Origin of the sequence: Xanthomonas euroxanthea (assembly GCF_903989455.1) — a bacterium.
GTDB lineage: Bacteria > Pseudomonadota > Gammaproteobacteria > Xanthomonadales > Xanthomonadaceae > Xanthomonas > Xanthomonas euroxanthea.
The window spans coordinates 572,450-628,720 of sequence record NZ_LR861803.1; the positions used below are offsets into that span (position 1 = coordinate 572,450).

Consider the following 56,271-nt stretch of genomic DNA (forward strand, 5'->3'; position numbering starts at 1 on the left):
CAGTTCCATCCCGAGTCGATCCTGACCCAGCATGGTCACGCCCTGCTGAAGAACTTCCTGCAGCGTTGATCGCAATGCGTACCGCGTGCGTCGCAAGGGCCGCTGCAACCTGCGTCAGTCGTGATGCAGTCTTCGGCACCATCGATGCATCGGCGACCCATGCGCGCACTGCCCGCAATCGGCTGCGCGCCGCCAGCGTGCAGCGGGTTTCCCGCCTCGCTTCGTCCACACCTGCATCCGGATCCCGATGAGCACCGCCAGCGACAGTTTCCACTTCTACGAACCAGGCCAGGGCCACGGGCTGCCGCACGATCCGTTCAATGCCATCGTCGGTCCGCGACCGATCGGCTGGATCGGCTCGCGCAGCGCCGGGGGCATCGCCAACCTGGCGCCTTACAGCTTCTTCAACGCGTTCAACTACGTGCCGCCGATCGTCGGCTTTGCCAGCATCGGCCGCAAGGACAGCCTGCGCAACATCGAAGCCACCGGCGAATTCACCTGGAACCTGGCCACGCGCCCCTTGGCCGAGGCGATGAATGCCAGCGCCGCGATAGTGCCGGCGGAGGTCGACGAGTTCGCATTGGCCGACCTGGAAATGGCGCCGTCGCGGCTGATCGCTGCCCCGCGCGTGGCGGCCAGCCCGGTCAGTTTCGAATGCCGGCTCAGCCAGCTGCTGCCGCTGCAGAGCGCAAGCGGGCAGGCCATCGAAACCTGGCTGGTCCTGGGCGAGGTGGTCGGTGTGCATCTGGCGCACGCGGCGCTGCAGGACGGTATCTACGATCCTGCTGCCGTACAGACGATTCTGCGTGCGGGCGGCGCCGCCGATTATTTCGAAGTGCAGGCGCAGGCGCGCTTCCGCATGCGGCGTCCGGGCCAATGAGCGCTGCGCATCGCAGTGCTGCGTGGCGTTGCCGCCAGGCGCGACTGCATCGCCAGGATTGATCGATCACGCTCACTGCCGCATATCTTTCCCACGTTTTGCCACGGTCCTTGTCCATGCCCATCACCCCGCAAGAAGCCCTGCAGCGCACCATCGAACACCGCGAAATCTTCCACGACGAAATGGTCGAGCTGATGCGCCAGATCATGCGTGGCGAGGTCTCGGACATGATGGTCGCGGCCATCCTCACCGGTTTGCGGGTCAAGAAGGAAACCATCGGCGAGATCGCCGGCGCAGCCACGGTGATGCGCGAGTTCTCGCGCCGCGTGGAAGTGGGCGACCGCCGGCACATGGTCGACATCGTCGGCACCGGTGGCGATGGTTCGCATACCTTCAACATCTCCACCTGCGCGATGTTCGTGGCGGCCGCCGGCGGCGCCAAGGTCGCCAAGCACGGCAACCGCAGCGTCTCGTCCAAGTCCGGCAGTGCCGACGCGCTGGAGGCACTGGGCGCGGCGATCGAGTTGCAGCCCGAGCAGGTCGCCGCCTCGCTGGCGCAGACCGGTATCGGCTTCATGTATGCGCCGGTGCATCATCCGGCCATGAAGGTGGTGGCGCCGGTGCGCCGCGAAATGGGCGTGCGCACCATCTTCAACATCCTCGGCCCGCTGACCAACCCGGCCGGCTCGCCGAACATCCTGATGGGCGTGTTCCATCCGGATCTGGTCGGCATCCAGGCGCGCGTACTGCAGGAACTCGGTGCCGAGCGCGCGCTGGTGGTGTGGGGACGCGATGGCATGGACGAACTCTCGCTCGGTGCCGGCACCCTGGTCGGCGAGCTGCGCGATGGCCAGGTGCGCGAGTACGAGGTGCATCCGGAGGATTTCGGCATCGCCATGTCGGCCAGCCGCAACCTCAAGGTGGCCGATGCCGCGCAGTCGCGCACGATGCTGCTGCAGGTGCTGGACAACGTGCCCGGCCCGGCGCTGGACATCGTCGCCCTCAATGCCGGTGCGGCCCTTTACGTGGCAGGGGTGTCCGACAGCATCGCCGACGGCGTCGTGCGTGCGCGTGCGGTCCTGGCCGATGGCTCGGCGCGTGCAAGACTGGATGCCTATGTTGCCTTCACCCGGCAGACTGCCGCGCAGCGCTGACCCCCGCCACTGCACCGGCAGGCACGCGTCGGCACCCTCATGCCACCGCTGGCATGCTGCGCGCCGGCGCGTGGCCGCGGCCAGTTGCGGCCGTCTTGACCGATAATGCCCGCCCGCCAGGACCCGATACGATGAGCGACATCCTCAACACCATCCTTGCCCGCAAGGCCGAAGAAATCGCCGAGCGCAGTGCGCGCGTGCCGCTGGCCGAGCTGATCGCGCGCAGCGCCGACCTGCCGCTCACGCGTGGGTTTGCCGCCGCCATGCAGGCCAGCATCGCCGCCGGCGAGCCGGCAGTGATCGCCGAAGTGAAGAAGGCCAGCCCCTCCAAGGGCGTGATCCGCCCCGACTTCCACCCGGCCGACATTGCGGTGAGCTACGAATTTGGCGGCGCCAGCTGCCTGTCGGTGCTGACCGATGTGGACTTCTTCCAGGGCGCCGATGCCTATCTGCGCCAGGCGCGCGAGGCCTGCACGCTGCCGGTGCTGCGCAAGGATTTCACCGTCGACCCCTACCAGGTCTACGAAGCGCGCGTGCTCGGCGCCGATTGCATCCTGCTGATCGTCTCGGCACTGGAGGACGCGCAGCTGGCCGAGCTCTCCGGCCTGGCCATGCAGCTGGGCCTGGACGTGCTGGTGGAAGTGCATGACATCGACGAGCTCGAGCGCGCGGTGCAGGTGCCGGTGCCGCTGGTGGGCATCAACAACCGCAATCTGCGCACCTTCGAAGTGACGCTGCAGACCACCCTGGACATGCGCGCCGCCGTGCCGCGTGACCGCATCCTGGTGACCGAAAGCGGCATCGTGACGCCGGCCGATGTGCAGTTGATGCGCGGCCACGGCGTGAACGCGTTTCTGGTCGGCGAGACCTTCATGCGCGCGCCCGAACCCGGCGAGTCGCTGCGTCAGCTATTCTTCGCGCATGACTGAGGCGTATCCCGTACCGCGCGACGACGCACCGCTGGTGGTCTTCGATTTCGACCACACGCTGTATGACGGTGACTCCGGCAGCCACCTGTTCGCCTGGCTGATCAAGCGCAACCCGTTGCGTCTGCTGGTGGCGCTGTTGGCCTCGCCGATCCTCGGCCCGATGGTGGCGATGCTGCCGACCCGCCGCCGCGGCGTGTCCGGTTATGTGTGGATCGCCACCTTCGGCCTGCACCGCGCGCGCGAGTTCAATCGCTTCATCGATGCGTACGTGCTCAAGCATGAAGCGCAGATCCGGCAGCGCTTGTTGCCGCACGCCTTGAAGGTGTTCACCGACCACCGCGCCGCCGGCGACCGTGTGGTGGTGGCCACCGGCGCGCCGCCGGAACTTGCCCGCGCGATTCTTGGCTTTGTCGCGCATCAGGACGTGCCGGTGATCGGCAGCCTGGTCGGTCCACGCCTGGGCGCGGTCACCGCGCGACGCCACTGCCACAATGAAGAGAAGATGCGCATGCTGCGCGAGCGCGGCTACGCCGACATCGCCATTGCCTACTCGGACAGCACCGCGGATCTGCCGCTGCTGAAGGCGGCGCGCGCGCCGGTGGTAGTCAATCCGAAGGCCAATCGCGAAGCGCTGTTCCGGCAGGTGCTGCCGGCGGGCACGCCGATCCTCAACTGGGGATGTCGCGATCGCGGTGGCAAGGCGCTGTAGCGCCTGGTGCCGAAAGCGTACCGTAAGCGGCTCCGGCCAGGTCACGGCTGCGACGAGGTCAGGCCTTGCCCATCGAGTCGGCGGGCAAGCAGTCGGCGATGCACGGCACACGGCCGGCAGTCGGTGACCGAGCGCACCCGGCCACATCAGCCCGCATGCCGTGCGACATGCGGTTCGAGCTGCGGTTGGTGCAGGGCTGCACCAACCGCTACCGCTTAGCGGGTGCCGTAGAGCACGACGGTCTTGCCGCGTGCATGCAACAGGCCGTCGGCCTGCAGTTTCTTGAGCACGCGCCCGGCCATTTCACGCGAACAGCCCACCAGCCGTGCCAGTTCCTGCCGCGACACGCGCAGCTGGGTGCCCTGCGGATGACTCATCGCTTCCGGCTCCTTGGACAGGTCGTGCAGGGTGCGCACGATGCGGTCGGTCACGTCCAGGAACGCCAGGCGGCTGGCTTTCCTTGTGGTGTCGAGCAACCGCTTGGACAGCTGGACGCCAATCGCATACAGGATGCGCGGCGCATCCGGCGACAGACTGGTCTGGAACAGCTGCTGCAGCCGCTCGTAGCTGATCTCGGCCAGCTCGCACTGGGTGCGGGTGCGCAAGATCACCTCGCGGGTATCGGATTCGATGAACAACCCCATCTCGCCGACGAACTCGCCGCTACCGAAGTAGCCCAGCACCAACTCACGATCGTCATCTTCCTCGGCAATGATGCTTACCGAGCCACTGATCACATAGTAGAGCGTGCCAGCCGGGTCTCCTGGCCGGAACACATCGGTCCGGGTCGGATAGCGTCTGCGATGGCTGTGCGCCAGGAAACGCTCGATCGTGCCCGCGTCCAGCGCCAGAGAAGGGGTAGCGTTACGTACCGTCGTAGTCACAACCGTCGTGTTTCCTGGGCTCATGGTAGTTCCGCGTGTAATTCCTGAAGCTTAACGGCATGAGTCATGCAAGGTAAACCATTCTTAACGTCGGCATTTCGTTGCTGGGATCTTTGGCTCATAATTGTTTCCTTTCCCGCCTTCCATAAGGACAGACCGACGTGGTCAAGCCGTTGCCTCGCCTGAGGCTACAGGGGTTCAACAACCTCACCAAGGCGTTGAGCTTCAACATCTACGACGTCTGTTATGCGCGTACCGAAGAGGAGCGTCAGCGCTACATCGAATATATCGATGAGCAGTACGACGCCGATCGTCTGACGCAGATCCTGACCGATGTTGCCGAGATCATTGGCGCCAACATCCTCAATATCGCACGTCAGGACTACGATCCGCAGGGCGCATCGGTCACGATCCTGATCTCGGAAGAGCCCGTCATCGACAAGAAGCAGGCCGGCAAGGAGCTGATCTCCGATGCGGTGGTCGCTCATATGGACAAGAGTCATATCACTGTCCATACATACCCCGAGACGCATCCGCAGGAGGGTATCGCCACGTTCCGTGCCGATATCGACGTGGCCACCTGTGGCGTGATCTCGCCGCTGAAGGCGCTGAACTACCTGATCGAGAGTCTGGAATCGGACATCGTGATCATGGACTACCGCGTCCGTGGCTTCACCCGCGATGTGAAGGGCAAGAAGCATTACATCGATCACAAGATCAACTCGATCCAGCACTTCCTTGCCAAGAACGTGAAGTCGCGCTACGAGATGTTCGACGTGAACGTCTATCAGGAAAACATCTTCCACACCAAGATGCACCTGAAGGACTTCGACCTGGACCAGTACCTGTTCGAGGAACGCGCCAAGAACCTCTCGTTCAAGGAGCGCATGAAGATCGAAACGCTGCTCAAGCGCGAGATCGAAGAACTGTTCCACGGGCGCAACCTGAGCGAGTAAGCGCAGCGAGCGAGCTGGTGCGCGGCTGCCTGCAGGCGCGCGAAAGAACCAAGGCGGGACGGCCCGCCACGCGATGACCTCGCGTTCCACAGCCGACGGCGGCCCAGTGTGCAAACACTGGGTCGCTTTTTTTTTGTGCGTTTTTCAACTGAGGAGTACTGCGATGCCCTGGATCTACCTGCTGCTGGCCGGCCTGTTCGAAATCGGCTTTGCCATGGGCCTGAAGTACAGCGACGGCTTCACGCGCTTGTGGCCGACGGTGCTGACCATCGGTCTGGCAGGCATCAGCCTGTGGTTTCTGACCCAGGCGCTGAAGACCATCCCGGTAGGCACCGGTTATGCGATCTGGACCGGGATCGGCGCGCTGGGCGTGACCATCGCCGGCATCGCGCTGTTCGGCGACAGCGCCTCATGGTCGCGTCTGGCCTGCATCGGCCTGATCGTGGCCGGGGTGATCGGATTGAAGTTGGTGGGGTAGGCGTGGTCAGCCCCGGTGGTCAGTCCCACTGCGTGGGTCTGCCCCCCCAAGGTTTGCTACGCAAACCTCGGGCCCCACGCGTAGTCAGTCCCACTGCGTGGGCCTGCCCCCAAGGTTTGCTACGCAAACCTCGGGCCCCACTCCGTAGCATCCTATCCCCGCGCCTTCGGCGCGCCCCCTTAACAAAGGGGGCTCTGCTCCAGTTGGTCTGCTGGGCGCCACCAGCCGCCAATCCCCAATCCCTAATCCCGCCGGCTACAGCCGGTACGCCACGGCTTTCATGAGTCTGGAGGCCAGGGCCATGGCGCTGGGGATCGGTGGCGGGAGGGGGCGGGCGCCGGCCTGTTCGGCCTGGTCGGCGTGGCGTGCCTCGTCGATCTTCATCACGCGCAGGATCGCGCGGCTGCGCTGGTCGACCTCCGGCAGGGTTTCCAGGTGTTCGTCCAGATGGGCTTCGACCTGGCGCTCGGTCTCGACCACGAAGCCCAGGCTCCAGTCGTCGCCGCGCAAGCCGGCCAGGGCGCCGAGCGCGTAGCTGCCGGCGTACCAGAGCGGGTTGAACAGGCTGGGGCGGCTGTCCAGCTCGTGCAGGCGGTCGGCACACCAGGCCAGATGGTCGGTTTCTTCCTGCGCCGCCTCCAGCAGGTGCTGCTGGGTGTGGGCGTCGCGGGCGACGGCGGCCTGGCCGAAATACAGGCCTTGCGCGCAGACCTCGCCGACGTGGTTGATCCGCATCAAGCCGGCGGCGTGGCGACGCTGGTCCGGTTCCAGCGCCACGTCAGGGGTGTCGGCGGCCGGGTTGGGCCGCTCGGCGGGCGGATTGCCGAATACCGTGTCCAGCGCGCGCTGGGCTTCGACCAGCAGCCGGTCGAGCGGGCCATGCAGTCGGAAAGAGGAGGTCTGGGTCATGCGTCGATTCTGGCCCCCGACCGAGCCGCTGCCAACCGCCTGAGCTCCAGCCAGCCGGCGACTTGCGTGGCCTTGTATCGTCCCGTACAATCCCGCCTCTTCTGTTTCGCCTTCACAACGCGTGGCAAAGTTCCAGCGGCCATTGCCGCTGCAATCCGCCCGACCACTCAAGAGTTTTCTCATGACTACGTTCACCGCCAAGTCCGAGACCGTCCAGCGCGACTGGTATCTCGTTGACGCCGCCGGCAAGACGCTCGGCCGTCTGTCCACCGAACTGGCCCGCCGCCTGCGCGGCAAGCACAAGCCGGTTTATACCCCGCACGTCGATACCGGCGATTACCTCGTGGTGATCAATGCCGAGAAGATCGTGGTCACGGGCAACAAGCTGAAAGACAAGAAGTATCACCGCTTCACCGGCTACATCGGTAACCTGAAGACCGAGAGCCTGGAGCAGGCGCTGGAGCGCCACCCGGAGCGCGTGATCGAAATCGCCGTCAAGGGCATGCTGCCGAAGGGCCCCCTGGGCCGCACCATGTACCGCAAGCTCAAGGTCTATTCGGGTGCCGAGCATCCGCACGCCGCCCAGCAGCCGCAAGTTCTGGATATCTAATCATGGCTATCACGCAAAACTACGGCACTGGCCGCCGCAAGTCCTCCACCGCTCGCGTGTTCCTGCGCAAGGGTACCGGCAACATCACCGTCAACGACCGTCCGCTGGACGAGTTCTTTGGCCGTGAGACTGCACGCATGATCGTGCGTCAGCCGCTGGAACTCACCAAGAACACCGAAAGCTTCGACATCCTGGTCACCGCCTCCGGCGGCGGCACCACCGGTCAGGCCGGTGCGATCCGTCTGGGCATCGCCCGTGCACTGGTCGAGTACGACGAAACCCTGAAGTCCGAGCTGCGCAAGGCTGGCTTCATGACCCGTGACGCCCGCGAAGTCGAGCGTAAGAAGGTCGGTCTGCACAAGGCCCGTCGCGCAACCCAGTTCTCCAAGCGCTGATCCATCGCGTTTGCTGCGTCCCGGTTCGCCGGGGCGCCCACGACAAAAGCCCGGCCATGCCGGGCTTTTGTCGTTTCGGGGGTGCGCATCGTGACTCTGCGCTAGTGGCCTGGGCGTGCTGGGTCGCAGGGCAGGTCTTTCCGGGGCCGGGTCTGGCAGCTTCGCAGGGGCGGCATGGCCCTCTTTTCGTGCCAACAACCTGGCGGCGGCCGCTGCGTCTGTGCACGGCCGCCCGGGGTGATGCCATGCGGGGTGGCCAGGTTCCGGCAGTGGCGCCTGTCTGCCTGTCTGCCTGGCCGACGCAGCACGCCCATTCCGGCAGGGTGGGGCACCTGCGGCCGATCCCTGTGCGCCCTTGGTGCGGCAGTGGTTGGTGCGGACCATTCCCGGTGGCTGCCGGGTCGGATCATCGGGCAACAAAAAAGGCCCGATCGTCAGATCGGACCTTCTGTGTTTGGCTGCCCCGGATGGATTCGAACCACCGATGCCTGAGTCAGAGTCAGGTGCCTTACCGCTTGGCGACGGGGCAATAAAACGTGTTGGGCCAAGATTATTGCATGCCTGTGAGCGCATGAACACCTTGGTGGCTATGGGTGGACTCGAACCACCGACCCCAGCATTATGAGTGCTGTGCTCTAACCGGCTGAGCTACATAGCCTAGGGAGCCGGCAATTCTTACCAAGCGCTCGCGTGTTGTCAAGCATTTCGTTTTCAGCTTGTGAGCCGGCCGTCGCCGTGGCAGAGTCGGTGACAGTAGATTTTCAGGAGTCCGCATCGTGATCGATCCGGACGGTTTCCGGCCAAACGTCGGCATCGTGCTGATGCGAGAGGATGGTCAGGTGTTCTGGGCACGACGTGTGCGCAGGGACGGCTGGCAGTTCCCGCAAGGTGGCATGAATACCGACGAGACACCCGTGGAAGCCATGTACCGCGAGTTGCGCGAAGAAACCGGGTTGTTGCCCGAGCATGTCGAATTGCTCGGTGCCACCCCTGGGTGGCTGCGCTATCGCCTGCCGAGCCGGGCAGTACGGCGCAATGAGCGCCAGGTCTGCATCGGCCAGAAGCAGGTGTGGTTCCTGCTGCAGTTCACCGGCCACGAATCCCATCTCAAGCTCGACCACACCGACACGCCCGAGTTCGATCACTGGCGCTGGGTGGATTTCTGGTACCCGGTCGAGCATGTGGTGATGTTCAAGCGCGGGGTCTATGCGCGCGCGCTGCGTCATCTGGCTCCACTGGCGCAGACCATCGCCGGCTCGGCGGCGGTCGGGGTGATGCCCGAGCGTGCGCTGGAGGCCTGGTTGCCGGGCAGCAGCGCGGCCGGGCACGACAGCCCGCGCAAGCGTCCACGCAAGCGGGGCGGGCCTCGTGCGGTCCGGATTAATAATGATTAACGTTTGGAATTGACACCCTATTCTCGTTTGCGGTGGAATCAGTGCCGGTCCTCTCCGGATCGCCAGCACCCGACCGATACCGTGTACGTCTGCATCTGTAATGGGGTCACCGACCACCAGATCCGCGAAGCGGCCGAGAATGGCTGCGCCAGCCTGGCCGAGCTGACCATGCGCACCGGCTGTGGTTCAAACTGTGGGTCGTGCCTGGAGATGGCAGGCGATGTGTTGAGCCAGGCCCATGCGAGCCGCGCGCTGCCGTTGCCAATGCTGGGGCTTGCCAGCGCTGCCTGAGCATTCCTCCGGCGCGTCCGCGCGTCGGCGATGACAAGTTGCCGGGGCTGGTGGGCACATTGACGCCTTCCTAGTGCCACCCGCGCCAATGACGTCGACAGATCGCCTTGCTGGCCTCCGGCAATGCGCTCGCTCCGGAACCGTTGCGGTCATCGGTCAGTGAACCGCTGGTTCCCTCCACAGTCCGCAGTGACTGCTCGACGCAGATTGACGGGAGCTCCGCTCCCACATAGACCGTATGACGATCCAGCCGGGAGCGAGCAAGCGTCCCGCAACTGATCACGATTCGCGTTCCTTCATGCGCCGCGGCAACGCGCTACAGTGCGGCCGGCTCACTGTCTCGGAGACATCGCATGAAGGGCGATACCAAGGTCATCGAGTACCTCAACAAGGTGCTCTACAACGAACTCACTGCGATCAACCAGTACTTCCTGCACGCCAAGATGCTGAAGAACTGGGGCCTGAAGGAACTGGCCGAGCATGAGTACAAGGAATCCATCGACGAGATGAAGCATGCGGACAAGCTGTCCGACCGCATCCTGTTTCTCGAAGGGCTTCCCAATTTCCAGGCGCTGGGCAAGCTGCGCATCGGCGAGAACCCCACCGAGATGTTCCGCTGCGACCTGGCGCTGGAGCGCGAGGCGGTTGCCGTGCTGCGCGAGGCCGTGGCCTATGCGGAGACCGTCAACGACTACGTGAGCCGCCAGCTGCTGGTGGACATCCTGGATTCGGAAGAAGAGCACATCGACTGGCTGGAAACGCAGCTGGATCTGGTGGCGCGCATCGGCGAGCCGAACTACCTGCTGACCAAGCTGGACGACTGAGGGCCGCTGACCGGGCTGCAGCGCTGCCGGCAGGCGGCGCGTTGATGGGTGGCTTCGGCTCACTGCATCCTGGCTCTTTCTGCCGTCGGGCCTTCGGCCTCTTCCATCGCGAGATCAATGCCGGCACGCATGAGGTCATGAGCGGTCGGCGTGGCCGTCGCTGCCCGGAAGCTGCATGTACCACGCGCACGCTCCTGTTGCGAGCGCGTCCTTCGCACCCGACTGACTAACCGCTGCCACGGTTTGTTGGCCGCCCTCAGTTGGCGGCGCGGGCCTTGGTCTGCAGGCGGGCGACCTGGCCGAGCAATGCCAGGCGGGCGCGTGCGTATTCGGCGATGACCAGGGCCACCATCACCGAGGGGCGTTCGATGGTGCCGGTACGCGCGGCCAGTTCGATCCGGCGCGCGGCATTGGCCAGCGCCTGGGCGCCGACGTTGGCGCTGGAGGATTTGAGCGTATGCGCCAGATCGCGCAGCTGCATGCTGTCGCGATTGGTGGCCGCGGTTTCCAGGCGTTCGATCATGCCCGGCGCATCTTCCAGGAACAGCTGCAGGATGGTGATGGTGTCCGCGCCCGCCACCTCGTACAGCTCATCGATCACGCTGTTGTCCAGGATCGGCAAGGCGCGCGCCTGCGCGGCGCTGCTGGCGCTTTCGGGGGCGGCTGCGGCCTGGCTGCCATGGGGCGTGCCGGCTGGCAGCGGTTGACGCGGCAGCCAGCGTTGCAGGCAGGCGTCGAGCTGCTCGCGGGCGACCGGTTTGGACAGGTAGTCGTCCATGCCGGCGGCCAGGCAGCGTTCGCGATCGCCGGCCATGGCGTTGGCGGTCATCGCCACGATCGGGACCGGGCGGCCGCCGCTCTCGGTCTCCATCGCGCGCCAGCGGCGGGTGGCGGCATAGCCGTCCAGCACCGGCATCTGGCAATCCATGAAGACCATGTCGTAGCGAGTGGACTCCATGCTGCTCAGCGCGGCGTCGCCATCGGTGGCGGTGTCGGCGTCGAAGCCGAGCACGGCCAGCAGCTTCTGCGCGACCAGCAGGTTCACCGGGTTGTCTTCCACCAGCAGGATGCGCACTTCGCGCGTACCGGCCAGCGCCGGTGCCATCGGCTCGGGAATCATCGCCGCGGCCAGCGTGGCGGCGGGGGCGGGCGTTGGATCGGGCGGCAGCACCAGCGAGCGCAGGGTCTCGTCCGGGCTCTGGCGCGGCACCAGGGTGGCATGGTCCTGCAGCTCGGCAGGCACCGGCTCGTCGCCATACAACCAGATCAGGCGCGCGCCACCGAGGTCGTCCGGGCGCGCAAGTGCACGATGCACGGCGCGCGCGCTGTAGCGCAGCGTGTCGTGGTCGGCAATGACGCAGCGGAAGCCTTCGCCGTCGCTGTGGCGACGCACCCGTTCCAGCGCTTCCTGGGTGGTCTCCATCAGCACGTGCGACACGCCCCAGCCGTCGAGCAGGCGCTTGAGACGTTGCGACAGGCGTGTGTCGGAGCTGATCACCATCACCCGGGCGGCATCGGCGCCGCTGTTCTGCTGCAGGTCGCCGATGACCTTGAGCAGCGGAATCTCGAACCAGAACGTGGCGCCGCGCCCGGGCTCGGACTCCACGCCGATGCGGCCGCCCATCAGGTCGATGATGCGCTTGCAGATCGCCAGTCCCAGGCCGGTGCCGCCATACAGGCGCGTGGTGGAGGCGTCGGCCTGGGCGAAGGAGCGGAACAGGCGCGCCTGCTGATCCGGGGCGATGCCGATGCCGGTATCGCGCACCTGGAAGCGCAGCAGGTGCTGGGCGCGGGTTTCGCCCAGGCGGCGCAACTGGATGTCGACACTGCCGCGCTCGGTGAACTTGATCGCATTGCCGATCAGGTTGCCCAGCACCTGGCGCAGGCGGATCGGGTCGCCGCGCACCAGCAGGCGCACCGATGGCTCGATATCCAGCCCCAGGCGCAGCTGCTTGCCTTCGGCGGTACGCTGCAGCAACTGCACGACGCCGTCGAGCAGCTCGCGCAGGTTGAAGGTGGTGATCTCCAGTTCGAGCTTGTTGGCTTCGAGTTTGGAGTAGTCGAGGATGTCGTCGACGATGCGCAGCAACTGCAGCGAGCTGCCGGTGGCGGTCTGCAGCATGTCGCGCTGGTCCAGGCTGAGCTGGCCGCTGGAAATGAGCTCCAGCATCGGGATGATGCCGTTGAGCGGGGTGCGGATCTCGTGGCTCATGGTGGCCAGGAATTCGCCCTTGGCCAGCGTGGCGGCCTCGGCGGCCTGCTTGGCGCGCAGCAGTTCCTGTTCAAGCTCGCCGTGGCGCTGCAGCTCCTGCTGCAGGCGCTCACGGACGACGTCGGCCTCTTCCAGGCGTTGCGTCAGGGCGTGCTGGGCGCGCGCGCTGCGGTAGCCGGCAGCTGCGGCGCACAGGCCGAACACCACTGCCAGCGCTGCAGCGGCGGCCGTCACCGTGCGCCACGGCCCGTCGATGGCCGACCACTGCAGGCCCGCACCCAGCGCTGCGACTAGAGCAGCCAACACGGCCAGGCCGCTCCAGGCGCGGAGGCCTCCTGCCCGCGCTGTCACTCAGAGCACCGCGTTCGTGAAGTCGAAGTCCAGTTCCTTGCCGACCGTCTGCACCAGGTTGCCCTGGATGAAGTCCACGCCACTCATCCACATCGCCGCGGCCGACTGCGGGTCCTCGATGCGTTGGCCGATGATCAGCAAGCCACGCTGATGGGCGATATCGATCACGCCGCGCAGTTCATCGCGGACTGCCGCATTGCCATGGGCATCGGCGAAGCGGTTGGCCATGCGCACGAAGCTCAGCGGCAGCTGGCTCAGCAGCGCGTTGGCTTCGTCGCCGGGCTCGAACTGGCTCAGGCAGAACTGCACGCCCGCCTGCATCAATCTGGCGCAGAACTGCTGCACGGTGACTGCGTGGATCAAGGCATCGTCCAGGCGCAGGTCGACGATCAGCGATTGCCCGGCCACGCCGCGCTCGACCAGCGCCTTGAGCAACCAGTCGGCGAAGGCATCGCGCGCCAGCGTGCGCGGCGACTGCGACACGAACAACCGCAGCGGCGGGTGGGCGTGCTGGTACAGATGCAGCAGGCCGAGCGCGTGGTCCATGACCTGCTGGTCGAGATCGGCGATGCGTCCGGCCGCTTCGGCGGCGGGAATCACCTGGCCGGCTGACAGCAGCGTGCCGTCGGCCTGGCGCAGCCGCAGCAGCACCTGGTATTGCGCCGTGTCGCCGCCGGCCACCGCCACGATCGGTTGATACGCCAGTTCGAGCTGGCCTTCGACCAGGCGCAGCTGCTCCTGTTGTTCGGCCTGGCTGGGGGCCAGGTAGGCCTGCACGCCTTCGCTGCGCAGGCGCGCCTGCAGCGCGGTGCGCTCGACCGCTTCCAGCGCGCTGCCGGTATCGTCGAAGCCCAGGCCCAGCGGTGCCACGCCGATGGCGCAGCGCACGTGCACCGATTCTTCCTCGCGCACCGGGAAGGCATGGGCCGACAGCCGCTGGCGGATTTCCAGCGCCTGCTGTTCCAGGCTGGATTCGGGCATGTCCACGCCCAGCAGCAGGAAGCTGTTGTCGTTCAGGCGTGCCAGCGGATACGGCTGCGCGGCACTGGCCAGGCGATGCCCGGCCTGGGTCATCAGGCGCTCATAGGCGGCATAGCCATAGCGCTCGCGCAAGCCGAGCGCGCTGGCGATTTCGATGAAGAACAACCCGCCGGTCTGCTTGCGCGCCAGCGCATCGGCGAGCAGTTCCATCACATGGGCGCGTGTCGGCAGGCCGGTCTCCGGATTGCTGCGCACGCTAACCTGTTCACCGGCCTGCTGCAGCGCCTGCTGGCGTGCGCGGCGGATGCGGTTGGACACTGCGGCGATCAGGTGACGCGGGCGGATCGGCTTGGTCAGGAAGTCGTCGGCGCCGCTGTCGAGCACTTCGAACTGACGCTCCGGATCCGGGTCGCCAGTGAGGAAGACGATCGGCAGCAATTGCTGGCCGGGCTGCTGGCGGATCAGGGTGGTCAGGCGGATGCCGTCCAGCTCGGGCATGTGCAGATCCATCAAAATCAGATCCGGGTGGTAGTCCTGGATCGCCTGCGGCACGCTGGCGGCGGTCATTTCCACCTGCGCATGCATGCCGGCACCGTGCAGCACGCTCTGCGCGAACAGCGCCTGCGAGCGGTCGTCCTCGACGATCAGCACGCGGTACGGCGCATCGGCGGCCATGGTGTCGTCGCCCTCGCGCGACGCCGAGACAGTCGCCAGCGTCGACGCTGCAGCCGTCGCGTGCGCACTGCCACCTGGCGCGACGGCCTGGGCTGGTGCCATCGGCAGGATCGATGCGGGTGCGGCAGCGGGCGCGGGAATGATGGCGGCACTCACCGGCTCTGCCGGGTTGGATGCCGCCGCGGCCTCGTCGGCCCAGCGGCGCCAGTAGTCGGCCGGCGGTGTCTCGGCGCGCAGTGGACGATTACGCGTGGCGGTGTCGTCACGGGTGAAAGGAACCGGATCTCGGGCGGCCATCAATACTCCCTGCAGTCGCGATGATTATGCGATGAACTTCACGATAGCGGGGAGCGACGTGCAGCCGGCGTGGTGGCAGGGCGCATCGGCGCAACCAGCCGCCGCATGCCCCGCCACAGCAATCGCCACACCCACCAGACCACCAGCGTAGCGAGCACGCTGGAGCCCACCGCAACACTGAGTGCCAGCCATGGGTGCGCCAGTGCCAGCGCCAGGGCGGTGGTGGCGATGGTGTCCTCGGCCAGCGAGGCGACCCAGTTGCTGGCCGGTTCCGGCGAGGTGTTGAGCAAGGCGCGGGTGCCGGCCTTGAGGGTGTGGCTGGTCAGCGCCACGCCGGCGCCTGCGGCCAGCACGCCGGTGCTCAGGTCACCGTCCGGCGACAGCGTGGCCGCGGCCAGGAAGGCGCCGGCGGGCACCCGTGCCAGCGTCTGCAGCAGGTCCCAGCCCGAATCCACGCCGGGGATCTTGTCGGCGAAGAACTCGGCCACCGCCAGTGCACCGGAGGTGCCCAGCACCCACCACGACTGCGCCGGATGCAGGGCCGGCGGCAGCTCGATCCAGCCGAGCAGGCCGGCCAGGCCGACACCGAAAACGGTGAGATAGACACGGATGCCGGCCAGCCAGGCCAGCAGGATGCCGATCACGAACAGATGGGCTTCGCTCATGGCGTTGCTTCCTGCGAACAATGCGGAACTATCGGATAACCGCCGGTCCAGCGCCAGCACGATGGTTGCCGACGCTCTGGCACACTACGCCGCCCATGACTGCGCCGGCCCGTCCGGACCCGATGCCCATGCGACCAGCCGCACGCGTTCAGATCGTCCAACGTGACTCCGGCGGTGGCCGTTCCGGCGGCCGCTGGCGGTGGCTGGTGATCGCGCTGGTGTGGCTGGCATCGCTGGGCGGGGCATGGTGGATGGCCAGCCGTACCGCTGCGCCGCGCTTGGTCGAGGCCGAGGCGGCGTTGCAGCAGGCGCAACGCAGTCAGGCCCAGCAGCGTCGGCAGATTGCGCAGTTGCAGCAGCGCCAGGTCAATCTGGAAATGTCCGACAAGATCAGCCGCGCCGCCAACACCGAAGTGCAGGCCTCGCTGGCCGAGCGTGACGAGCAGATCGCCGCACTGCGTGCGGATGTGGCGTTCTACGAGCGCCTGGTGGGCTCCACCGCGCAACGCAAGGGGCTCAACGCACACTCGGTGCAATTCAGCGCAGAGGCCGGCGGCACCTGGAACTACAGCGTGGTGCTGACCCAGAACCTCAACCGCGGCGCGATCAGCCAGGGCCAGCTGCGCTTTACGGTGGAAGGCGTGCGCGCCGGCAAGCTGGTCACGGTGAACTGGAACGAGCTGCACCAGAAGCCGGATGCGGCCGGGCAGGCCTACTCGTTCCGCTATTTCCAGCAATTGGACGGCAGCGTGATCCTGCCGAAGGATTTCACTCCGCAACGTGTCAAAATCACCCTGAGCGGCGACGGGGCGCCGGTCAATCAGACATTCGACTGGAAAGTCGCCGGGAGTGGCGCGGGGGAGTAGCTCATGTTCGGAAACAAATCCAACCGTGGTGCGCAGACCGTGGTCGATACCTTGATCGGGCCGCAGGTGGTCATCCGCGGCGACCTGGTGTTCAGCGGCGGGCTGTATGTGGAAGGCCGCATCCTGGGCAAGGTGATCGCCGAAGACGGCGCCGGCGCCATCTTGACGGTGGCCGAGCAGGGCAGCATCGAGGGCGAGGTGCGCGCGCCGGTGGTGATCATCAACGGCCAGCTGACCGGCGATGTGCATGCGGCCGAGCGGGTCGAACTGGCCGCCAACGCGCGAGTGCAGGGCAATGTGCATTACCAGGTGGTGGAGATGAGCGCCGGTGCGCAGCTCACCGGGCGCCTGATCCATGCCGCCACCGCCGGCGCGACCGCCGCGTTGCCGGCGCCGGACGCCGGCCGTGCCGAGCCCGCCAAGGCCTTGCAGGCCGAGACTGCCGAGGCCTGAGTGCGTGGCCTGCGGCTGAAGCGGGGTGTCGGGTTTGGCAGGCAGTGCTTGAAGTGGGGCCGCCTGGCCCCCATGCTGACGCCATGAGCACGCTCGTTTCGCTTCCCACCGCCGCCCCGGCCCCGGACTACCAGTCCATCGACCGGCCGCTGAACTTTTCTGTGGCCGCCGCCAGCAAGGTGCGCGAGCTGATCCAGGAAGAAGGCAACGCCGAGCTGGCGTTGCGCGTCTATATCCAGGGGGGCGGCTGTTCCGGCTTCCAGTACGGCTTCGAGTTCGACGAGAACCGCGCCGAGGACGACCTGGCCGTGGCCACCGACGGGGTGACGCTGCTGGTCGACCCGCTGAGCCTGCAATACCTGATGGGCGCGGAAGTGGACTACACCGAAAGCCTGACCGGGGCGCAGTTCGTGATCCGCAATCCGAATGCCAAGACCACCTGCGGGTGCGGCAGCAGCTTCAGCGTCTGAATCGACGCGGTTGCCGGTGTTTGAGGCGCGGGCGATCTGCTGCGTGCAACGTTTCCATGTTCAGCGCGGCGTGGTGAGTGCGGTAGCGGCATAAGTGCGGCGACAGGGCTGCATGCGGTACGTCGCTTGTGTGCATTGCGGGTCTTTTGGACGCGATGCATGTCGCGCGACACCAGCACCGATACCGATACCGATACCGTTCGCCGGGCGCAGTCAAAACGCCGAGCGATGTGCGCCACGTACCGCGCAGACGATCGCCACCGGGACGAATGCCACGGGGTGGTATGGCGCCACGCGCCATCGATATGCATGTCTAACGCGCTGTAAACATTTGCGTGCTGCGGGTTTCGCCATGCGCGCGCAAGCTTCGTGCGCGTGAGCTGCAGCGCGTGCGGCGATGGCCATACTGCACGCACGCTCAGCGCCGGTGCCCGGACATGCTCGCTTCATTCATGCATCGCGTCTTGTCTTGCCTGACACACGCAGGCCTCGCCACTGCGCTGAGCGAGCGTGCCGCGCGCGATGCCACTTCCACACCATGGCGCAGTAAGCGCATCGCCACGCGTGCGTACGTGGATCGGGCAGCTGATCCCGCTCCTTTGTCGCGCCGGCTCCCTGCCCCTTGCATCCATCCATGAGAGAACGTCTCACCATGTTGCAGATCAGAACCCGATCGGCGTTTGGCCTGCTGGCCATGCTTGGCATCGCCAGCGCAGTGCTTGCACCCGGCGCGCAGGCGTCACCCGCGCGCGGCAGCTTGCTCAGCAGCAATTTCCTGACCAGCTACACCCGCGATGCGATTGCCGCATTGCTCACCGCCGAGCCGGCGGCCGAACAGCCCAGATGCAACGTGCGCGTGGCCGAGTTCACCTATGCCACCGTCGGCGTCGATGGCGAACCGGCCACGGCCTCGGGCGTGGTGCTGATTCCGGGTGGCGAGCGTTGCACCGGTCCGTATCCGTTGCTGGGCTGGGGGCGGTCGACCGCGACGCTCCGCAACGAGGAACAGGCCAAGGACATCCGTGATGCCAAGGGGAACGACCCGCTGGTCACCCGTCTGGCCAGCCAGGGCTATGTGGTGGTCAGCAGCGATTACCTGGGGCTGGGCAAATCCAGCTACGGTTTCCATCCCTACCTGCATAGCGCATCCGAGGCCAGTGCGACGATCGATGCGCTACGCGCGGCACGCAGCGTGCTGCAGCGGATGAAGACGCCGTTGTCCGGCAAGGTGATGCTGTCGGGGTATTCGCAAGGCGGTCATGCCGCACTGGCAACCCAGCGGGAAATCGAGGCGCATCTGTCCAGCGAGTTCCATCTGGTGGCCAGCGCGCCGATCTCCGGGCCCTACGCGCTGGAGCAGACCTTCGTGGACAGCTGGAGCGGGAGCAACGCCGTCGGTGAAAGCAGCTTCGGCATCATTCTGGGCAGCTACGCGATCGTCGCGATGCAGCACACGTATCGCAATCTCTATCTGGCGGCCGGGCAGGTGTTTCAGGACCCATGGGCGGCCAGGGTCGAGGGGCTGTTCCCCGGCAAGCTGGGCCTGACCGATCTGGTGCTGGGCGATACGCTGCCCGGGATCGATCAGCTCAAGGCGTATTTCCAGCCCGGGTTCTATCGTGACTTCGCCAGCAACCCGGACAATCCGTTCCGCAAGGATCTGGCACGCAACGACGTGCTGGACTGGGCGCCGCAGACGCCGACGCTGCTGTGCGGTTCGTCCAACGACGCGACCATCCCGCTGAAGAATGCGGTGACCGCCATTGCCGGTTTCAAACGCCGCGGCAGCACCCAGGCAGCGCTGGTGGACATCGGCAGTGGCGACCCCAACGACAACTCGGCTTTCGTGCATCTGACCACCAATGAGCCGTGCATCGTCGCCGTACGGCATCAGCTGCTGGACAAGCAGCGCTGAGGCCTGGATGGTGAGGCGCTGCCAGCGCCGATGATCGGTCGCGTCCCGGGTCCGCCTGGACGCGTCACGATCCGATCGAGGCCTTGTCGCTGTTGCAGGCGACAAGGCTGAGCATGCCCGGATTCGACCTGGTTGCCGCAACGCCATGCCGATTGCGCGTGGCCTGCCGTGCGGCGCAGCGCGCAATGTGACGCAGTCAGCACCGCCGGCGAGCGCGGGCCCGTGGCACGTCTGAACGCGCGCCGCCAGCCGGGCCTGCATCCGTGGCGCGCCGGTTGCAGGCGATGCCGATTATCGGCAGGCTTGCGCCGATGTCAGAGCCTTCCTTTTCCGCCTCCGGTTTTGCCTTCACCCACGCGCCGCTGGATCGCGGCGACCTGCTGCGTGACGATGCCGCTGCGCTGGCGCGTCTGTGGCCGCAAGGCCGCGTGCTGCTGCTCGATGCCAAGGGCACCGCGCTGGCCGATGCCGATGGCCAGCCGCTGCTGATGGACGGTGCCGCGCTTGGCGAAGCGCCGGACGGAGCGATCTTTCTGGGGCTGCGCGATGGAGTCGGCTGGTTCTGCCTGCCGTCCGATGTGCCGGGTGTGGAAGCGCCGCAGCGCATCGACCTGCGCCAGGCCGCCGCCGACTGGCCGGCAGACGTCTCCACCGCGTTCGCCTACGCGCGCGCGATGCTGCACTGGCAGTCGCGCACGCGCTTTTGCGGTGTCTGCGGCGGGGCGATCGCGTTCCGGCGGGCCGGCTTCATCGCCCATTGCACGCAATGCCAGACCGAGCATTACCCGCGCGTGGATCCGGCCATCATCGTGGCGGTCAGCGATGGCGCGCGCTTGCTGCTGGGGCGGCAGGCGAGCTGGGCGCCGGGGCGCTACTCGGTGATTGCCGGCTTTGTCGAACCCGGCGAGTCGCTGGAGCAGACCGTGGCGCGCGAGGTGTTCGAGGAAACCCGCGTGCAGGTGCAGGACTGCCGCTACCTGGGCGCGCAGCCGTGGCCGTTCCCGGGCGCGTTGATGCTGGGCTTCAGCGCGCGCGCTGCGGCAAGCGAAGTGCCGCAGGTCACCGGCGAGCTGGAAGACGCGCGCTGGGTCAGCCATGCCGAGGTCAGCGCGGCACTGGCCGGCGACGGCGAGATCGGGTTGCCGCCGCGTATTTCCATCGCGCGCGCGCTGATCGAGCATTGGCATCGCGTCCATGGCTGAGCCGGGGCGAGCGGCGCAGCGCACGCAGATCGGGTGCGCGTGCAGCGGCTCGGCTAGACTCGGCTGAGGAGGCCCACCCATGTTCACCACCCTGGTTGCTGTCGTCGTCGCACTTGCGCTGGGCCACCTGGCGCCCGCCCAGGTGGCGCGGCTGCGGCGTTTCGAATGGTTCGGCCAGTGGCTACGCCGGCTGGACAGCCATGCGGCCGGGCGCGGTGCGTGGCAGGGGCGTTATGGCGTGCTGCTGGCACTGTTGCCGGCCCTGCTGGTGGTGCTACTGCTGCAATGGCTGCTGGACGATGTGTGGCGCGGGTTCTGGGCCTTGCTGTTCGGCGTGGCGGTGCTGGCCTGGACCTGGGGGCCGCGCGATCTGGACCGCGATGTGGAAGCGGTGATCGATGCCGACGCGCCGGCGTTGCGGCGTGAGGCCATCTCGCACCTGCAGGCCGCCGGCGGCAGCGTGCACGAAGATGCGCCGTCGCTGGTGGAAGCGGTGGTGGTCAACGGGCTGCGGCGCTGGTTCGCGGTGCTGTGGTGGTTTTTGCTGCTGGGGCCGTTCGGTGCGGTGCTGTACCGGCTGACGGCGCTGGCGGTGGAAAGCCCGCTGTCGGTGCTGCTGCCGCCGCGCAACCTGGCCGGCGCGCGTTGGGTGCTGGCCGCGCTGGAATGGCCGGTGGCGCAGTTGATCACCGTGTCGATGGCGCTGGTGGGCAATTTCGACACGGTGTTCCGTGCCTGGCGTGAAGCGCATGGCAATCGGTGGTCGCTGGAGCCGCATTTTCTCGGTGCGGTGGCGCGTGCCAGCGTTAGTGCCGAACTGCGCGAAGAAGCGCACGACTACACCGATGCAGGGCTGGTGCCGGTGTGGCGCCGCCTGCCGGAAGTGCGCGATGCGATGAGTCTGGTCTGGCGCGTGCTGCTGCTGTGGATGGTGGTGCTGGCGTTGCTGGTGATCGCCGGATGGGTGCGGTAGGCGCGATACAGGCGCGCCGCTGCGCGTTGCAATATCCACCGCATCAGGCGATTGTTCGCGGCTACCCTGGCGCAAGCAGGTTGAAAGGAAACCGCGCCAGGCATGATCCCGGGCGCCGCAATGCATGGCGCGCCGCTGCGCGTTGCAATATCCACCGCATCAAGCGGTTGTTCGGGCTACCCCGGCGCAAGCAGCGTGAAAGGAAACCGCGCCAGGCATGATCTCGGGCGCCGCAATGCATGGCGCGCCGCCGCGCGTTGCAATATCACCGCATCAAGCGGTTGTTCGCGGCTACCCCGGCGCAAGCAGCGTAAAAGGAAACCGCGCCAGGCATGATCTCGGGCGCCGCAATGCATGGCGCGCCGCCGCGCGTTGCAATATCACCGCATCAAGCGGTTGTTCGCGGCTACCCCGGCGCAAGCAGCGTAAAAGGAAACCACGGCAGATTCCGTGCAATCCAGTACAGCGGCAACGCCCATAACCAGAACTTCGGCTCGGACATGACGGCCACCACGGGTGCGAACCAGCGCGCGCGCCAGCCGGCCTTCCAGGCAATCAGGCCGGGCAGGGTGCACAGGCCGAGCACGGCGGCCGGGTTCATGGCGAAGGCGCCGGGGAGATCGAAGTGCACCAGCGCATACAGCGCGCGGGTCATGCCGCAACCGGGGCAATAGCAGCCGGTCACGGCACGGAACACGCAGGGCGGGAACGGGCTGTTGCTCGCGTTCGGATCGAAGCGATACAGCAGCGACACGCCAAAGGCGGCCACGCTGGTGGCCGCCCCGAGTCCAAGCCAATAGCGTGGACGCAATTCCATTACTGCATGTGCTGCAACTGCTGCATGTAGTCCATGTAGCCCTGCATGCCGCCGGTGGCGACCACGCCGATGTTGATCAGCAGGCCGATCACGGCCAGCACGCTGGTCACGATGCACCAGGTCTTGGCGGTGTTGGAGGCACGCCGTGCGCCGTCGATGTCGCCCTGGTTGAGCAGGCCGTTGACCTTGCTGGAGAAAACGATCGCCACGATGCCGGTGATCAGGGCCGGGCAGCACAGGCAGAAACCGAGCACGGTGGAGACGATCGCCCAGATCAGGTGATTGGGGACCGGGCCGGGTGCGGCGCTGGACGAGGGATGGATCGGCGGTGGGATGGCACTCATGGTGAAGCTCCTTGGGTGGTAAACAACAGCGAGATGTTGCAGCGCGCGGGGAAGGCAGCGATGGGCCGCGCAGGCAGCGTCCGCCGGTCACGGCGAACGCGTCTGACACGGTGATGTGGCGTACGGCGACTTCCCCCGGTCCTTCTTGTCGCGCCCGCTAGGCGAGCGCGGCGGCAATACGTGCAATGGCGCACAGGCTACTCGCGGCGCGCGACGGACGCAAAGCCCACGCCGGCCGCACTCATGGCTGATCCTGGCGCAGTGCACGGACCTGCTGCTCGAGCAGCGCGGCGGTCGCCGCGTCGCCGGGAACCGCTGGGCCGGCGGCCACTTCGATATGCGCGCGGATCCGGCGCGGCACGCGCATGCGGCCCAGGCGGGTGTCGCGGCGGCTCCACATGCTCGACCACATGCCACGCAACGCCATCGGAATCACCGGCACCTGGCGGCGTTGCAGGATCTTTTCCACGCCCGACTTGAACGCTGCGATCTCGCCATCCCGGGTCAAGGCGCCTTCGGGGAAGATGCACACCAGCTCGCCGTCGGCCAGCGCCGCATCGATACGGTCGAAGGCCTGTTGCATCAGCGCGGGGTCTTCACGCGCGCCGGCGATCGGGATCGCCTTGGCGGTGCGGAAGATCCAGCGCATCACCGGGATGCGGAAGATCTTGTAGTACATGACAAAGCGCACCGGGCGCGGGATCACCGCCGACAGGATCAGCGCGTCCATGTAGCTGACGTGGTTGCACACCAGCAGCGCGGCGCCTTCCTCGGGCACATGGCGGTCGATCTCGCGTGCGCGCAGCCGGTACAGCACGCTCACCAGCACCCAGCTGAGAAAGCGCATCAGGAACTCGGGCACCAGGGTGAAGATCCACAGCGCCACCAGCGTATTGGCCAGCGCCAACGCCAGGAACACCTGCGGAATGCTCAGGCCCGGCAGCGGAATGCGCACGCCCAACAGCACCAGCTGCGGCAACTGCAGCGCGATGCCGACGATGGCGGCGGTGACGATGAACAGCGAATTCTGGATGTTGAGCCCGGCGATCACGCGCGAGAGTTCGGCCTTGGGCGTGCGGCTCTGGATCAACGCGAACAACGGCACCACGAACAGACCGGTGAACAGGCCGATGCCGACCAGATCCACGATCAGGCGCACGCTGCCGGCCTGCTGCACGAACTGGCCGATCGACAGATCGGTGGCGGGCGCAGCGCCCGGGCGTGCGAAATACAGGTCCAGCAGGAAGGCGCTGATGCCGAACGCGCCCAGCGGCACCAGGCCGATTTCGACGGTGCGCCCGGACAGCCGCTCGCACAGCAGCGAACCGACACCGGTGCCGATCGAAAACAGCGCCAGCGCGAACACGTACAGATCCTGCTGCCCACCAAGATTGACCTGCGCATAGGTGGGCAGCTGCGCGGTCAGCACGGTGCCGACGAACCAGAACCACGACACCCCGAGCACGGCGTTGCGTACCGCCGGCGTGCGCCGGGTCAGGCGCATGATGGCGCGCGATTCGGGGATCGGGTTCCAGTTGATCTTCAGCTCTGGCGCGCCGGCGTCGACCTTGGGCACCAGCCGCGCGACCAGGTTGCCGGTGACGGCAATGGCAATCACCGCGGTGGCTGCGGCCTCCGGCCCATGGCTGCCGGCGATCTGGAAGATCAGCCCGCCGAAGATCATGCCGCACAGGATCGAGATCGAGGTGCCCATCTCGACCAGGCCGTTGCCGCCGGTGAGTTCCTCGGGCTTGAGCACCGAAGGCAGGATGGAATACTTCACCGGCCCGAACAGCGTGGACTGCAGGCCGGTGCAGAACAGCGCAATCAGCAGGATCACCATGTTCTCGGTGAGAAAGCCCACCGCCGCCAGCGACATGATCGCGATCTCCATCGTGGTGGTGATCACGATGAGCTTCTGCTTCTCCAGCTTCTCGGCGATCTGCCCGGCCAGCGCGGAGAACAGGAAGTACGGCAGGATGAACAGTGCCGGCGCCAGATTGGTGTACAGCGTGCGCTGCGCCGCATCGATGCCCAGGTAGAACAACAGGCCGATGATGGCCTGCCGGTAGACGTTGTCGTTGAAGGCGCCCAACGCCTGCACGGCGAAGAACGGCAAGAAGCGGCGCTGCCTGAGCAGGGCGAACTGACTGTGACCGGACATGCAGTTTCCTTTGCGAACGCGCGCAGCCTAGCAGGCTTCCACGGCGGGCTGGTGCATGCCGCTACGCGCGGCGCGGCGTGCGTGCCGATGGCGCGCGCCGCGCGGCCTGGGCGCGCAGCAGCGCCACGAAGGCGCGTGCGGCCGGGGTGGGGTCGGGCCGCCACACCGCATAGGTCGAAAAGCCGAAGCGCTCCTTCAGTGCGACCGTCACCACCCCGCGCATGGCCGCGGCCATGGTCTGCGGCACGATACCCACGCCCAGGTCGGCGGCGACCAGTTCGCGCATCAGATCGGCGTGGGTGACCTCGTATTGCTGGCGTTGCCGCAAACCGGCCTGCGCGAAGGCCGCATCGACGATGCCGCGCACGCCGGCGCCGGCGATCAGCCCGGCCATCGGTTCGTCGTCCAGCTCGGCCAGCGCCACCCGCTTGCGCGTGGCAAAGCGATGGCCGGGCGCCACGATCAGGGCCAGGGCCTCCTCGTGCAGCAGCAGCCGCTGGTCGGGCACTGCGACCTGCGGGCCGACGCCGACCAGGGCCACATCCAGCCGGCCTTCGCCCAGGTCGTGCAGCAGGGCCTCGCTCATGGCGGTGCGCAGGTGCACGTCCACCCGCGCATGCGCGTTGCGAAACGCGCGCAGCAGCGCCGGCAGCTGCACGGTGGTGAGCGAGGAAATCTGCCCCAGCGTGAGCTGGCCACGCACCGTGCCCAGGGCCTGGGCCATTTCCTCGTGCAGGCGCTCGGCCGCGCGCAAGGTGGCGCGGGCGTTGTGCAGGAATACCTCGCCGGCGGCGGTGGGCCGCACCCGACGGGTGCCGCGCTCGAACAGGCGCGCGCCAAGGGTCTGCTCGATCTTGGCGACCTGGTGGCTGAGCGCCGACTGCACGGTGTTGCAACGGCGCGCGGCGGCGGTGAAGCCGCCTTCCTCGGCCACGGCCACGGCGAACTCCAGTTGGCGCAGGGTCAGCATGCGATCTCAAAACGCGATGGACACGGTGAAAACAATACATTGGAAAGATGCCGCGTCGCTGCCCACACTGCGCCCACTCCTTCAGCAGGCACCTGCCATGACCGTCGAACCGATTGCCCCCCCGCCATTGCCGCGCCGGCTGGTGTTGCTGATGGCCGCCGCCACCGGGCTGGCGGTGGCGAGCAATTACTACGCGCAGCCCTTGCTGGAGACGCTGGCGCAGGCGTTCGGGATCCAGGTGCGCAGTGCCGGCGCGGTGGTGACTGCCGCGCAGCTGGCCTACGCGGCGGGGCTGCTGTCGCTGGTGCCGCTGGGCGACCGGCTGGAGCGGCGCGGGCTGATCGTCGGCCTGTTCGTGCTCAGTGCGCTGGGCCTGCTGGTGAGCGCCGTCTCGCACAGCTTCGGCATGTTGCTGGCCGGCACGATCGTCACCGGTGCCAGTTCGGTGGCGGCGCAGATCCTGGTGCCATTCGCCGCGACCCTGGCCGCCCCGCACGAGCGCGGGCGGGTGATCGGCACGGTGATGAGCGGCCTGTTGCTGGGCATCCTGCTGGCGCGCACCGCGGCCGGGGTGCTGGCCGGGGTTGGCGGCTGGCATACGGTGTACTGGATCGCCTCCGGCCTGTTGCTGGTCACCGCCTGGCTGCTGTGGCGCGGGCTGCCGCGGCATCCCGGCAATGCGCAGCTGTCGTATCCGCAGCTGGTGGGCTCGGTGCTGACGCTGCTGCGCGACGATGCGGTGCTGCGCGCGCGCGCGGTGCTGGGCGGGTTGATCTTTGCCGGCTTCAGCATGTTCTGGACCACGCTGGCGTTCCTGTTGTCCGGGCCCGCCTATGGCTATGGCACGGCGGTGATCGGGCTGTTCGGCCTGATCGGTGCGGCTGGCGCGCTGGCGGCCAACCGTTCCGGTCACTGGTCCGACCACGGCCATGGCGACCGTGTCAGCTGGGGCGGGCTGGTGATGCTGCTGCTGTCATGGGGATTGCTGGCGTTTGCGCCGCAGTCGATCGCGCTGCTGATCGTCGGCGTGTTGCTGCTGGATATCGCGGTGCAAGGCGTGCATATCGCCAACCAGAGCGTGATCTACCAGCGCAATCCGAACGCACGCAATCGCATCACCTCGGCCTATATCACCTGCTATTTCATCGGTGGTGCGGTGGGCTCCACGCTGGGCACGGCGGCCTATGCGCAGGCCGGCTGGAACGGCGTGGTGATCGGTGGGGCGGTACTGGCGGTGGCAGCGCTGGGCTGGGTGGGGCTGAGCGTGGCGCGCAAGCAGTGGAAGTAGGTGCGGCGGACGGAGCGACGCCGCAGGCGTTGGACGGGCGTGGCCCGGACGTGCATCGCATGGCCCGGCATCGCGCTTGCGTGCGGACGCAGGCGTGCCTGCTGCGGTGTCCAGGCGCACCGACAACGGTGCGCTAGGCCTTGGTGGCCGCCAGCCGCGTTGGCGTCTCTGTGGGTGCCGTCGTGACCGCCAGGGCTGCGGCACGCAGCTTGGGCAACAGCCGCAGCGTCAGTGCCAGCTGGTCGCGCACCAGGCGCTGCTTGGGCGGCAATTGCACGGCGTGCTGTTCCAGCGCTTCGGCGGTGGCGATTTCCTGGCTTTCGTCGTGCACCGGCAGCGGCTGGCGTTCGCGCAGGGCGGTGGCGATTTCACCCAGCGCGCGCTGCAGGTAGTCGCCGGCCTGCGCGATGGCGGGATCGTGTTCGCCATCGAGCGCGGCGCGATGCGCGCCAAGCGCGGACAGATAGCCGAGCAGGGTGTTGGACAGCGCCAGGAAGCGGAAGCCGGCGTCCAGGTTGCGCCGATAGCGGCCCGGTTCGCGCAGCATGTTGGACAAGGCCACCGACAACGCGGCATCGGCGTTGTGCATGTCGCGCCGGGCAATGCGGTAGGGCAGGTCGTCGCGCATGCCGCTGGCGTATTGCTCCAGCACCTGGGCCAGGTAGCGCGCGCAGCTGGCCAGCACCGTGGCCATCACCTGGTTGAGGCGGCGGCCCTGCCAGTCCGGCAGGATCAGGAACGAGGCGGCCGCGGCGATCGCGCAACCGATCAGCGTGTCGATCAGGCGCGGCCAGATCAGCACGAAGCCATCGCCGAGCAGGTTGAAGCAGAACAGCGCCATCACGGTGATGCCGGCGGTGGCCAGCATGTAGCGATCGGTGCGGGTGATGAAGAAGACCAGTGCGGCGGCCAGTGCCAGCAGCAGCTGCACTTCGGTGCCGGGAAACAGCTGCATCAACGCCCAGGTGGCGACCAGGCCGATCAGGGTGCCGGCGATGCGCTGCACCAGCCGCAGACGGGTGGCGCCGTAATTGGGCCGGCACACGAAGGCGGTGGTAAGCAGGATCCAGTAGCCGTTGTCGGCATGGATGGACTGCATGATGGCGTAGCCGACCACCAGCGCGATGGCCATGCGCAGGCCGTGGCGGAATAGCACCGAGCCGGGCGTGAGTTGCTGCAGCAGACGCGCGCCCATTTCGCGCAAGGTATGCGGCGAGGAATCACGCAGGCGGGTGTCGAGGTTGTCGCTGGTGGAATCGGATTGCGCCGCTTCCGACAGCTTGCGTTCGATGCTCTGCAGGTTGGTCACCAGCAATTCCAGCGCGCCGAGCAGACGCGCGAGGGCGGGGTCGGCACGCGCGTGCAGGTAGTCCAGCGACTGGCGCAAGTCTTCGGTGGCCAGGCGGCTGTTGTCGCCGTAATCGAACGGCTGGCGCAGGCGGATCGCCTCGCCCAACGCGGCGCAGGCTTTGCCTTGCAGCGCGAGCAGGCGCTGGCAGCGGTACAGCACGTCGCTGTGGAAGAACGCGTCGGTCAGCGCTTCGTAAGGATAGTGCGAGGAGCTGGCGCGCTCGTGGAATTCCTGCGCCATGTAGTACAGGCGGAAATACAGGCCCGATTGCACGCCAGGCCGCCCCGAGCGGCCGAAGCGGCTCATGATCGCGGTCTTGGCGGCGTTGAGCGCGCCGACCACCTTGGCGTTCTGCTCGGCCAGCGCCAGCCGGCGTGCGTGCAGGTCGCTCTGCCGCACCGGTTCGAACAGGTCGGCCTTGAGCTTGAGATAACGCCCCAGCTCGAAGAACAGCCGCGACAGCCGCTCGCGCACCGGGCGATTGGCGAACAGCAGGGTCCACAGGATCGACAGCACGCCGTACCAGGTGGCGCCGATCAGCAGCAGCATCGCGCCATGCCAGGCGATCGACGGATCGTGGCTGCCGTGCTGGTCCATGCCGATCATGGCGTAGATCGACAAGGCCACGGTGGCCTGCGCGATCGAGGCGTAGCGCTCGCCCAGCGCGCCGAGCAGGGTCAGCGAGAAGGTCGCCACCGCCATGCCGGTCACGAACGCCAGCGGATACGGGAACAGCAGCACCACCGACGCGGCGGCGGCGGCGAAACACAGCAGCGACAGCAGCACCGACTTGATGCGGCCCAGCCAGTTGTCGTCGGTCTCGGCGATGGCGCTGGCGATCGCGCCCAGGAACAGCGCCGGCACCGCGGTGAGCTGCTGCCAATGCCAGCACACGCCCATCGCCACTGCCAGCGCGATGAACACGCGCAGGCCATAGCTGGCCTTTTCATGGGCCCACAGGCGGCTCAGGCGGGTTTCGAAGGAGGGAGTGGCCACGGTCTCTGCAAGGCAAGGTGCCCGGGCATTATTGCCGCAGGCACGCGCCGCCGGGGTGGAGGGCGGCTAATTCTTTGTCAGTAGGGCAGCGTTTGTGCGGATTGGAGCCGATTGCGCGATGACGGTGCCTGCACTGCAGCCCAGTTGCACGTGCCTGCGCGCAGCCGCGTGAGCTGCGCGTCCGGCCAACTGCACGGGCATGTATCGCGCTTGACGACCTTGCAACGTGTGGTTGCGAGTGCTCAGCCCTGTGCGTCGCGCTCGCGGGCGATCGCACGCCAGCCGATATCGCTGCGATGAAAGGCGTTGGTCCAGTGGATCGGCTGCAGGCCGGCATAGGCGTTGCGCTGCGCCTCCTGCACGCTGTCCCCCAGGGCGGCAACGCACAGCACGCGGCCACCGGCGCTGACGACCTCACCGTTGGCATTCAGTGCAGTGCCGGCATGGAAGACCTTGGCGGTGGCGGGCACGGCGTCCAGGCCGGTGATGACTTCGCCGGTGACCGGGGTTTCCGGGTAGGGCCGGGCAGCGATGACCACGCCCAGCGATGGACGCGGGTCCCAGTGCGCCTGCGCCTGGTCGAGCTTGCCGTCGATGGCCGCGTCGAGCAGATCCACCAGGTCCGACTGCAGGCGCAGCATCACCGGCTGGGTCTCCGGGTCGCCGAAGCGCACGTTGAATTCGATCACCTTGGGCGCGCCGTGCGCATCGATCATCAGCCCGGCGTACAGGAACCCGGTGAACGGCACGCCGTCGGCGATCATGCCCTGCACGGTCGGCTCGACCACCTCGCGCATCACCCGCGCGTGCACCTCGGGCGTGACCACCGGGGCCGGCGAATACGCGCCCATGCCGCCGGTATTGGGGCCGGTGTCGCCGTCGCCGACGCGCTTGTGGTCCTGGCTGGTGGCCATCGGCAAGGCGTGGGTGCCGTCGACCATGGAGATGAAGCTGGCTTCTTCGCCATCGAGAAACTCCTCGACCACCACGCGCGCGCCGGCATCGCCGAACGCATTGCCCGAGAGCATGTCGCGCACCGCGTCTTCGGCCTCGCCCAGCGTCATCGCCACGATCACGCCCTTGCCGGCGGCCAGGCCATCGGCCTTGACCACGATCGGCGCGCCTTTCTCGCGCACGTACGCAAGCGCGGCGTCCACCTCGGTGTGCACGGCGTAGTACGCGGTGGGGATGCCATGACGCGCGAGAAAATCCTTGGCGAAGGCCTTGCTGCCCTCCAGCTGCGCGGCCTTGGCAGTGGGCCCGAAGATGCGCAGGCCGGCGGCGTGGAAACGGTCGACCACGCCCAGCACCAGCGGCACTTCCGGGCCGACCACGGTCAGCGCCACGGCTTCGCGCTGGGCCAGGGCGAGCAGGCCATCCAGGTCATCGACCTTGATCGCGACATTGCGGCACTTGGTTTCGGTCGCGGTGCCGGCATTGCCCGGTGCCACCAGCACTTCGCTCACGCGTGCGGACTGCGCGATCTTCCAGGCCAGGGCATGTTCACGGCCGCCGGAGCCGATGACGAGGATTTTCATGTGAGTGCCGGGAATGGGGAATGGGGAATAGGAAAAGCAAAGTCTCTGGTTCTGCGGGCCGTACGGTGTGGAGTGGTATCTAGGGAACCGCTCTGCCGATTCCCGATTCCCAACTCCCCATTCCTGGCTCTATCAGTGCCTGAAATGCCGTACGCCGGTGAACACCATCGCGATGCCGTGTTCGTCGGCGGCGGCAATCACTTCGCCGTCGCGCATCGACCCGCCGGGCTGGATCACTGCCTGGATGCCGGCAGCGGCGGCGGCATCGATGCCGTCGCGGAACGGGAAGAACGCGTCCGACGCCATCACCGAGCCGGCCACCGTGAGCCTGGCTTCCTCGGCCTTGAGCGCGGCGATCTTGGCGCTGACCACGCGGCTCATCTGCCCGGCGCCCACGCCGATGGTGCGGTTGTCCTTGGCGTAGACGATCGCGTTGGATTTGACGTACTTGGCCACGCGCCAGGCGAACAGCAGATCGCCCAGTTCGGCCTCGCTGGGCGCGCGCTGGGTGACCACGCTCAGCTCGCCCAGCGACATGCCGCGGTTGTCGGACGACTGCATCAGCAGGCCCGAGCCGATCCGCTTGGTGTCGTAGTTGTTGAGGCCGTTGCCGTGCGGAATCTTGAGCACGCGCACGTTGGCCTTCTTGGTCGCGTAGTCGAGCGCGCCGGGCTCGTAGTCCGGGGCGATCAGCACTTCGACGAACTGGCGGTCCAGGATGGCTTTCGCGGTCGCCGCATCGAGGGTCTTGTTGAAGGCCAGGATGCCGCCGAAGGCGCTGGTCGGGTCGGTGGCGTAGGCCAGCTCGTAGGCATCGCCGCAGGCCGCGCCCACCGCCACGCCGCAGGGGTTGGCATGCTTGACGATCACGCAGGCCGGCGCATCGAACTGGCGCACGCATTCCCATGCCGCATCCGCATCGGCCAGGTTGTTGTAGCTCAGCTCCTTGCCCTGCAACTGCTGGAAGGTGGCCAGCGTGCCCGGCACCGGATACAGGTCGCGGTAGAACGCGCCGGCCTGGTGCGGGTTCTCGCCGTAGCGCAGGTCCATCACCTTGACGAAGTTGGAATTGATCTGCGCCGGGAACGGGCTGCGCGTGGGCACCGCTTCGGCGCTGTCGGCCACCGCCGACAGGTAGTTGCTGATCGCCGCGTCGTACTGCGCCACGCGGTTGAACGCGGCCACCGACAGCGCAAAGCGCTTGGCCGCCGACAGCTGGCCGTCGTTGGCGTCGAGTTCGGCCAGCAATTCGGCGTACTGCGCCGGGTCGGTGGCCACCGCCACGCGGGCGAAGTTCTTCGCCGCCGAGCGCAGCATCGCCGGGCCGCCGATGTCGATGTTCTCCACCGCGTCGGCCAGCGTGCAGTCGGCCCTGGCGGTCACCGACTCGAACGGATACAGGTTCAGCACCAGCAGGTCGATCGGCACGATGCCGTGTTCGGCCATCACTGCTTCATCGACGCCGGCGCGGCCGAGCAGGCCGCCGTGCACCAGCGGGTGCAGGGTCTTGACGCGGCCGTCCATCATCTCCGGAAACCCGGTCAGCTCGGCGACGTCGGTGACCGGCAGGCCCGCCTCGCGCAGCGCCTTGGCGGTGCCGCCGGTGGACAGCAGCGCGACGTTGCGCGCTGCCAGCGCGCGGGCCAGATCGACCAGGCCGGTCTTGTCGGAAACGGAGAGCAGGGCCCGGCGCACGGGCAGGAAATCAGAGGCCATTGGTGGGGGCTATCAAGGCGGGGCAGCCGATATTGTAGGCCGCACCGGCGCTCGAATGGGCTCGACTGCCCGTGATGGCGTCGATCCATGCGCGGGCAGGACACTTCCGGGCGCTGCTGCGGCCGATGCCGGGCACGCTGTCTCGCGGCGGCATCGGCGCCAGCCAGGTGATGCCCGCTGCGGCTGCAGCGTCGTTGCTGGTGGCCGCGCTGGTCGGTCGCGCGGGCCATGGCGGCGTGCGCGACCAGCTGGCCTCGGTCTGCGTCGCTGCCAAAGGTGGCGTTCCCTGTGATCTGCGACAGCGGGGCGCGAGTGCGTGGCGCACCTCGGTGCCCGGCTTGCAGCGATGCCGGGCACCCGATGACGCAGACGACGCGCTCCGGCCACAGGCGTGCCAGGCTTCGATCATCAGGTGATGCGTCGCAACGGGCGATACGTTCGACGCTGCGCGAACGTTGCATCGGCCAGGCAGACGGTTGCAACAGTGTCTGCTGCGCGTGTTGCCTGACGCCAGTCACCGCTGCGGGCAGTCATCGCCACGATGAAACTGCCAACCGTGCATTGCCTGCAGGCGCGAATGGATCACGCGCATTGAATACACTGCATCTCAGTTGCAGCCTCGCACGGCATTGCCACGGGGCGCGGGGGGGCCTCTTTTCGCGGGCGATGGCGCTTCATCTGATGCCGGCATGCGTTCGCGACGCGATGCGGTGAGTGCGCGACACGTTCCTTGATTCGGCTTGTGCACTGACGAACACAATCCGGAGCCGGTCGCAGATTGATCAAAAAAACCGGTCCCCGTGCGTGGCGCACCCGGCTGTCCTTCGGGAATGCGCACCTGTCTTCCGCTGCGGCGACAGTGGCCACGCCGGGCTGACCGACGATCTGTGCTCGCTGACCGATTCGCTCAACCGGTTCACCAGCAACGACGCTCTCGGCGAGGCGTCCCGTCGCTAATTGCTGCAACGGCTGTCGCGCAGGAGCCAGCCTTGCCGTCACTCCCCGCTGCGTCTTGCCGTCACGGCCATCCATGACCCTGCGATTCAAGCAAGACACCGCAGCGCGCGTGCGCCTGGTGGCGCTCGTCGATGACCAACCGCCGCAGTACCGCGACTGCCCTTGCCGATGGGCGGATCCGTCTCGCCATGACGGCGGGATGACCCGCATCCCTCGATTGGCCAGGGCATGCACGCCGGTTTGCGCAGCTGCCCGGAACATCCTCATGAGAGCAAGCCTATGAATCGCGAAAAAGTCCTGGCCTTACGCACCTGCACGAACAACATGTCCGATCATTGCGGACTGATCTGGCCGCAGTCCGGTAGTGTCGAGTGCCGGCATTGGCAACCCACCATCAAGCAGGAAAACGGTTTGACCGGCCTGTTGTGGGGGCAGGGCACCAATGCGCATCTGAACATGCATGCCGATGCGCATTGGGTGGTCTGCATGGTGGATACCGCCGACATCATCTGGTTGGGCGAGGAGGGAATGATCAAGTTCCCCCGCGCCGAGGTGGTCTACGCCGGCAACCGTGCCGGCGCGATGCAGTGCATTGCCGCGGGCATTGCGCAGCACACCCCGCCCCAGCCGGAGCCGCCTGCAGTCGTTGCCGCGGACTTCATTCCCAAGGCAGCGCAGGCGCAGTTCACTGCGCCGGCCGTCGACAGCGGTGCGCCTTCCACCGCGCCACATCCAGTGGCGGCCAGCGGCATCGACCCACAGGCCGCACAGCCTTCGAATGCGATCTTGCGCACCCGCGAAATCGCCACCTATGGCAGCACGCTCACGGGCGCCGACCAGAGCCAGCTGATCGCCGGCTATGGAAGTACCGAGACTGCCGGTGACGGCAGCGAGTTGATCGCAGGCTACGGCAGCACCGGCGTGGCCGGATCCGACAGCACCATCGTTGCCGGCTACGGCAGTTCCCAGACCGCAGGCGGGGGCAGCACGCTGACGGCCGGCTATGGCAGCACCCAGACCGCGCGGCATGGCAGCGACCTGACCGCCGGTTACGGCAGCACGGAAACCGCAGGGGCAGACAGCTCGCTGATAGCAGGCTATGGCAGTACGCAAACCTCCGGCGGCGACAGCTCGTTGACGGCCGGTTACGGCAGCACCCAGACCGCGCAGAACGGCAGCGACCTCACTGCAGGCTACGGCAGCACCAGCACGGCGGGCACCGACAGCTCGCTGATCGCCGGCTACGGCAGCACCCAGACCTCCGGCGGGGAAAGCTCGCTGACGGCCGGCTACGGCAGCACGCAGACAGCGCAGGACGGCAGTGACCTCACCGCCGGCTATGGCAGCACCGGTACCGCCGGTGCCGACAGCTCGCTGATTGCCGGTTATGGCAGTACACAGACCTCCGGCAACGACAGCTCGCTGACCGCGGGCTACGGCAGCACGCAGACCGCCCGCACCGGCAGCGACCTCACGGCCGGTTACGGCAGTACCTCCACGGCCGGCGCGGACAGCACCTTGATCGCCGGTTACGGCAGCACGCAAACCTCCGGCGGCGAAAGCTCGCTCACTGCCGGCTACGGAAGTACCCAGACCGCGCGCAAGGGCAGCGACCTGACTGCCGGCTATGGCAGCACCGCAACCGCCGGTGCAGACAGCACCTTGATCGCCGGCTACGGCAGCAGCCAGACCGCCGGTGGCGACAGTACCCTGACCGCCGGCTACGGCAGCACGTTGATCGCGCAGGACAACAGCTCGTTGACCGCGGGGTACGGCAGCACCGAAACCGCCGGGCAGGACAGCTCGTTGATTGCCGGCTATGGCAGCAGCTTGACCAGCGGCGTGCGCAGCTATCTGACGGCCGGCTACGGCAGCAACCAGATCGCCAGCTATGGCAGCTCGTTGATCGCGGGGCACGAAAGCACCCAGATTGCCGGCCATCGCAGCATGCTGATCGCCGGCAAGCTGAGCTCGCAGACGGCCGGTTCGCGCAGCACGCTGATCGCCGGTATGGGCAGCGTGCAGACGGCGGGCGACCGCAGCAAGCTGATCGCTGGCGCCGACAGTACCCAGATCGCCGGCGATCGCAGCAAGTTGCTGGCCGGCAGCAACAGCTTCCTCACCGCCGGGGACCGCAGCAGGCTCACCGCAGGCGACGACTGCACGCTGATGGCGGGCGACCGCAGCAAGTTGACCGCGGGAAAGAACAGCATCCTGACGGCCGGCGCCAACAGCAGATTGATCGGCAGCCTGGGCTCCACCCTGACCGGTGGCGAAGACTCGGTGCTGATCTTCCGCTGCTGGGACGGCAAGCGCTATACCAACATCATCGCCAAGACCGGAGAAGAGGGCGTCGAGGCCGACACCGCCTATCAGGTGGACGAAGACAAGAACGTGGTCGAGAAGTTCGACGATCCGTTCGACACCATCGCCACCATCGTGCTGGAACAGGGCAGCGGGCCGGCGTCCGCAGGCGACCATGCAGCGGTGACGCACTTGCCGAACTGAGCAATCCCCTCGACCAGGCGATCGGCGTTGCCGATCCAGCACTGCGGCCAACCGCCGAAGACGCGGCGGTTGGCCCAATCAGATGAAGAAGGCGCGCCATGCGCGGCACGCTGGGCGCGACGGAAGTCCTGCGCCAAGGCGTGGGATCAAGAGCGAACACTTTGGGCAGCCCGACCCGACATCAACACGCTGCGCATTCCGCAACACGCAACGAGATCGTCCATCGGCCGCGTCATCACCAAGCGTGCCAGCGCAGCGCACTGCCAGCCCGCAGCACACCCCAACGCTCTAACGATTCCCCACTCCCGATTCCCCAATCCCGTCCTACGTCAACCCGTACTCTTTGAGCTTCTTGCGCAGCGTGGCACGGTGAATGCCCAGCATCGCCGCCGCGCGGCTCTGGTTGCCTTCGCAGTGGTTGAGCACTTCCACGAACAGCGGGATCTCCATCTCGCGCAACACGATTTCGTACACATCGTCGGCGTCGCTGCCGTCCAGGTCACGCAGGTAACGGCGGACGGACTGGGCCACGTGTTCGCGCAGCGGCGACTTCGGGGCGCCACGACCGGGGTCAGGGCGAGAGGGGGCTGCGTTCAAAGGAGGGTTCCCAGTGTCACGAAGCCGGGACGCGTGGCCGGCGAGGGGGAGTGAGTCTAGCGCGTGACCTCACCGCTCGCCACGCCCGTGTGGCCATCGGCGCAGGTCGCGTCCGCTCAGCGGAAGTCGAAACTGAAGGCGGCGGTGCTCGCGGCCGGCTCGCGTACGGCAAACGCCACCTGCACCGCCTGGCCCGGCGCGAGCGTGTCCTGCGCGGCTGGTGGCTGGCCCAGATACTCCTGCGGCGCCAGCACGCGCGTGCCGATCACCCGCCCGTCGGCGTCGGACAACGACAGCTGCAGCCACGGCCAGGCCTGCGCCCAGCGCGCCTCGTTGCGGAAGCTGGCCTGGACCTGCAGCACGCCCGGCACCCCGGGCAGCGGGCGCACATCGCGATGGAGCAAGGTCAGCGCGGCCGGCTCGCGCCAGGCCGGCAGCGTGCAGCGCGCCACCGCGCAGGCCGCGCTGGCCAGCGGACGCCAGCGCGCATCGGCGGCCAGCTGCGCGCGGTCGGCGATGACGATCTGCAACGCCAGCAGGCCGACCAGCCCGACCAGCAAGGCCCACTGGCGGCCGCTGGCGCGCAGCCGTGGCCGGGCCAGCCCGCAGCGTGCGAAGGCGGGCGCGGCCTGGGCCGCGAGGGGTTGGAACCGGTCAGGTGCCGCTGCGCCGGCAGGGCCTGCGGCGCTGCCGCCTGGCTCGGCGCCCGTATCTGGATCGGCACCGGACGCTGGCGTGGCGTCCGGCACGGATGCAACGCCGGACGCAGCGGAGTGCGCGCGCTGCTGGTCTGCGCCGGCAATGCTGCCGGCCGCCACGCCGCCCGGATGTGCGGCGGTCTGCTGTGCAGCGGAAGTGCCGGCGATCGCGGTGCGGGTGTCGCTGGCGCCGGCCGCTGAGCCTTCGGCAGGATCGCCGGGCAGCGGGCGCGCAGTTGCCGTGGTCCAGGCAGGCCGGTCCGGCGCGGTGGCGTCCGCTGCGGCCTGGCCGGCATCGCCGCCTGGCAGGGGGATGCCCACCGGCGCGGGCTCGCTGCGCGGCGCGGTCACCAGCGGCTCGAAGGGCGGCGACACGCTCGGTGCCGCCGGTGCGGCCACCGGCTCGGTTGACGGCGCCGGCGCCAGTTCGCTGGCCGGCACCGGCGGCGCGGGCAGCGGCGGTTCGGCAGCAGGCACCACCGGGGTCGGCAGCAGCGATGGAGCCGCCGGCGTCGCACGCAGGAACGTGGCCAGGGGGCGGCGCGGTGGCGGAGTCTCGGACATCGGCAGGCGTGCAGCGGGAAGGGCTCTATTCAACCACGCGCACGCCAGCGGGCGAACCCGGGTGCGTCATGCGTGCGTGCGACACGCACCACAGGCGCCGATACCGCTTTCTATCGACTGCGGGCATGCATTCACCGGGTGGCCGACCGTCGTGCCACTGTCAGCGCCCTGTCCCGGCCAAGGGCCGCATTCCAGCAACGCCCGCATTCCAGCCAACGTGCAAACGAAGTTGCCGGCGCCACGTCATCCGAATCCGCTTGGGGTAGCTGCCAACTCGGAGCGTGTCCACGCAGTTGCGGCCAAAGGCCGTATTCCAGCCCACACGCGGAAGTTCCGGCGCCACATCATCCGCATCCGATTGGGCTAGCTGCCAACTCCGAGCTTGCCTTCCGAATGACGCCCCGAGCAGCCTGCCCCGACTCCCGACTCCCGACTCCCGACTCCCGACTCCCGACTCCCGATTCCCGATTCCCGAATCCCGATTCCCGAATCCCGAATCCCGAATCCCGATTCCCGATTCCCGACTCCCGACTCCCGACTCCCGACTCCCGAATCCCGAATCCCGAATCCCGAATCCCGAATCCCGAATCAACGCCTGCGCCGCGTCTTGCCCTCGGCCAGCAGCAGATCGAGCAGGCCGCTGCGCTGGCGCGGGGCCAGCGTGTCGAAGCGGTTCAGCAGCACGCGTTGCTGGTCGTCCAGGTGGCGGTACTGCGCCGGCTCTTCGGCGATCGCCGGCACCGGCGGGCCGAAGGTCCGCTCGCCGCGGCCGGTGGCCAGGTATTCGAAGGCCATGCCGCTGCGCCTGGCCAGGCCGATCAGGTTTTCCACCGAGGGCGCGGTGCCTTCGGCCATCTCCCACTGCGCCACCGCGCTGCGGGTCACGCCCAGTTCGCCGGCCAGCGCTTCCTGGGTCAGCTTGGTCAGCGCGCGGGCTTCGCGGACGCGTTCGTACAACTTGCTCACACGGCACCGTGAGTGGGAACGGGCCGGGAGATATAGCCCTAGCAGCAAACAGGGATAGTTCGTATAACTTTCATATGCCGATATGTTTGCGATACTGTCGTCACGTCAGTGATGACGGGATCACAGCGAACTCAAGGAGGATGTCCATGGTCGAGCCAGCCGCTCCCGACACCGCCCGCCCCAGCATGCCGGCAACGCCGCCAGCCAGGCCGCCGGCCGCTCCGCCAACAGCCGCATGGCCGGCACATTCGCCACTGGATCCGGCGATCAATCACTTTCGTGGCGCACCGTGCTACCAGGTCTGGCGGCGCCATGACGCGTGGACCGCCGTCGCCGACGGCACGCAGTGGTCGGCCGGGCTGGCGCCGCGGTGGTGGGCGCTGCGCCAGCGGCACTGGCGGCTGCTGGCGACGGGGATGGGCTTGCTGGCGCTGGCCGGCGGCGTGGCGAGCCTGGGCCTGCAGGCGTGGTCGCTCCCGGCCTGGGCGGCATTGCTGCTGGCCGAGCTGGGCTTGCGTGTCCATGTGGCCCGGCAGGCCGGGCCGTGGCGCAGCGCGGCGCTGCAGCGCGCGGGCTGGCAGGCGGTGACCCGGCTGCGCGCCATCAGCGTGGCCGATGCAGTGACTACCGCGCAGATCCGCGCCGGCCGGCCGCCGCGCTGACGCGAGGCGGCGTCAGTGGCGGCGCACGCCGTCGATGCGCATCCAGTCTTCGTCGCGTTCGCAGCGCAGTTGCTCGAACCAGGGCGCGTAGCGTTGCAGCAGCTCCTCTTCCTGGCCGTGCAGGATGCCCGACAAGGCGATCCGCCCGCCCGGCGCCACGCGTGCGGACAAGGTGTCGGCCAGCGCATCCAGTGCCGACGCCAGGATGTTGGCAACCACCACCGGATAGGTCTGCACCGGCTCGTCCTGCGGCAGGTACACCGCCAGCTGCGCCTGCAGGGCGTTGCGCTCGGCATTGTCGGCAGTGGCCAGCAACGCCTGCGGGTCGTTGTCCACGCCCACCGCGCTGGCAGCGCCCAGCTTCAACGCGGCGACGGCGAGGATGCCCGAGCCGCAGCCGAAATCCAGCACGCTGCGGCCCTGCAGCTCGCCACTGCCGGCCAGGCTGTCCAGCCAGCGCAGGCACAGCGCGGTGGTCTGGTGCGTGCCCGAGCCGAACGCCAGGCCCGGATCCAGGCGGATCACCGCCGCGTCGGGCGCTTGCGCGGCCTCGGGCAGCGCGTGATTCCACGGCACGATGAAGGTGCGCGCGCCGAACTGCATCGGCTTGAACTGATCCATCCAGGCGCGTTCCCAGTCGCTGTCGTCGACCGTGCGGAACGCGACCTGGCTCCAGTCCAGCCCGGGATCGAACGCCTCCAGCGCGGCGAGCAGCACCAGCGCATCGCTGTCGCCGTCGAACAGCGCATTCAGCACCATCGTGTTCCACAGCGGCGTTTCGCCGACGCCGGGTTCGAGAATGGCGCGCTCGTTGCTGGTGTCGGCATTGGCGTCGAGCAGCGTCACCGCCAGCGCGCCGATATCGTCCAGCGCATTCTGGTAACGGGGCTGGGTGGCATCGGAGCAGGGCAGGGTCAGTTCAAGAAACGGCATCGTGGCGGTCGGGCAATTCGAAAGCGTGCATCGTAGACCATTCGTGCGGGCCGACCCTTGCGCAACGGTGCCTGGGTGCCTGCATGCGTCGAGCGCACGATCACGCCGACGCCGACGCCGGACGCCGGACGCCGCACTGCGGCCGCAGCGCAGTGCCGCCGGCAGCTGCCGGCGGCTGAGGCGAACGCGCCGGCAACCAAACAGCCGCCGCGCGCCACTTACACCACACACGCGCAGATCTGCCTCCTCATGCACTCCCTCTTTCGCAACCCGCTCCGGCAGCGTCCGCTTGCGCGCCAGCGCGTGCGAATGCGGGTGCTAGACTCCGCGCCGTCGCTGCGGGGCTTTCCGCAGCAGGGTCGCCGCCGTCCATGCCGTTTGCTCGTTCCCGCCATCTGTGGCTGTTGCTGGCTCCCGTCGCGCTCGCGGCGGCGTGGTGGCATGTGCGCGCGCAACCGGACGATCTGCCCGCTGCGGCGCCGTCAGCGGCGGCAGTCACTGCCCGCGCAGGCGCGCTTGTATCGACGGCGCACGCGCCTGCCGAACGCGGCACTGCCCTGCAGCTGCCCTACCGCGATGCGGTGGACGCGCAGCCGGACCTGTACCGCTATGCACAGCAATTGCAGCAGCAGGTGCGCGCCGGCGATGCGCAGGCGGGGTGGCGCCTGAGCCGCGTCTACGATTACTGCGCCCCGTATGCGTCCAGCCCGGCCGGCTATGCCGCCGACAGCGCGTGGATCGCCGCCCAACACACGCCGGGGGTGGTGGCGATGCACGCCGCGCGCACGCGCGTGGCGCAACGCTGCGCCGGCTTTGCGCCCAGCGATGGCCTGAGCCCACGGCTGGTGGCGCAGCAACGCCAGGCGGCCGCGCGTGCGGGCAACCTGGCGGCCGAGGCGGCATTGCTGGCGCTGGGCGAGCCGCTGCAGCGCGCGCCCAGCTACAGGCGCGCGCTGGTGCAGCGCGTGCTGGCCTCGCGTGATCCGGAGGCCTACCTGGCGCTGGCGCCGGCGATGGGCGCGCGCGCCAGTGGCGATGACAGCCTGGCCGGCTATGTGGCCGGCGATCAGTTCGCCGAGCTGGCCTGGCAGGTGGCCGCGTGCCGGCTGGGGCTGGACTGCAGCGCAGACAGCACCCTGGTCACCAGCTATTGCGCCAACGCGGGCATCTGCTCGCGCGACAGCGCACAGGATTTCGTGTCGTTCGTATTCGATGCCGCGGTGCCGCGGCAGGGAGCAGACAGAGTGGATGAGATGGTCGATGCCTTGGTCTCCGAGCCGGGAGCGCAGTCATGAATTACCGTCGCCTGGCGCACGGCGCCAAGTTCTGGTTCTGGGTCGCGTTGTTCGTGGCGTATTCGGCCGCGGCCGTGGGCATTGTGATGATCGACACCGCCGATCACCGCTACCAGCCGCTGTCGGTCAAGTCGACCACGGTCACCGCCGACGAGCAGCAGCGACGGCATGGCGCCAGCCAGGTGGCCGCGGTGTACCGCGCCAGCAGCGCGATGCCGTTTTCGACCTTGCCGGCCGGCTCCACGTTCCAGGTGGTATGGCCGGATGGTTCCACCGAAACCATGACCGTGGTCGACCCGGCCTCGTCCAGCGGCATCGTGCCGGTGCCGGGCAGCCAGCAGCCGGCGCCGCGGCGCTGAGCGATGCAGCGCATCGCGCTCCGATGCGGGTGCGATGCGCATCCGCGCGGACGACAAGATCTGCGCAGCGGATCCGGTCGCACCCCGGATCCCGTAGGAGCGCAACCGGGCGCGACGAGGTTCCACCGCTAAGGCGCGGTCGCGCCCGGGTGCGCTCCTACGCATGGGTCGGCTGGCCGCGTGCCTGGCCTGCGTGAGGCACTGCCGGCGCGATGCACCGGGAAACAACGCAAAAAAGCCCGGTTTCCCGGGCTTTTCTGTGCTCTGCCTGCTGCGATCAGGTCAGCGCGATCGACTTGTTCTTGCGCTCGGCCAGGCGCTTTTCCAGGTAGTGGATGTTCTGCCCACCGGCCTGGAAGCCCTTGTCGCGCATGATGCGCTGCTGCAGCGGGATGTTGGTCTTGATGCCGTCCACCACCATCTCGCTCAGCGCCACGCGCATGCGCGCGATCGCGGTCTCGCGATCGGGGCCGTGCACGATCAGCTTGCCGATCATCGAGTCGTAGTTCGGCGGCACCTTGTAGCCGGCATAGATGTGCGTATCCACACGCACGCCGGGGCCGCCGGGCGGATGGAAGGCGGTGATCAGGCCCGGGTTGGGCATGAAGGTTTCCGGGTCCTCGGCATTGATGCGGCACTCGATCGCATGCCCGCGCAGCACGATGTCGCTCTGCTTGATGGTCAGCTTGCGGCCGGCGGCGATGCGTAGCTGCTCGCAGACCAGGTCGATGCCGGTGATGCGCTCGGTGACCGGATGCTCCACCTGGATGCGCGTGTTCATTTCGATGAAGTAGAAGCGCCCGTTTTCGAACAGGAACTCGAAGGTGCCGGCACCGCGGTAGCCGATGCGGATGCAGGCATCCACGCAGACCTTGCCGATCTCGTTGCGCAGCTCTTCGGTGATGCCGGGCGCCGGCGCTTCTTCCACCACCTTCTGGTGGCGGCGCTGCATCGAGCAATCGCGTTCGCCCAGATGGATCGCACCACCCTGGCCGTCGGCCAGCACCTGGATCTCCACGTGGCGCGGATTCTCCAGGAACTTCTCCATGTAGACCTGGTCGTTGCTGAAAGCGGCCTTGGCTTCGGACTTGGTGGTTTCGATGGCGGCCTTCAGCGCCGCCTCCGAATGCACCACGCGCATGCCGCGTCCACCGCCGCCGCCGGCGGCCTTGATGATCACCGGGTAGCCGATTTCGCGCGCCACCTTGGTGTTGGCGACGATGTCATCGCCCAGCGGGCCGCCAGAACCGGGCACGCACGGCACGCCGGCGGCCTTCATCGCGCGGATCGCCTCGACCTTGTCGCCCATCAGGCGGATGGTGTCGGCCCTGGGGCCGATGAAGATGAAGCCCGATTCCTCCACGCGCTCGGCAAAGTCGGCGTTTTCCGACAAAAAGCCGTAGCCGGGATGGATGGCCTGCGCATCGGTCACCTCGGCCGCGGCGATCAACGCCGGGATGTTGAGGTAACTGTCGCTGGAGGCGGCCGGGCCGATACACACCGACTCGTCGGCCATGGCCACGTGCTTGAGGTTGCGGTCGACCGTGGAATGCACCGCGACCGTGCGGATGCCGAGCGTGTGGCACGCGCGCAGGATGCGCAGCGCGATTTCACCTCGGTTGGCGATGACGACTTTATCGAGCATGGGAATAGGGAGTCGGGAATGGGGAATGGGTAGATGCGGGCATCATGGTGCGGCTCCACGTCTGCGTAAGGCATTCATCAATGCGGTGAGCTTGGCAAAGACTTGGTCGATCTGATGGCTGACGATGTCTTCGTCTTCGGTGTTGCTATAGCCCAGTCGGACGGCGATCTGGACCTGTGTATCCAGTTCGGAGAGCGATCCGCGCGCAATCGAGAGAAACCGCGCGTAATCGGGAGTTGAGCGCCGCGCCGCACCTTCGGCGATGTTCGACGGGACGCTGACGGCTGCACGGCGCAATTGCGCCGTCAGGCCGTAGCGCTCCTGCTCGGGAAAGAGTTCGGTGAACCGATAGATCATTTCCACAAGCTCCATGGAATCGCGCCACGCCTCCAGGCGTTCATGAGGCCGCTTTGCCGATTCCCGATTCTCCACTCCCGATTCCCCGGCGCTTCAGCCAATCACAAACAGCGGCTGATCGAATTCCACTGGCTGGCCGGTTTCGCCGAGGATGGCCACGATGGTGCCGGAGACGTCGGCTTCGATCGGGTTGAACATCTTCATCGCCTCGATGATCGCCAGCGTTTCGCCGGCCTTGACCTGCTGGCCGACGGTGACGAAGGCCGGCTTGTCCGGCGAGGGCGAGGTGTAGAACGTGCCGACCATCGGTGCACGCAGCACGTGGCCGTCCGGCAAGGCGGCAGCCTGCTTGGCGCCGCCGGTGGAGGCCTCGGTGGGCGACTGCATCGGCATGCTGGCCGCCGCCGCCGGGGCCTGCGCGAGCGGGGCGGGTGCGTACTGCTGCACCGGCGCGCTCATCACGGTCGTGCCCTTGGGCACGCGCGCCAGACGCACGCTTTCCTCGCCTTCCTTGATCTCGATTTCGGCGAGATTGGATTCTTCGAGCAGGTCGATCAGTTTCTTGATTTTGCGGAGATCCATACGGGCCTCATGAGGTGAATCGGTGGAGGTTGCCGGCGGCTGCCGGCGGAATGGGGTCAGGCGGCCGGCGCAGGCGCCGGCGATACGGGTGTCATGCGTCGCGCTCCAGCCGCGCGATCACCGCTTCCAGCGCCAGCCGGTAGCTGTCTGCGCCAAAGCCGCAGATCACGCCATCGGCCTTGTCGCTGAGATGGCTGTGGTGGCGAAACGGCTCGCGCGCATGCGGATTGGACAGATGGATTTCCACGAACGGCAACCCCACGCCCAGCAGCGCGTCGCGCAGCGCCACCGAGGTATGGGTGAAGGCGGCCGGGTTGATCAGGATGTAGGCGGTGCCGTCCTCGCGCGCGGCGTGGATGCGCTCCACCAGCACGTGCTCGGCATTGGACTGCAGGCAGGCCAGCGTATGCCCGGCCGCCTGCGCGCGGTCCACCAGGGCCGCATCGATCTGCGCCAGCGTGGTGCGCCCATAGACATCCGGCTCGCGGGTACCGAGCAGGTTGAGGTTGGGGCCATGCAACAGCAGCAGGTGGGCCATGACATCCGGGAGAGCGGAAAGGCCGGAAGTCTGCGCGATGTGGCCGATGCTGTCCAGATAGGCGAAGTTAGGCTTGTTTTAAACGTTTGTTTCAAATTTGGATGTGGCGGGCAGTGGTGCTGCTGCGTGGAACCTTGCGGGGCCGCCGTTTCGCGGCTGGCTCCTGGCGCGGCCGGTCGGTCGATCGCAGGCCGACCACGCGCTGAATTGCCGTCGGGGCGTTTGCCGTGTCCGCTCGCGCGGAAGTGGGGCTGATTGCCGGCACAACGATGAGGCCTTGCGTCGATCCACGCCTGGTGTCCGCCGTGCTGTCGATCAACATGGCCGGCAGCGACGCCCTACCCGTGAGTACCGACATCCAACGGTGTCAGCGCTGGCGCTGCCGTTGTCATCAGCCCGCGCCATTGCCGGATCAGGCCGCCATGCTCGCCGGCGCGACGGCCGGCGTGCCGGCCGGCTCAGCGCGCTGCGCGCAGCAACGCATCCTCGGTGATGGCACTGGTCAGCACGGTCGGCAGCACCGCCGGCGGGGCACCGGGGCCATAGACCACGTACAGCGGCACGCCGACGGCCTGATGCTGGTCCAGGAAGGCGCTGATCCTGGGATCGACGTTGGTCCAGTCGCCTTTCATGTAGACCGCGTCGACGCGGCGCAGCGCGTCGCGGAAGTCGGCGCTGCTCAGCACGTTCTTTTCGTTGGCCTTGCAGGTCACGCACCAGTCCGCGGTCATGTTGACGAACACCACCCGGTTGTCGGCGCGCAGGCGGTCCAGCAGCTGCGGTGAGTACGCCACCACACCCTCGGCGGCGGTGGCCGCCGGCAGGCGCAGGCGGGTGACCCCGACCACCGGCACGATCGCCAGCACCAGCATCACCGCCGCCAGGCCCATGCCGATGCGGTGGCTTTTCCAGCGGCTGCGCTCGAAGCAGAACAGGCCCAGCGCCAGCAGGGTGGCACCGACCAGCATCAGCGCCAGCGCGTCCACGCCGCGCTGCTTGCCCAGCACCCACAGCAGCCAGATCGCAGTGAGATACATCGGGAACGCCAGCACCTGCTTGAGGGTCTCCATCCACGCGCCGGGCGTGGGCAGGCGCCGCGCCAGCGAGGGGATGAAGCCGATCAGCAGGAACGGCAGCGCCAGGCCCAGGCCCAGCGCCAGGAACACCAGCATCGCCAGCAGCGCCGGGGCGGTGAACGCATATGCCAGTGCGGTGCCCATGAACGGGGCGATGCACGGGCTGGCCACCACGCAGGCCAGCACGCCGGTGAAGAAGTCGCCCAGCGGACCATTGCGCGACGCCAGCGACTGGCCGATGCCGCCCAGGTTGCCGCCCAGCGTGAACACGCCCGACAGGCTCAGGCCCACCGCAAACATCAGATACGCCAGCGCCGCGACGAACCACGGCTGCTGCAGCTGGAAGCCCCAGCCGGCCGCCTGCCCGGCCGCACGCAGGCCGATCACCAGCGCGCCGATCGCCGCGAACGACACCAGCACGCCCAGCGAGTACCAGATCGCATGGCTGCGCGCGTGGCTGCGGCTCTCGCCGCTGTGGGCCAGGCCCAGCACCTTCAGCGACAGGATCGGCAGCACGCAGGGCATCAGGTTCAGCACCAGCCCGCCGAGCAGGGCCAGCACCAGCATCGCCAGCAGGCCCTTGTCGGTATGCGGCGGCTGGGTGCGTTGCGGATTGTCGGCCGAGGCATCTGCGGCCGGTGCCGCAGTCGCCGCGGGCGTCGGTGCCGGCGCCGGCTCGGCAGGCAGTTGCCCGGCGGGCAGCGGCGAAATCATCAGCGGTGCCGCCTGCGCCTGGTTCTGCGGCGACACGGTGCCGGCGGGCAGCTCCAGCGCCACGCGGCGGGTCATCGGCGGGTAGCAGATGCCGTCGGTCTGGCAGCCTTGGAAGGTCGCCACCAGCGTCGTCCTGACCGGCTCGGCGTGCTCGCGCAGCAACGGCAAGGTGACTTCGGCCTGGTCGAAATACACCACCACGTCGCCGAAATGCTCGTCGCGGTGCGCGCTGCCCTGCGGCCAGCGCGGCAGCCCGGGACGCACCCCGCCGGCGCCTTCCAGCGCCAGCGAGGTGCGGTCGCGATAGATGTAGTAGCCGGGCGCCGGGGTGAAGCGCAGCAGCAGGCTGTTGCCGTCGCCAACGATCGCCTCGAAGCGGAAGGCCTGCTCGGCCGGCAGCGGCAGTGCGTCCACGCCGGCGGCCTGGCCGGTGCTGCCGAACAGGCGCGGGCCCGCCGGTGCGCGCGGCACCAGTGCGCCCAGGTTCTCGCGCTGGGTGGCGGTGGCGGCGGGCGCCGAGGCCGTCGCGGCCGTCGCGGCCTCGGGCAAGCTCACGCGCAGTTCGCGACGTTGCGGCGGGTAGCACACGCCGGCATCGGCGCAGCCCTGGTATTGCACCTGCAGCACCGCGGTCCGCAGCCCGGCATCGGCCTTGCCGGCCAGCCTGGCCTGCAGTTGCTTGCGGTAGGTCTGCACCTGGCCAAAGAACTCGTCGTGCTTGCTCTGGCCTTCCGGCAGCGCCAGCTCGCCGGCGGCAAAGCCTTGCCCGGATTTGACGCTGATGCGGTGGCGATACAGGTAGTAGCCCGGCGCGATCTTCCAGCGCAGCGCGATGCTGTCGCGGCTGTCGGCGGTGGCGCTGAGCGTGAAGGCCTGGTCCACCGGCAGCAGGTCGGCCTCGCTGACCGCGGCCTGCGCGGGCAGGGGCGCCACCAGCGCCAGCGGTGCGGCGAGCAACGGTACGGCCAGCAGTGCGCAGCGGGCGATCCAGCGGGACAGAGACTTCATGGACGTCAGGATTCCTTGCGGGTTTCGGCCCGGACCCAATCGAGATACGCCGGCAGCCCGGCGCTGGCTTGGACCGCGATCGCCTCCGGCAGTTCATACGGATGCAGCGCCCGCAGCCGCGCGATGGCGTCCGGCACGCGGTCTTCCCAGGTCTTGATCAACAGCTGCACTTCCTGGCTGCGCTCGATCGCCCCGTTCCAGCGATACAGCGACTGCACGCCGGGCAACTGGGTGACGCAGGCGGCCAGGCGTTCGTCCAGCAGCGCGCGCGCAATGCGCTCGGCGCTGTCGGCGTCCGGGCAGGTGCTGAACAATAGATGGAGGGAAGCGGCGCTCATGTGACCGCGCAGTGTAATCCCCTGTCTGCAGGGGATCGACAGCAGATTCCGGAACAGGGCGTCAACTTCGCCAGGCCTGGCGGCCGGGTGGCCGGGCGGCGGTGCCCGCGCGCCGGCGGCTCGCGCATGCAAGGACGCGATGGCGATGTGCCGGATGAAGGGCACAACGTCGGACGTCGCGGGCTGGCGGCCGCGCACGTTCGCCGCGCGGGCGATGGTGTGGGTTGCCGCCGCAGGCCGACGCCCGGCCCGACGCCTTGCGCGCCGGGCCGGTCTGGATCACTCGGCCAGCTGGCAGCTGGCCGGCTTGGCCGAGGTGAACAGGCTCGACGTCGCCCATTCGGGGTGGTCAACGAACGGATTGCGGTTGCCCTGGAAGCTGAAGATCACCTGGTTGCGGGCGCGCTCGGCATCGTCCGGCGGGTCGGCCTGGTGCCAGGCCAGCAGCGTGGACAGCAGGCCCATGTAGGCCGGCGAGGCCGAGGTCTGCACGATCTTGCTGCGGTCGTCGGTGAGCTCCAGGTCCGGCTCGGACTGCCCGGTGGCTGCGTCGGTGCCACCTTCATAGCGGATCGCCATGTACATCACCGCACGCGCCATGTCGCCCTTGCGCTTGCCCCACACCTCGAAGGTGCCGCCGTTACCGTCGGGGGTGCGCACCCAGTTGGAATTGCCCGGATAGCGCCCGCTGCCGCCGCCACTGCCGTCGTTGACCTCGGTGACCCGCTCGCCGCAGCTGCTGGTGCAGGCCGCGTAGGGCTTGTTGCCGCGGTCGGCGTTGAAGGCGGTGTCGGTCAGATACAGCATGTGGGTATCGGTGTAGGGCGCATACGGCAGGCCCTTGTCGCCGCTGGCACTGCCAAAGCCCAGCGAGTTGGGCCAGGTGTGCTCGCGGTTGTAGGTCAGCCCGCTGCCGGTGCCGGCGCGGTCGCTGCCCTTGGCGTAGCTGCGGTTGCGGTAGGCGTCCAGGATCCGGCCGCTGTTGTTGGGATCCTCGTCGGCCATTTCCAGGATGGTCCAGGTGCTGGTGCCCGAGCCGCTGTACGGATAGACCGTGTGGCCCTTGATCACGGTGTGCAGCGAGCAGCGCAACTGGCTGGCATTGGCGGTGTTGACCCGCGCGTAATAGCCGGTACCGCCGCCGCTGGCGGTGGCTACGGTGAAGGCGATGGCCTGGTTGGCGGCCGGGCTCAGCCCGCTGGCATCGCGGATGGCGCTGGCGGTGATCGCCAGGGTGCAGCGCTCGCCCCCCACCAGCGCGGTGTTGGTGGACAGGCTGAAGCGGGTGCCGCTGGTCGGGTAGCTCAGCGCCACCGTGCCGGAACTGGCGCAGCTGAGCGCGAAGGCGCCGCTGCCCAGCGTCACCGCCTCGCTGAAGCCCACGCTCAGGTCGCCTGCGGCGGGGAAGCCGGTCGCGCCCTGGGTCGGGGTGGTGCTGGTGATCGTCGGTGCGCCGCCGGTCTCGCCGCCACCGCCGCTGCCGTTGAAGCTCTGGCCGCGGTTGCACGCGCCGAAGGTCTGCGCCGACGAGCCGGACCAGCTGAAGTTGGCCGCGCTGCTGCCGGTGCCGGTCAGTTGCAGCGAGCTGCCGACCGCGCTGCTGTTGCTCTCGCTGACCGGCAGGGTCTGGCTGGTCACGCCCGCGGCGGGGCCGCCACTGCCGGTGATGGCGCCTTCGTAGCTGAGGAACTGCACCAGCTGCCCGTTGGGATCGACCAGCGCCACCCCGTCGTTGGGCCCGTTCTGCACGCCGTTGCTGGCATAGCCGACCGTGGCCACGCGCACCTGGCTGCCGCAGCTGACCAGGCTGCCGGCCGGCACCGCGGTGTTGACGTAGACCGTGGCCGCACCCGGCGTGCTGCCGTTGTACAGATAGATGCGGTAGCCGCTCAGCGATTCGCCGGCGGTGGCCACCACCTCCACGCCTTCGCCGCTGTCGCCGGAGGCGCCCGCGTCGTCGTAATGCAGTTCGTTGATGAACACCGCCGCGTGGGCGGCAGGGGCGGCCAGCGCGAAGGCACAGGCCAGGGGAAGCGCGCAGCGCAGGGACCAGCGCAAGGGGGAAACACGGGCACGGGACGGCAACCTCATCGACAGCTCCTTGTGATCGGGGAATGCGTTGCCGACTGTAAGACGTGCGCATGACAATCGGTGGAACCTGGTTCCATTTTTAGTGCGGCTGGCCCGGTGACTCGGCTAACCCGCTTACCGCTTACCGCTCAGTGCCCCGTGCCCCGTGCCCCGTGCCCAGTGCCAAGTGCCAAGTGCCAAGTGCCAAGTGCCCAGTGCCAGTGCCAGTGCCAGTGCCAGTGCCAAGTGCCAGTGCCAGTGCCAGTGCCAAGTGCCAGTGCCAAGTGCCAAGTGCCAAGTGCCAAGTGCCAGTGCCAGTGCCAAGTGCCCAGTGCCCAGTGCCCAGTGCCGCCAGGCGCCGCAGCCCGTTGCGCAGTCCGGTGGCAAACCCGCCCGCTCGCAGCCACCTGGCGAACTGCCCGCCGGCTCCCGCCAGCGGCCCTGCCAGCTGTGGACCGGGACTGCCCGGCGAAAAAATTTTTGCCCCCAGCCCTTGAAAGCTGCCCACACAGCACAATCTCTGGCCCGCACCCGCTCTGTCGGGTTTTTTCCGCGCGCTGTGCTGGCAGTCGTCACATGCGAGTGCTAACATCGCCGATAATTTCCAGACCAATCAATCACTTAAGAGGGTCTTTCTCTATGAGCATCAAGCCGCTTCACGACCGCGTTGTAGTCAAGCCGATCGAAGCCGACGAAGTTTCCGCCGGCGGCATCGTGATCCCGGACTCCGCCAAGGAAAAGTCCACCAAGGGTGAAGTCGTCGCCATCGGCGCCGGCAAGCCCCTGGACAACGGCAGCCTGCGCGCGCCGGTGGTCAAGGTCGGCGACAAGGTCATCTACGGCCAGTACGCCGGCAGCAGCTACAAGTCCGAAGGCGTCGAGTACAAGGTGCTGCGCGAAGACGACATCCTGGCGGTCATCGGCTGATCAGGCGCTATGCGCCGGGAATCGGGAGTTGGGAATCGGGAATAGGCAAAGCGGCTAGCGCCCTTCGCCATCCCACCCAGGCCCGATTCACGCTGTTGATCTACCGATTCCCCATTCCCAATTCCCCATTTCCGGAGTTACATACCAATGGCTGCTAAAGACATTCGTTTCGGTGAAGACGCACGTACCCGCATGGTCCGTGGCGTCAACGTGCTTGCCAATGCCGTCAAGGCCACCCTGGGCCCGAAGGGCCGCAACGTCGTGCTCGAGAAGAGCTTCGGCGCGCCGACCATCACCAAGGACGGCGTGTCCGTCGCCAAGGAAATCGAACTGGCTGACAAGTTCGAGAACATGGGCGCGCAGATGGTCAAGGAAGTCGCTTCCAAGACCAACGACAACGCTGGCGACGGCACCACCACCGCCACCGTGCTGGCCCAGGCCCTGATCCGCGAAGGCGCCAAGGCCGTGGCCGCCGGCATGAACCCGATGGACCTCAAGCGCGGTATCGACCAGGCCGTCAAGGCCGCCGTCATCGAGCTGAAGAACATCTCCAAGCCCACCACCGACGACAAGGCGATTGCCCAGGTCGGCACCATCTCGGCCAACTCGGACGAGTCGATCGGCAACATCATTGCCGAAGCGATGCAGAAGGTCGGCAAGGAAGGCGTGATCACCGTTGAAGAAGGCTCGGGCCTGGAAAACGAGCTGGACGTGGTCGAGGGCATGCAGTTCGATCGCGGCTACCTGTCCCCGTACTTCATCAACAACCAGCAGAGCCAGTCGGCCGACCTGGACGACCCGTTCATCCTGCTGCACGACAAGAAGATCTCCAACGTGCGCGACCTGCTGCCCGTGCTGGAAGGCGTGGCCAAGGCCGGCAAGCCGCTGCTGATCGTCGCTGAAGAAGTCGAAGGCGAAGCGCTGGCGACCCTGGTGGTCAACACCATCCGTGGCATCGTCAAGGTCGTGGCCGTCAAGGCACCGGGCTTCGGCGACCGTCGCAAGGCGATGCTGGAAGACATGGCCGTGCTGACCGGCGGTACCGTGATCTCCGAGGAAGTGGGCCTGGCGCTGGAGAAGGCCACGATCAAGGACCTGGGCCGTGCGAAGAAGGTGCAGGTCTCCAAGGAGAACACCACCATCATCGACGGCGCCGGCGACTCGGCCACGATCGAAGCCCGCGTTGGCCAGATCAAGACCCAGATCGAGGACACCTCGTCCGATTACGACCGCGAGAAGCTGCAGGAGCGCGTGGCCAAGCTGGCCGGTGGCGTTGCAGTGATCAAGGTCGGCGCCTCGACCGAAATCGAAATGAAGGAAAAGAAGGCCCGCGTCGAAGATGCCCTGCACGCCACCCGTGCAGCCGTCGAAGAAGGCGTGGTCCCGGGCGGCGGTGTGGCCCTGGTGCGTGCGCTGGTGGCCGTCGGTAACCTGACCGGTGCCAACGAAGACCAGACCCACGGCATCCAGATCGCCCTGCGCGCGATGGAAGCCCCGCTGCGCGAGATCGTGGCCAATGCCGGCGAAGAGCCGTCCGTGATCCTGAACAAGGTCAAGGAAGGCACCGGCAACTACGGTTACAACGCGGCCAACGGCGAGTTCGGCGACATGGTCGAGTTCGGCATCCTGGATCCGACCAAGGTCACCCGTTCGGCGCTGCAGAACGCAGCCTCGATCGCCGGCCTGATGATCACCACCGAAGCCATGGTGGCCGATGCACCGAAGAAGGACGAGCCGGCGATGCCGGCCGGCGGTGGCATGGGCGGCATGGGCGGCATGGATTTCTGATCCAGCCCCACCGGTTGTTGCAGCAAAAAAGGACCCCGCCGAAAGGCGGGGTTTTTTTGTGGCCGGTCGTGGATACCGCAAGAGGCGATCGTCGATTGGTCGTGCCTGGTCCACGCAACCCCCATGAGCCACGACCCCATGACCCCATGACCCGTAGGAGCGCACCTGGGCGCGACGAGGCGTTTACCGGGAATGCCCCGGTCGCGCCCGGGTGCGCTCCTACGCTGCGCCGATGCACCACCAGCCCGCGCAACCGGCTCGCGGCCCCAACCGTGTGCACCATCGCAAAACCGCGCAGATCGCGACGTCAATCACACTTGCATGACAAGGTGTTGACACCGATGTCATCGCAACCCTAGCGTCGCTGGGCAGGCGCTTGCGCCGAACGGTCGGGGGGCCATCGGACAGGGGGCGGCGATGCGGTGCATCGCTCGCAGGCGTCGTTGCAGTGGAACGCCACGCCGGCCATGCCGGCCTCTCCCGGGGATCTTATGAACTGCCGCAGTCATCGCCTTGCCTTGTCGATTTCCTTGTCCCTTGCCCTGACCGCCGCCGTCGCACCGTCGGCCACTGCCCAGCAGGCCGAGCCGGATCAACCGCGTGCCACCTCCACGCTGGACGCGGTCAGCGTCACCGGCTCGCGCATCAAGCGCGCGCAGGTCGAAGGCGCGCAGCCGGTGGTCACCATCTCCGCGCAGCAGATCCAGCAGGAGGGCTTTGCCACCGTCTACGACGTGCTCAACAGCATGAACCAGCAGGGCTCGGTGGAGGCCGATACGCAATGGGGCTCGCACACGCCCAATGCCTCGCCGATCAACCTGCGCGACCTGGGGCCGGGCCGCACGCTGCTGCTGGTCAACGGCCACCGCGTGGCCGATTACCCGCTGCCGTACGGCGGCGAAAGCAACTTTTCCAACTACAGCAACATCCCCTCCGCGGCGGTGGAACGCATCGACATCCTGACCGGCGGCGCCTCGGCGATCTACGGCTCGGACGCGGTGGCCGGCGTGGTCAACGTGATCCTCAAGCGCGACTACCAGGGCGACCAGGTGCGCCTGCGCGGCGGCACTGCGACCGAAGGCGGCCGTGACAGTTTCGACGTGTCATGGGCGGGCGGGCGCACCGGCGAGAACTGGAGCCTGACCTACGCGCTGCAGGCCACCCGGCGCGACCCGCTGAACGGGCGCGATCGCCCGCAGATGGACGACTCCGACGACATGTCCTATTCCAACTGGACCGGCCAGAACCGCCGCTACGGCTTCAACCCGTTCACCGGCCTGAGCCTGGTCGATGCCAACACCAGCGAACGCCTGGCGCCACCTGCCGGCACCTGCGCGCGCTTCGGCGGCGAGTTCATCGATGGGCAACGGCTGAGCTACGACCAGAACACCGGGGTGGTCACCAATGCCGGCGATTACTGCGGCGTGGCGCGCGACTACGGTGACTGGGGGCTGGTCACCGGCAGCGAGGATTATTCGGCCTATCTCTACGGCACCTGGAAATTCGGCGAGCACACCGAAGCCTGGGCCACGCTGTCGGCCAACCGCAGCATCGGCCGCTGGACCTACGACCCGCCGTACGCATATCTGGGCCCGTTTCAGGACGCCGACACCGGGCGCTCGTTGAACCTGATCCGTCAGCTCACCCGGCGCGAAGCCGGCGGCTGGGACCGGCTGGCCAACTACAACAAGGAGCAGTCCTGGGACCTGAGTGCCGGCTTGCGCGGGGCGTGGGCGGACCGCTTCGACTGGGAACTGAGCGTTGGCCGCTCGCGCTACACGGTGGACGAATACGTGCGCACCGTGGATACCGCGCGCGCCACCGCGTATTTCCTCGGCAGCCCCATCGGCACCGCTGCCGATGGCACGCCGATCCATGCGATCAACCAGGCGCGCCTGTATGCGCCGCTGTCCTCGAGCGAGTACGACGACCTGGTGGCCAAATCGCACAACTCGGCCTATTCGTGGGTGAACCAGGCCAGTTTCAGCCTCAGCGGCGACCTGGTGCAGGGCTGGGCCGGGCCGATCCGCTTCGCCACCGTGGCCGAAGTCGCCAAGCAGGGCTACCAGCTGTCGCCCGACCCCTGCGCCAACGCATGCTACCCGGTGGACGTGGTGGACAGTGGTGGTGGCGAACGCCTGCGCAGTTCGGCCGGGCTGGAATTCCAGATTCCGCTGCTGTCGACGTTGAGCGCCAACATCGCCGGTCGCTACGATCGCTACGGCAATTACCGTTCCTCGGCCGCGATTGCGACCGATGTCGGCACCCAGAGCGACACCACCTGGAGCGCGGGTCTGGAATGGCGGCCGGTCGAGAGCCTGTTGCTGCGCAGCACGCTGGCCACCAGCTTCCGCGCGCCTGACATGCACTACGTGCTCGGCGAACCCAGCTCCACCAACCAGACCGTGATCGACCAGTATCGCTGCATCACCTCTGGCGCGTATCAGACCGGCGGCTGCAACGACGAAAACAACAACATCTACTACACCGTGGATGTGAATCGGCGCGGCACCCCGGATCTGCGCTCGGAAACCGGCCGCTCGTTCACTGGCGGGGTGGTGTGGGACATCGCGCAAGGGCTGTCGCTGAGCGTGGATTACTACCGCATCCAGCTGGAGGAAATGATCAAGGATCTGGACCGCGACGAGATCCTGTCGGCCGAAGCCGGCTGCCGCACCGGCACCACCATCAGCGGCGGTGCCTGGAACAACCCCGGCGGCGCCGGCTATTGCGACACCATCACCTCGCGGGTGACGCGCAATGCCGATGGCACCATCGCCAGCATCGAGCGCGGCCCGATCAACCTGGCGCAGATGGAAACCTCCGGCATTGACGCCTCGCTGAAATACCGGCTTGCCACGGCGGGTTGGGGCAACTTCCAGTTGTCGCTGGACTACAACAACCTGCTGGCCTACCGCGAGCAGATCTACCGCACCGACAGCGATGAAAACCGCCGCGACGAACGCGTGCGCAGCCGTGTGCGGGGCAGCGTGCACTGGGATAACGGCGGCGCCTGGGACTGGACGGTGTAT

Annotated in this window: 50 protein-coding genes and 2 tRNA genes (2 of these 52 only partly in view); 27 read left to right on the forward strand and 25 right to left on the reverse strand. The window is 67.6% G+C overall.

The features are described 5' to 3' along the window. The 5 genes from H7A86_RS02405 to H7A86_RS02425 form a co-directional block, all read left to right on the forward strand. Positions 1-69, forward strand: partial view of an anthranilate synthase component II gene (locus H7A86_RS02405; RefSeq protein WP_104583518.1) — the 3' portion only. It extends 510 nt beyond the left edge of the window; the window shows 69 of its 579 coding nt (coding positions 511-579); its start codon lies off the left edge, out of view; its stop codon occupies positions 67-69. A gap of 178 nt (positions 70-247) precedes the next feature. Then, a complete protein-coding gene (locus tag H7A86_RS02410) occupies positions 248-880 on the forward strand; it encodes a flavin reductase family protein (protein ID WP_115675814.1) in 633 nt (210 codons plus the stop codon). Between the two features lie 116 nt (positions 881-996). After that, positions 997-2,034, forward strand: a complete 1,038-nt coding sequence (gene trpD / locus H7A86_RS02415; RefSeq protein ID WP_115675815.1) for an anthranilate phosphoribosyltransferase — start codon at positions 997-999, stop codon at positions 2,032-2,034. Positions 2,035-2,087: 53 nt separating this feature from the next. Further along, on the forward strand, positions 2,088-2,963 hold the full coding sequence (gene trpC / locus H7A86_RS02420) for an indole-3-glycerol phosphate synthase TrpC (protein ID WP_370659360.1): 876 nt from the start codon (positions 2,088-2,090) through the stop codon (positions 2,961-2,963). After that, positions 2,956-3,672: a haloacid dehalogenase-like hydrolase gene (locus H7A86_RS02425; protein ID WP_104583522.1), complete on the forward strand. Its 717-nt coding sequence runs from the start codon at positions 2,956-2,958 to the stop codon at positions 3,670-3,672. The genes trpC and H7A86_RS02425 overlap by 8 nt, the downstream gene beginning before the upstream one ends. Positions 3,673-3,887: 215 nt before the next feature. On the opposite strand, the gene crp is transcribed toward H7A86_RS02425, so the two are convergent. Continuing rightward, positions 3,888-4,580, reverse strand: coding sequence for a cAMP-activated global transcriptional regulator CRP (gene crp / locus H7A86_RS02430; protein ID WP_024938194.1), 693 nt, complete (start codon positions 4,578-4,580; stop codon positions 3,888-3,890). Between the two features lie 137 nt (positions 4,581-4,717). Here crp and speD point away from each other — a divergent pair, with 137 nt between their 5' ends. Continuing rightward, complete coding sequence (speD, locus tag H7A86_RS02435; RefSeq protein WP_005990692.1) at positions 4,718-5,512, forward strand: adenosylmethionine decarboxylase; 795 nt, start codon at positions 4,718-4,720, stop codon at positions 5,510-5,512. 163 nt (positions 5,513-5,675) lie between these two features. Beyond that, on the forward strand, positions 5,676-5,990 hold the full coding sequence (locus H7A86_RS02440) for a DMT family transporter (RefSeq protein ID WP_003483069.1): 315 nt from the start codon (positions 5,676-5,678) through the stop codon (positions 5,988-5,990). Positions 5,991-6,245: 255 nt separating this feature from the next. Here H7A86_RS02440 and coq7 read toward each other — a convergent pair whose 3' ends face one another. Then, positions 6,246-6,899, reverse strand: a complete 654-nt coding sequence (coq7, locus tag H7A86_RS02445; protein WP_115675816.1) for a 2-polyprenyl-3-methyl-6-methoxy-1,4-benzoquinone monooxygenase — start codon at positions 6,897-6,899, stop codon at positions 6,246-6,248. Between the two features lie 181 nt (positions 6,900-7,080). Between coq7 and rplM the strand changes: the two genes are divergently transcribed. Further along, on the forward strand, positions 7,081-7,509 hold the full coding sequence (rplM, locus tag H7A86_RS02450) for a 50S ribosomal protein L13 (protein ID WP_016902424.1): 429 nt from the start codon (positions 7,081-7,083) through the stop codon (positions 7,507-7,509). Between the two features lie 2 nt (positions 7,510-7,511). Beyond that, positions 7,512-7,904 (forward strand): 30S ribosomal protein S9, encoded by a 393-nt coding sequence (rpsI, locus tag H7A86_RS02455; RefSeq protein WP_016902423.1) that lies wholly within the window; start codon positions 7,512-7,514, stop codon positions 7,902-7,904. 455 nt (positions 7,905-8,359) lie between these two features. Here the strand turns inward: rpsI and H7A86_RS02460 are convergent. Both H7A86_RS02460 and H7A86_RS02465 read right to left on the reverse strand, forming a co-directional pair. Next, positions 8,360-8,433, reverse strand: a tRNA-Gln gene (locus H7A86_RS02460). A 52-nt stretch (positions 8,434-8,485) separates the two neighbouring features. Then, positions 8,486-8,562: transfer RNA gene (locus H7A86_RS02465), tRNA-Met, on the reverse strand. 118 nt (positions 8,563-8,680) lie between these two features. On the opposite strand from H7A86_RS02465, the gene H7A86_RS02470 reads away from it, so the two are divergent. The 3 genes from H7A86_RS02470 (at position 8,681) to bfr (ending at position 10,413) form a co-directional block, all read left to right on the forward strand. Continuing rightward, a complete protein-coding gene (locus H7A86_RS02470) occupies positions 8,681-9,298 on the forward strand; it encodes an RNA pyrophosphohydrolase (RefSeq protein ID WP_024938192.1) in 618 nt (205 codons plus the stop codon). Positions 9,299-9,379: 81 nt separating this feature from the next. Next, positions 9,380-9,589 carry a (2Fe-2S)-binding protein gene (locus H7A86_RS02475; protein ID WP_024938191.1) on the forward strand — a complete coding sequence of 70 codons (210 nt, stop codon included), beginning with the start codon at positions 9,380-9,382 and terminating at the stop codon, positions 9,587-9,589. 353 nt (positions 9,590-9,942) lie between these two features. After that, on the forward strand, positions 9,943-10,413 hold the full coding sequence (gene bfr, locus H7A86_RS02480; RefSeq protein WP_119130404.1) for a bacterioferritin: 471 nt from the start codon (positions 9,943-9,945) through the stop codon (positions 10,411-10,413). A gap of 256 nt (positions 10,414-10,669) precedes the next feature. On the opposite strand, the gene H7A86_RS02485 is transcribed toward bfr, so the two are convergent. From H7A86_RS02485 to H7A86_RS02495, 3 genes are read right to left on the reverse strand one after another with little or no spacing between them, the layout of a single operon-like run. Continuing rightward, a complete protein-coding gene (locus H7A86_RS02485) occupies positions 10,670-12,937 on the reverse strand; it encodes an ATP-binding protein (RefSeq protein WP_180708116.1) in 2,268 nt (755 codons plus the stop codon). A 39-nt stretch (positions 12,938-12,976) separates the two neighbouring features. After that, positions 12,977-14,929, reverse strand: coding sequence for an EAL domain-containing protein (locus H7A86_RS02490; protein WP_180708012.1), 1,953 nt, complete (start codon positions 14,927-14,929; stop codon positions 12,977-12,979). A gap of 38 nt (positions 14,930-14,967) precedes the next feature. After that, complete coding sequence (locus tag H7A86_RS02495) at positions 14,968-15,594, reverse strand: DUF4126 domain-containing protein (RefSeq protein ID WP_104649169.1); 627 nt, start codon at positions 15,592-15,594, stop codon at positions 14,968-14,970. Between the two features lie 128 nt (positions 15,595-15,722). Between H7A86_RS02495 and H7A86_RS02500 the strand changes: the two genes are divergently transcribed. From H7A86_RS02500 to H7A86_RS02525, 6 genes are all read left to right on the forward strand, one after another. After that, positions 15,723-16,460: a DUF6776 family protein gene (locus H7A86_RS02500; RefSeq protein ID WP_104583527.1), complete on the forward strand. Its 738-nt coding sequence runs from the start codon at positions 15,723-15,725 to the stop codon at positions 16,458-16,460. 3 nt (positions 16,461-16,463) lie between these two features. Further along, positions 16,464-16,913 carry a bactofilin family protein gene (locus H7A86_RS02505; RefSeq protein ID WP_104583528.1) on the forward strand — a complete coding sequence of 150 codons (450 nt, stop codon included), beginning with the start codon at positions 16,464-16,466 and terminating at the stop codon, positions 16,911-16,913. A gap of 83 nt (positions 16,914-16,996) precedes the next feature. Further along, complete coding sequence (gene erpA / locus H7A86_RS02510; protein ID WP_024938186.1) at positions 16,997-17,383, forward strand: iron-sulfur cluster insertion protein ErpA; 387 nt, start codon at positions 16,997-16,999, stop codon at positions 17,381-17,383. 652 nt (positions 17,384-18,035) lie between these two features. Beyond that, positions 18,036-19,298, forward strand: a complete 1,263-nt coding sequence (locus tag H7A86_RS02515) for a lipase family protein (protein ID WP_119130408.1) — start codon at positions 18,036-18,038, stop codon at positions 19,296-19,298. Between the two features lie 311 nt (positions 19,299-19,609). Beyond that, positions 19,610-20,500, forward strand: a complete 891-nt coding sequence (gene nudC / locus H7A86_RS02520) for an NAD(+) diphosphatase (RefSeq protein ID WP_119130410.1) — start codon at positions 19,610-19,612, stop codon at positions 20,498-20,500. Positions 20,501-20,579: 79 nt separating this feature from the next. Continuing rightward, positions 20,580-21,473, forward strand: a complete 894-nt coding sequence (locus H7A86_RS02525) for a hypothetical protein (RefSeq protein WP_119130411.1) — start codon at positions 20,580-20,582, stop codon at positions 21,471-21,473. 406 nt (positions 21,474-21,879) lie between these two features. On the opposite strand, the gene H7A86_RS02530 is transcribed toward H7A86_RS02525, so the two are convergent. The 4 genes from H7A86_RS02530 to H7A86_RS02545 form a co-directional block, all read right to left on the reverse strand. Further along, positions 21,880-22,290: a DUF2752 domain-containing protein gene (locus tag H7A86_RS02530; protein ID WP_119130413.1), complete on the reverse strand. Its 411-nt coding sequence runs from the start codon at positions 22,288-22,290 to the stop codon at positions 21,880-21,882. Next, positions 22,290-22,634 carry a CD225/dispanin family protein gene (locus H7A86_RS02535; protein WP_104583533.1) on the reverse strand — a complete coding sequence of 115 codons (345 nt, stop codon included), beginning with the start codon at positions 22,632-22,634 and terminating at the stop codon, positions 22,290-22,292. The genes H7A86_RS02530 and H7A86_RS02535 overlap by 1 nt, the downstream gene beginning before the upstream one ends. 241 nt (positions 22,635-22,875) lie before the next feature. Next, positions 22,876-24,798, reverse strand: a complete 1,923-nt coding sequence (locus H7A86_RS02540) for an MFS transporter (RefSeq protein WP_119130415.1) — start codon at positions 24,796-24,798, stop codon at positions 22,876-22,878. Between the two features lie 61 nt (positions 24,799-24,859). Next, positions 24,860-25,768 (reverse strand): LysR family transcriptional regulator, encoded by a 909-nt coding sequence (locus H7A86_RS02545; RefSeq protein ID WP_119130417.1) that lies wholly within the window; start codon positions 25,766-25,768, stop codon positions 24,860-24,862. A gap of 97 nt (positions 25,769-25,865) precedes the next feature. Between H7A86_RS02545 and H7A86_RS02550 the strand changes: the two genes are divergently transcribed. Continuing rightward, on the forward strand, positions 25,866-27,056 hold the full coding sequence (locus H7A86_RS02550) for an MFS transporter (protein ID WP_119130419.1): 1,191 nt from the start codon (positions 25,866-25,868) through the stop codon (positions 27,054-27,056). 133 nt (positions 27,057-27,189) lie between these two features. Here H7A86_RS02550 and yccS read toward each other — a convergent pair whose 3' ends face one another. The 3 genes from yccS to purH all read right to left on the reverse strand — a co-directional run bounded on the left by yccS (position 27,190) and on the right by purH (position 32,657). Next, positions 27,190-29,403 (reverse strand): YccS family putative transporter, encoded by a 2,214-nt coding sequence (gene yccS / locus H7A86_RS02555; protein WP_119130420.1) that lies wholly within the window; start codon positions 29,401-29,403, stop codon positions 27,190-27,192. A 242-nt stretch (positions 29,404-29,645) separates the two neighbouring features. Continuing rightward, on the reverse strand, positions 29,646-30,941 hold the full coding sequence (gene purD, locus H7A86_RS02560) for a phosphoribosylamine--glycine ligase (RefSeq protein ID WP_119130422.1): 1,296 nt from the start codon (positions 30,939-30,941) through the stop codon (positions 29,646-29,648). Between the two features lie 132 nt (positions 30,942-31,073). After that, a complete protein-coding gene (gene purH / locus H7A86_RS02565) occupies positions 31,074-32,657 on the reverse strand; it encodes a bifunctional phosphoribosylaminoimidazolecarboxamide formyltransferase/IMP cyclohydrolase (RefSeq protein WP_119130424.1) in 1,584 nt (527 codons plus the stop codon). A 74-nt stretch (positions 32,658-32,731) separates the two neighbouring features. Here purH and H7A86_RS21215 point away from each other — a divergent pair, with 74 nt between their 5' ends. Next, positions 32,732-33,073: a hypothetical protein gene (locus H7A86_RS21215; protein ID WP_115675828.1), complete on the forward strand. Its 342-nt coding sequence runs from the start codon at positions 32,732-32,734 to the stop codon at positions 33,071-33,073. Positions 33,074-33,893: 820 nt separating this feature from the next. Continuing rightward, entirely contained in the window at positions 33,894-36,122 is a 2,229-nt protein-coding gene (locus H7A86_RS02575; protein WP_119130426.1) for a beta strand repeat-containing protein, read from the forward strand. 324 nt (positions 36,123-36,446) lie between these two features. On the opposite strand, the gene fis is transcribed toward H7A86_RS02575, so the two are convergent. From fis to H7A86_RS02590, 3 genes are all read right to left on the reverse strand, one after another. Then, a complete protein-coding gene (gene fis, locus H7A86_RS02580) occupies positions 36,447-36,719 on the reverse strand; it encodes a DNA-binding transcriptional regulator Fis (protein ID WP_104583541.1) in 273 nt (90 codons plus the stop codon). Between the two features lie 116 nt (positions 36,720-36,835). Further along, on the reverse strand, positions 36,836-37,981 hold the full coding sequence (locus tag H7A86_RS02585) for a DUF3426 domain-containing protein (protein ID WP_119130428.1): 1,146 nt from the start codon (positions 37,979-37,981) through the stop codon (positions 36,836-36,838). Positions 37,982-38,569: 588 nt separating this feature from the next. Continuing rightward, positions 38,570-38,947: a helix-turn-helix transcriptional regulator gene (locus H7A86_RS02590; RefSeq protein WP_104583543.1), complete on the reverse strand. Its 378-nt coding sequence runs from the start codon at positions 38,945-38,947 to the stop codon at positions 38,570-38,572. A gap of 140 nt (positions 38,948-39,087) precedes the next feature. Here H7A86_RS02590 and H7A86_RS02595 point away from each other — a divergent pair, with 140 nt between their 5' ends. Continuing rightward, positions 39,088-39,609: a hypothetical protein gene (locus tag H7A86_RS02595; RefSeq protein WP_119130430.1), complete on the forward strand. Its 522-nt coding sequence runs from the start codon at positions 39,088-39,090 to the stop codon at positions 39,607-39,609. A gap of 12 nt (positions 39,610-39,621) precedes the next feature. On the opposite strand, the gene prmA is transcribed toward H7A86_RS02595, so the two are convergent. After that, complete coding sequence (gene prmA, locus H7A86_RS02600) at positions 39,622-40,542, reverse strand: 50S ribosomal protein L11 methyltransferase (protein ID WP_039509979.1); 921 nt, start codon at positions 40,540-40,542, stop codon at positions 39,622-39,624. Positions 40,543-40,913: 371 nt separating this feature from the next. Between prmA and H7A86_RS02605 the strand changes: the two genes are divergently transcribed. Both H7A86_RS02605 and H7A86_RS02610 read left to right on the forward strand, forming a co-directional pair. Then, the gene (locus H7A86_RS02605) at positions 40,914-41,837 is read left to right on the forward strand and encodes a hypothetical protein (RefSeq protein WP_115675837.1); all 924 of its coding nucleotides are present in this window, start codon (positions 40,914-40,916) and stop codon (positions 41,835-41,837) included. Beyond that, a complete protein-coding gene (locus tag H7A86_RS02610) occupies positions 41,834-42,196 on the forward strand; it encodes a hypothetical protein (protein ID WP_104534522.1) in 363 nt (120 codons plus the stop codon). Before H7A86_RS02605 ends, H7A86_RS02610 begins: the two co-directional genes overlap by 4 nt. A 277-nt stretch (positions 42,197-42,473) precedes the next feature. Here H7A86_RS02610 and accC read toward each other — a convergent pair whose 3' ends face one another. The 7 genes from accC to H7A86_RS02645 form a co-directional block, all read right to left on the reverse strand. Then, positions 42,474-43,841: an acetyl-CoA carboxylase biotin carboxylase subunit gene (gene accC / locus H7A86_RS02615; protein ID WP_104583546.1), complete on the reverse strand. Its 1,368-nt coding sequence runs from the start codon at positions 43,839-43,841 to the stop codon at positions 42,474-42,476. A gap of 42 nt (positions 43,842-43,883) precedes the next feature. Beyond that, positions 43,884-44,213, reverse strand: a complete 330-nt coding sequence (locus tag H7A86_RS02620) for a four helix bundle protein (RefSeq protein WP_232099201.1) — start codon at positions 44,211-44,213, stop codon at positions 43,884-43,886. Positions 44,214-44,291: 78 nt separating this feature from the next. Then, positions 44,292-44,780 (reverse strand): acetyl-CoA carboxylase biotin carboxyl carrier protein, encoded by a 489-nt coding sequence (gene accB, locus H7A86_RS02625; RefSeq protein WP_104583548.1) that lies wholly within the window; start codon positions 44,778-44,780, stop codon positions 44,292-44,294. A gap of 91 nt (positions 44,781-44,871) precedes the next feature. Next, a complete protein-coding gene (gene aroQ, locus H7A86_RS02630; RefSeq protein ID WP_039523162.1) occupies positions 44,872-45,318 on the reverse strand; it encodes a type II 3-dehydroquinate dehydratase in 447 nt (148 codons plus the stop codon). Between the two features lie 458 nt (positions 45,319-45,776). Next, positions 45,777-48,116 carry a protein-disulfide reductase DsbD family protein gene (locus H7A86_RS02635; protein WP_119130434.1) on the reverse strand — a complete coding sequence of 780 codons (2,340 nt, stop codon included), beginning with the start codon at positions 48,114-48,116 and terminating at the stop codon, positions 45,777-45,779. Positions 48,117-48,121: 5 nt separating this feature from the next. Further along, entirely contained in the window at positions 48,122-48,454 is a 333-nt protein-coding gene (gene cutA, locus H7A86_RS02640) for a divalent-cation tolerance protein CutA (RefSeq protein ID WP_104583552.1), read from the reverse strand. Between the two features lie 279 nt (positions 48,455-48,733). Beyond that, a complete protein-coding gene (locus H7A86_RS02645) occupies positions 48,734-50,545 on the reverse strand; it encodes an endonuclease (RefSeq protein ID WP_119130436.1) in 1,812 nt (603 codons plus the stop codon). Positions 50,546-51,163: 618 nt separating this feature from the next. Here H7A86_RS02645 and H7A86_RS02650 point away from each other — a divergent pair. From H7A86_RS02650 to H7A86_RS02660, 3 genes are all read left to right on the forward strand, one after another. Then, positions 51,164-51,451, forward strand: a complete 288-nt coding sequence (locus tag H7A86_RS02650) for a co-chaperone GroES (protein WP_003483210.1) — start codon at positions 51,164-51,166, stop codon at positions 51,449-51,451. Between the two features lie 147 nt (positions 51,452-51,598). Then, a complete protein-coding gene (gene groL / locus H7A86_RS02655) occupies positions 51,599-53,239 on the forward strand; it encodes a chaperonin GroEL (protein WP_011035771.1) in 1,641 nt (546 codons plus the stop codon). Positions 53,240-53,730: 491 nt separating this feature from the next. After that, positions 53,731-56,271, forward strand: partial view of a TonB-dependent receptor plug domain-containing protein gene (locus H7A86_RS02660; protein ID WP_119130440.1) — the 5' portion only. Its footprint extends 351 nt past the window's final position; the window shows 2,541 of its 2,892 coding nt (coding positions 1-2,541); the start codon lies at positions 53,731-53,733; its stop codon lies off the right edge, out of view.

What these genes read in the sequence shown, in the direction of transcription:
- H7A86_RS02495 (WP_104649169.1), bottom strand. Translation starts at nt 15,594, where the DNA reads ATGAGCGAAGCCCATCTGTTCGTGATCGGCATCCTGCTGGCCTGGCTG.
- H7A86_RS02575 (WP_119130426.1), top strand. Translation starts at nt 33,894, where the DNA reads ATGAATCGCGAAAAAGTCCTGGCCTTACGCACCTGCACGAACAACATG.
- H7A86_RS02550 (WP_119130419.1), top strand. Translation starts at nt 25,866, where the DNA reads ATGACCGTCGAACCGATTGCCCCCCCGCCATTGCCGCGCCGGCTGGTG.
- prmA (WP_039509979.1), bottom strand. Translation starts at nt 40,542, where the DNA reads ATGCCGTTTCTTGAACTGACCCTGCCCTGCTCCGATGCCACCCAGCCC.
- H7A86_RS02515 (WP_119130408.1), top strand. Translation starts at nt 18,036, where the DNA reads ATGTTGCAGATCAGAACCCGATCGGCGTTTGGCCTGCTGGCCATGCTT.
- H7A86_RS02525 (WP_119130411.1), top strand. Translation starts at nt 20,580, where the DNA reads ATGTTCACCACCCTGGTTGCTGTCGTCGTCGCACTTGCGCTGGGCCAC.
- H7A86_RS02540 (WP_119130415.1), bottom strand. Translation starts at nt 24,798, where the DNA reads ATGTCCGGTCACAGTCAGTTCGCCCTGCTCAGGCAGCGCCGCTTCTTG.
- H7A86_RS02610 (WP_104534522.1), top strand. Translation starts at nt 41,834, where the DNA reads ATGAATTACCGTCGCCTGGCGCACGGCGCCAAGTTCTGGTTCTGGGTC.
- H7A86_RS02605 (WP_115675837.1), top strand. Translation starts at nt 40,914, where the DNA reads ATGCCGTTTGCTCGTTCCCGCCATCTGTGGCTGTTGCTGGCTCCCGTC.
- H7A86_RS21215 (WP_115675828.1), top strand. Translation starts at nt 32,732, where the DNA reads ATGGCGTCGATCCATGCGCGGGCAGGACACTTCCGGGCGCTGCTGCGG.
- H7A86_RS02645 (WP_119130436.1), bottom strand. Translation starts at nt 50,545, where the DNA reads ATGAGGTTGCCGTCCCGTGCCCGTGTTTCCCCCTTGCGCTGGTCCCTG.
- H7A86_RS02535 (WP_104583533.1), bottom strand. Translation starts at nt 22,634, where the DNA reads ATGAGTGCCATCCCACCGCCGATCCATCCCTCGTCCAGCGCCGCACCC.
- H7A86_RS02505 (WP_104583528.1), top strand. Translation starts at nt 16,464, where the DNA reads ATGTTCGGAAACAAATCCAACCGTGGTGCGCAGACCGTGGTCGATACC.
- H7A86_RS02410 (WP_115675814.1), top strand. Translation starts at nt 248, where the DNA reads ATGAGCACCGCCAGCGACAGTTTCCACTTCTACGAACCAGGCCAGGGC.
- purD (WP_119130422.1), bottom strand. Translation starts at nt 30,941, where the DNA reads ATGAAAATCCTCGTCATCGGCTCCGGCGGCCGTGAACATGCCCTGGCC.
- cutA (WP_104583552.1), bottom strand. Translation starts at nt 48,454, where the DNA reads ATGAGCGCCGCTTCCCTCCATCTATTGTTCAGCACCTGCCCGGACGCC.
- H7A86_RS02545 (WP_119130417.1), bottom strand. Translation starts at nt 25,768, where the DNA reads ATGCTGACCCTGCGCCAACTGGAGTTCGCCGTGGCCGTGGCCGAGGAA.
- H7A86_RS02530 (WP_119130413.1), bottom strand. Translation starts at nt 22,290, where the DNA reads ATGGAATTGCGTCCACGCTATTGGCTTGGACTCGGGGCGGCCACCAGC.
- crp (WP_024938194.1), bottom strand. Translation starts at nt 4,580, where the DNA reads ATGAGCCCAGGAAACACGACGGTTGTGACTACGACGGTACGTAACGCT.
- rpsI (WP_016902423.1), top strand. Translation starts at nt 7,512, where the DNA reads ATGGCTATCACGCAAAACTACGGCACTGGCCGCCGCAAGTCCTCCACC.
- rplM (WP_016902424.1), top strand. Translation starts at nt 7,081, where the DNA reads ATGACTACGTTCACCGCCAAGTCCGAGACCGTCCAGCGCGACTGGTAT.
- H7A86_RS02620 (WP_232099201.1), bottom strand. Translation starts at nt 44,213, where the DNA reads ATGGAGCTTGTGGAAATGATCTATCGGTTCACCGAACTCTTTCCCGAG.
- bfr (WP_119130404.1), top strand. Translation starts at nt 9,943, where the DNA reads ATGAAGGGCGATACCAAGGTCATCGAGTACCTCAACAAGGTGCTCTAC.
- accC (WP_104583546.1), bottom strand. Translation starts at nt 43,841, where the DNA reads ATGCTCGATAAAGTCGTCATCGCCAACCGAGGTGAAATCGCGCTGCGC.
- H7A86_RS02585 (WP_119130428.1), bottom strand. Translation starts at nt 37,981, where the DNA reads ATGTCCGAGACTCCGCCACCGCGCCGCCCCCTGGCCACGTTCCTGCGT.
- coq7 (WP_115675816.1), bottom strand. Translation starts at nt 6,899, where the DNA reads ATGACCCAGACCTCCTCTTTCCGACTGCATGGCCCGCTCGACCGGCTG.
- H7A86_RS02500 (WP_104583527.1), top strand. Translation starts at nt 15,723, where the DNA reads ATGCGACCAGCCGCACGCGTTCAGATCGTCCAACGTGACTCCGGCGGT.
- erpA (WP_024938186.1), top strand. Translation starts at nt 16,997, where the DNA reads ATGAGCACGCTCGTTTCGCTTCCCACCGCCGCCCCGGCCCCGGACTAC.
- nudC (WP_119130410.1), top strand. Translation starts at nt 19,610, where the DNA reads ATGTCAGAGCCTTCCTTTTCCGCCTCCGGTTTTGCCTTCACCCACGCG.
- aroQ (WP_039523162.1), bottom strand. Translation starts at nt 45,318, where the DNA reads ATGGCCCACCTGCTGCTGTTGCATGGCCCCAACCTCAACCTGCTCGGT.
- H7A86_RS02650 (WP_003483210.1), top strand. Translation starts at nt 51,164, where the DNA reads ATGAGCATCAAGCCGCTTCACGACCGCGTTGTAGTCAAGCCGATCGAA.
- trpD (WP_115675815.1), top strand. Translation starts at nt 997, where the DNA reads ATGCCCATCACCCCGCAAGAAGCCCTGCAGCGCACCATCGAACACCGC.
- H7A86_RS02635 (WP_119130434.1), bottom strand. Translation starts at nt 48,116, where the DNA reads ATGAAGTCTCTGTCCCGCTGGATCGCCCGCTGCGCACTGCTGGCCGTA.
- H7A86_RS02440 (WP_003483069.1), top strand. Translation starts at nt 5,676, where the DNA reads ATGCCCTGGATCTACCTGCTGCTGGCCGGCCTGTTCGAAATCGGCTTT.
- groL (WP_011035771.1), top strand. Translation starts at nt 51,599, where the DNA reads ATGGCTGCTAAAGACATTCGTTTCGGTGAAGACGCACGTACCCGCATG.
- accB (WP_104583548.1), bottom strand. Translation starts at nt 44,780, where the DNA reads ATGGATCTCCGCAAAATCAAGAAACTGATCGACCTGCTCGAAGAATCC.
- H7A86_RS02595 (WP_119130430.1), top strand. Translation starts at nt 39,088, where the DNA reads ATGTCCATGGTCGAGCCAGCCGCTCCCGACACCGCCCGCCCCAGCATG.
- H7A86_RS02425 (WP_104583522.1), top strand. Translation starts at nt 2,956, where the DNA reads ATGACTGAGGCGTATCCCGTACCGCGCGACGACGCACCGCTGGTGGTC.
- H7A86_RS02490 (WP_180708012.1), bottom strand. Translation starts at nt 14,929, where the DNA reads ATGGCCGCCCGAGATCCGGTTCCTTTCACCCGTGACGACACCGCCACG.
- trpC (WP_370659360.1), top strand. Translation starts at nt 2,088, where the DNA reads ATGCTGCGCGCCGGCGCGTGGCCGCGGCCAGTTGCGGCCGTCTTGACC.
- purH (WP_119130424.1), bottom strand. Translation starts at nt 32,657, where the DNA reads ATGGCCTCTGATTTCCTGCCCGTGCGCCGGGCCCTGCTCTCCGTTTCC.